This window comes from Methanosphaera sp. (assembly GCF_022768985.1).
In the GTDB taxonomy this organism is placed as follows: domain Archaea; phylum Methanobacteriota; class Methanobacteria; order Methanobacteriales; family Methanobacteriaceae; genus Methanosphaera.
In genome coordinates this window covers 57,672-102,698 of the sequence record NZ_JALEKL010000008.1, presented here as the reverse complement: position 1 = coordinate 102,698, position 45,027 = coordinate 57,672, and the positions used below count along the sequence as shown (strand labels likewise).

The following is a 45,027-nucleotide window of genomic DNA, read 5'->3' as shown; positions in this document are numbered from 1 at the left end:
CATTAACTTAGGAAGTAAAATATCTCTTAAATTACTTAATTTTGAATTTTCTTTTTTATTTTCATCTACTTTTTGCATAATACTTTTAGCCCAATTTTCAAATTCTTGAAGTTCTTTTTCAGAAGGTAATATAATTTCAATATTTTTTAAATCTGATTGAGTTATCAATGGTTGAGTAGATCCTCTATTTAATTTTGTATAATTTATTGTTTTCAAAATTTGATAAACATATTCATACCATTTACTTTTGATAATTAAAGTATTATCAGAAGGCCAACATTTAGAATCAAATCTCTGAATAATACCATGAGTTCCAACACGTCCTGTGATTAGTATTTTTTCTTTAAATAAATATTGATTAGTGTAACCCATTATTGAAGAAGCTCCAATTAAAGGTATGTTCATTTCTTTTGTTTTTAAATTATCTTTCACTGATGGTCTTTTTCCACTAGTAATTGTAATAATTGTATTCAATGTTGTTTTGGTATATACTTGAGGTTTATTTTTTATATATTTTTCTTTGAAATGATTTTCAACTATTTCTTCTAAATTTTTATTTATCTTCTTTTTAAGTTCTATTCTATCACTAAAAAATTGATAAATATCAACAATTTTTTGTTGTGTGTCTAAATCTGGTAATGGTATATCAATTTCACAAAATTTTGACCAATCTAAACTTCCTCTAACACTACTGTCAGTATAAAACCAACAAAATCTATCAACCTCTGATCTTAAAAAACACAACATTAAAAAATCAGGAAGAATAAGATCAGTATCTTTAACTTGAAAAATTTTATATGAAGGAGATATAATTGAAGGATTCTCTTCAGAATATTTAGATACTACAACAGATTTATCACGACCAACGTGCATTAAGTTACATCCAAATTGATTTTTAGTTATTAATTTATATCTTGCTAAATTTGTTCCATTAGTATTGGCTACAGAAGGTATAAATTCTTTATTAATATTCATTCCTACTAAATTATCAACAGTTAAATCTGAATTTTTTTTTTCTGAAATTTCAATTAAATTACCTAATTTTTCATAATTGAATTTCATAATTCAAATCCTCCATGATTTTAATTAGTTTATTTGTTGAATCAACTTCTTCTTTTAATAATTCACTTAGTTCTTGACTTAATTTAGTCATTTCTTTATCAAAATCCATTTCATCTTCATTATTATTTTTAAATTCAATATATGCACTTGGAGCTAATTTATATTCTTTTTCTCTTATTTCTTCAATAGATGCAGAATAACATAATTCTGGAATATCTTTATATTTGGAAGAATAATCTTCAGTTTGCCATGTGTGAATAATATTAACTATTTTATCTCTATCTCCTTGAGTTAATTCAACAAATTTTTTGTTATATATTGAACCAAAGTTTCTTAAATCCATAAATAAAATTTCATTTTTTCTGTCTCTGAAATTTATTATTTTATTGTTCTTAACAATACTTCTTTGTTTTTTATTCTTATTTAATATCCAAAGAGTTACAGGGATATTGGTTGAATAAAATAATTTTGCAGGTAAAACTAAAATTGCTTCAATGAGATTGTTTTCAATTAATGTTTTTCTAATATTATATTCTTTAGTGTCTGATGTATTTAAAGAACCATTTGCTAAAATAATTCCTCCAATTCCATTTTCAGATAATTTTGAAAGTATATGAAGAATCCAAGCATAATTTGCATTACTTGTTGGTGGAACATCATAACCATTCCAACGATAATCAGTGATTAATTCATTTTCTTCTCGCCAATCACTAATATTAAATGGAGGATTAGCCATTATATAATCAAAACGTTTATCAATATGTTGATCATCAAAAAATGTATCTGCAGCTTTTTTCCCTAAATCAGCAGATATTCCTCTAATTGCAAGATTCATCAGAGCTAATTTTCTAGTAGTTGAAACGTTTTCTTGACCATAAACACTCACATTTTTTGTATTTCCTTGGTGAGATTTAATAAATTTCAATGATTGTACAAACATACCACCAGAACCACAACAAGGATCATAAATAGTTCCATCATAAGGTTCAATTATTTCAGCAATTAAACTTACTACAGATTTAGGAGTATAAAATTCTCCTTTACCTTTTCCTTCTTTAATAGCGAATTGCCCTAAAAAATATTCATAAACTCTACCTATAATATCTTGTTCAGTATCATCAGTAGTGTCAATACTATTTATAACATCTAATAATGATGTTAACTTCTTTTTTTCTAAATCTAATCTTGTATAATAATTACTTGGTAAAGCTCCTCTTAAACTTTTATTCTTTTTTTCGATATCTGCAAAAGCAGTATCTAAAATAGTAGTTATATTATCTTGTTTAGCATTATCAATAATATAACTCCATCGAGTATTTTCAGGTAAAAAGAAAATATTATCTTTACTATAAAACTCAGGAATATCAATATATTTTTCTTTACCTTCAGAAATTAACTTATTTTGTTGTTGTTCAAATTTATCTCCTGCATATTTAAGAAATATTAAACCTAATACAATATGTTTATATTCTGATGCTTCAACAGAATCTCTTAATTTTATAGCAGTTTTCCATAATTTTTCTTCCATTGAATCTTGTTTCCCCATGAAAAGAACTCCATTATTTTATATTATTATATTGTTATTAAAAAAATATAAAGATAATTAACATAGTAAAATTATTTAGCTGATGAATTAAATTCTTTCTTTAATATTAAAATTCTTTAATATTAAAAATTATGTATATATAAAGTTGATAGTTGTAATTGTTTGTATGTACAATTTTTGTTTCAGAATTATGTTCTTTTTTAGTATTTTTATTGTTTTTTGGATTTTTTTTTGTGTAAATATTTATATCATATGAAAAATATAACATTGTTATAGTTAATATAACGTTGTTAAGTTTCATTTTTATATAAAATTATATACATTATTAAAAAAAAATTATTAATTAACAACAATACTATGTTTTAAATATAAAATTTAATGGGAGGAAAAAAATAAATGTGTGAACTATTTAGTTTAAGCTGTAATAATGAAATAGAAATAAATGACTACCTCAAATGTTTCTATGAACATTGTAGTGAACATCCACATGGCTGGGGAATTGCACTTATGGATGATAACAAAACACTACTAAAAAAACAGCCAGTAAAAGCATCAGAAAGTGAATTTTTACGAGAATTTATATCAAAACCAGTAGAAGCAAGAAATGTATTTGCACACATTAGACTTGCAACAGTAGGATGTATGAATTGTTGCAACTGTCATCCTTTCATTCAAAAAGATAACAACAACAGAACATGGACACTAGTACATAACGGAACAATATTCAGCTACCCACCACTAGATAAATATAAAAGATACCAAAGTGGAGTAACAGACTCAGAAAGAGTACTACTACACATAGTAGATGAAATAAATAAAGCAGAAGAAGATCATAAACTAACAGCTGATGAACGATTTAACATAATTGAGGCAATTGTATCAAAACTTGCAAAAAACAATAAATTAAATCTAATGATCTATGATGGATCAGTAATGTATATACATACAAATTGTGAAGGTGGAATACATTATCTTAAAACAGAAAGAGGATATCTATTTTCTACAAAATCACTAAACTGTGATAAAAGATGGAAACATCTACCAATAAACACACTATATGCAATAGAAGATGGACAACTTAAACGAACAGGAAAACGTCATGAAAACAGCTACCACCTTACTGATGAAAATCTACGACAAATACTAAAAAGTGTACCAATAGAACTTCAAGAAAGTATACTACGAAACTTTAAATTAGATCCAGATGAGTATCTTCAAACAATAAACTAACTATTCACCACCCCATATTCTTATTTTTCCTTTTTTTAAATATTATTATTCCATTTAACATACATACATGTTAATATAACTAGAATTTAGGTGAAAATAATCTAAGAAAGCTTTATTAAATAAGTTCTTTATAAAATATTAATATCTAAAAAGTAAAACTAAATTTTTTTTTTAATGAAATATTGTTTAAATAATACAAATTCAGTGCGGAATAAGACAATAAAGAATTTAGAATTTTATTTGAAAGATAATATTTCATATACTAAAATTAACTTATAAAATAAACTAGGAGAATATTAAAAATGAAAGTATTAGGAATCGTAGGAAGCCCAAGAAAAGATGGAAATTGTGACGTGTTAGTAAAAGAATTCTTAGATGCAGCAGATGCACAAACAGATTACGTATTTTTAAATGAAGAAGATCTTGCAGGATGTAATGCATGTATGGGATGTGTAGAAGGTGACTGTGTAATTGATGATGATGGTAATGAAATCATTGCAAAACTTCTCGATGCTGATGTATTAGTATTTGCATCACCAATCTACTACGGACAAATGACAGCACAAGCAAAAGCATTCGTAGACAGATTCTACCAAGTATCAAGAAACCCAAACAAAACACTTGAAGGTAAAAAAGTAGTAACAATCTTCACACAAGCACAATCTGAAGACAAATTTGGAGACTACATAGAATCATTCAAAGTAATGCCATTTGGATACATGGGAATGGAAGTAATTGCAAACATCACAGCTATGGGAACATCCAAAGCTGGAGATAAAGATGAACTTGCAAGCTACATAGAAGAAGCAAGAAAAATTGCATCAGAACTCTAAGTAATCTAAACATATAGAGAAGATTATTAGAAATCTATTCCTTTTAATCTTCTTTTATTTTCAAAAATTGGAAATTATTTTTTTTTAAGAACTTTTTTTACAAAACTAGTATATAAATTAAACATTTATCATAATAATAATGGTATTAAAATGAATATTAAACATTTAAAAAAGTCTATAAAGGAGAATCGTGAAGTTCTTGAAGAACTTAAAAATATACTTCTTGTAATTTTAATTATTATAGATCTTGCAATGATTTTTGTTGTAAGTATTGGTGATGTTTCATTAAATATAATTGTTTTCACAGCATATTTTGATTTATTTGTATGTGTATGTCTTTTCTTTAATCTACTTGTAATATATAAAAAGTCAGATAAAAGACCATGGGAGTTTATAAAGACACATATTATTGATATTTTATCGATACTGCCACTTAATTTTATATTATTCAGATATTTTACAGTTGTCAGATTATTTAAACTTGTAAAGCTCATACCACTATTTCAGGTTATCAGACTTCAAAATCTTAAAATATTTAATAAAGGATCACTCAGCTATTTTGTACAAAATAGACTACTTAAGGTATTAACTATTATTATAGTATTTTATACACTTATTTCAACGTATGTATTATATCATATTGATCCAAATCTTCATACATTCTTTGAAGCATTATGGTTTAATATTGCAACATTAACAGCTGTTGGATATGGTGATATTACACCTGTAGAATTCCCAGGTCAGATAATTGCATTAATATCAATTGTTGCAGGAGTATTTTTTATAAGTATTTTTACAGCTGCAATGTCAGCATTGTATATGAAACAGCCTGAAACTGAAACACGAAATATTATTAAAGATAATAGAGATACAATTCATGAAAATCATGAATATGTACAAGATAGGTTTCAACAGCTTGAATCTGATATTGATGATATTAATATGAAGCTTGATTATCTTATTGAAATTATGCAAAATCAGGAAAAAATAGAAAATCAAGATAAAATAGTTAACAATGAAGATAAAGATATAAAATATAGTAATAAAACTAAAGATAATGGTGATGATCAATGACACAAAAACCAGATGAAGTTATAAAGATGGAACAAGAAGGTGATGATGAGGAATTTGTAGGATTAAATATTGATCCTAGACTTCTTGAGGTTGTTCCTAAGCTTTTTGTTAGAGAATCTGAAGTTGAAGTATTTTATGATGAATTTCTTAAAAATGTAGAGTCAACAAAAAAGCTACGTAAAAATAAGGATAATAGAAGTAAGATGAATGAAGCATTTCTTAATGAACTTCTAAAATATCATGATATTGATACAATTAATGCAGTTTTAAATGATGAGGAAATTAAGGAAGATGTAGAATTACTTGACAAGGATGAAGAAAAAGATGTTGATAAGCTTCTTAGAAAAACATTTAAAAATAAGATTGAATTTAGGACATTTATGACATATATTAGTCAGTTTATGATGGAAAATAAGGATTCACCTGTTGAAGCTTCAGCTAAGGCTATGAAGATGCTTGGAAAGTCTGATTCTGAAATTCTTAAAATTACATCAGTTATTGATAAGGTATTCTAGGAAATACAAATAAATTTAAACTATTGGAGGATTATTTATTATGGCAGATTTAACTATTGAACATAGATATGTTCTTGATGAAATACTTATAGATGATGATAAGAAGGCTTCATTTCTTCTAGGTTTTCTTCTTCGTAAATTAACACACATGGAGTATAAAAGTTTAAAACAGACACCATTTCTTGGAAAGATTTATGATATTCAACTTTCACATGATAAAATAAAAGCATTATATCCTGTTATGATTAATGAAATACGTAAATATGATGCTATATTTAAGGAACTTGAAGAGGAAGCATCAATTAGTCTTTTAAAAAGTGATAAAAACTGGAATATTTCAGATGATGAGACAAGTTTCTATTTCACACTAGGTTATACTCTTGGCAGTGCTCCTAATTATATAAGAAGTGTTAATGATAAAGAGATTACAAATTAAAACCTTTATTTTGAAAATTTAATGTGATTTTCATTTTTCTATTTTTTTTATTTTTTTATTTATTTATAAATCTGCTTATTTTTCTTTATTTAATAATTCATGTGTCTATTTTATGTTAATATTTATTAATATACTAAAAAACTTTATTAGTGATGTTGTATGACTATATTATAATAATTTGAAATGAAAATAGTATAATATTTTAATTATCCTTTTTTTTAATAGGTAATTATCGGGATTTCTTTTCTTAGAAAATAATTAATGTGCATATATTTTTTTTAGTATTATACTATTGATCTTATTATTTTGTTATTATTTTTGTTATTTTCATTTTTTGTAATTATTTTTATGTAATTTATATATACTTTAAAATAGATAAATAAATTTAATCTATGGATTGAATAATTAGACAATCGTTTTTCTTTAAGTTTTAATGTGAAACTTACATAGAAAATATAAAATAAATTTAGGGGTATTTTTTATGCCAGATAGAATTAAAACAAAAGCATGTGCTGAAATTACTGATTCTGATTCAAGACGATATACAGTAAAAGTTAAAGTTACAGAGGTTGATACAGATAAACCTGTACCTAAAGGAGTCGTTGCAGTCACAGCTAAGAAGGGAAGGGTTGTTGGAAAAGCTGAAGTATCAGAGGATGGAATTGCTGAAATTTCAGCAGCAATTACAAAAAAGGATTACAAATTAAAAATTAAATATGAAGGTAATATTACATATTCAGAATGTGTAACTAAAATAAATTTTAAATCTGAATATTTATTTTATAAAACAAGTGCATATCTTTGGGTATCTATTGCTATTGCACTTATTGCAATGGCATATACTACATTGCTTAACACATACCTTCTTTCAAGTACCTCAACTGTTATAAGTACAATTGCTGAGAGTATGCCATACTTTAATGCATCTGTTGGTTTGGCTCTTTCATCGTTATTTGAGGCTAATATTTACTATATTAATGTTTTATTTAAAGTTTTAATTTGGGTATTTATTATCTCATTTATTATAGCTGGAGCTTATGCTTCAAGATTTAATGCTAATTTGCATAATATTATTAGAAAAAATGTTACAAATCATAGTATGTTTCAGAACTTCTTTGTAATTGTAATATTAATTTTAATACTTATTACTGTATTTGAGGTATTATTAGTTTATATTATGTAGGATAAACTTTGTTTTATTCTATTTTAACCCCCTTTCCAATTAATTTGGTCTTTTTTTTATGAATTTTTTTAGTGTTTTTTTTTCAAAAGTTTTATATATGTTTTTTAATAAATTAAAATATAACAATGTTAATATAATAATTGTTAATTTATTATATTATTTATTTAAACCCCCTTGAATATACCAAATTTATGATAAAAATAATAATAAATTCATTAATTATAACTAAGATACTAATAATTATAACGATAAAAAAAAACAAAGGAGTAAAAGATAAAATGGCAATAGAAAACATAGAAATAATAAAAAAACCAATAGCAAATGACATAACAGAAACAATCGGAAACACACCACTAGTAAGATTAAACAGAATTTCCGAAGGATTAGATGCAGAAATTCTAGTAAAAGTAGAATCATTTAACCCAGTAAGCAGCATCAAAGATAGAGTTGCAGTATCACTTATAGAAGATGCAGAGAAAAAAGGAAAAATAGATAAAGACACAACAATAATCGAGCCAACAAGTGGAAATACAGGAATAGCACTAGCATTTGCAGCAGCAGCAAAAGGATACAAACTAAAAATAGTACTACCTGAATCATTCTCAATAGAAAGACGTAAATTAATCAAAATCTTCGGAGCAGATCTTGTACTAACACCAGCTGCTGAGGGAATACCAGGAGCAATTAAAAAAGCAGAAGAGTTAAATGAAGAAATAGAAAACTCAATAATACTCCAACAATTTGAAAACCCAGCAAATCCTGAAATACATGAAAGACTAACAGCAAAAGAAATACTAAAAGATACAGATGGAAACGTCGACATTGTAGTATCAGCAGCAGGAACAGGTGGAACAGCAACAGGAATAGCACGTGAAATTAAAAAACACAAAGACGACTTCCAACTTGTTGCAGTAGAGGCTGCAGGCTCACCAGTAATAACACAAAACAAAAAAGGAGCACATAAAATACAGGGAATAAGTCCAGGATTCATACCAGAAACAATGGACTTAGATTTAATTGATGAAACAATAGCAGTAGAAGATGAAGATGCAGGACAAACCACAATTGATCTTGCACAAAAAGAAGGTATACTTGCAGGAATTTCATCAGGATCAGCAGTATATGCAGCAGTACAACTAGCAAAAAGACCAGAAAATAAAGGAAAAACAATAGTTGCAATACTTGCAGATACAGGAGAAAGATACCTTAGTGTAGACTGGTTAGCAGACCTATACTACTAATTATACAAACACTTCCCCTCCCATCCTTCTTATCTTAAATAATTTAATTTATATAATTTAATTATAAAAAGAGCTAGTTTTTCAATAAAAAAAAATATAAAAAAAGGGGAATAAATTTTGGAGTTTAAAAATTCTAAAAAAAATAAAATCCTACTTATTGTCAGATTTGTTATCTTTTTCTTTTTCAATAATATCTTCTATCATCTCATCAACTGTAGCTGTAACATCAATATTTTCAATAACAGAAATATTATGTTTATGAGCTTCACCTACAATATAATCATGTGTTTTTCTAATATCTGTGAAGTGTTCAAGATATCTTTTAAGTGGACGTCTTGCCCATAGCTGTCTACATCTTGAATAAAATCTACTTTTATGAATTTCTTCATCAGATAATGATAAAACAAACATATGAACATTATTCTTTTTAAGAAGTTCTTCATCAACAAATCCAGGAACAATATGTACTCCCTCAATAACAATACTTATTCCCTCTTTTATTGCACGTTCAATTACACCAGTTAATCCTACATTAACAGTATTTACGTGATCTTTAAATCCGAGAAGTGTCTTATCAAACTCTGGTGGTGCAGGTGTACTAAGAGATTCAGCTGCAGTATAACTTGATTCAAATAGTGTTGGACATAACTCTTTTGAAACAATCTTTCTCATAACCTCACGAATCATATCAGTACTTAGCATGTTTTTAATACCAAGTTTAGTTGCAAGTTCAAATGAAATTGATGAAGTACCAATACCTGATGCACCTCCAATTAATATAATAAGAGGATCTTCAGATTGTCTAATTTTCTTCCATGAAATATACTTCTTAGCAAGTTCAGGATCTTCCTCATTAAGCTTTTCTTTTACAAATTCAACAAGATCTGTAATTTGTACCACATCTATAGAATTATCCATATAATATTTTTCAATTTCAGCTGCCATTTCATATGCTTTAGCTGAGTCAATTTCTGCTCTTACTAATGATTTTGATAGTATTCCTTTTGAAAATGGTTCACGATATTTTTTTCCACCAATTTCTCCTTCAATTAATACCATTTTTTCACCACCTTAATGTTGTTATAATAAGTATTCATAGAATAACTCTTACATGTTTATTCTAGCGTACTTAATGTTTATTATTAATATAATTTATAGTATTCATAGTATAAATAATAAAATGTACCAAAATAGTGACATTAAAAGGTAAAAAAGTACACAAAGAGTGATCATTATGTTAATAATAGATATTTAATCTATTTAATTTAATTTTTATAAAAATAAGAAATTATCATTTTTTTGGGGAAGTTTAGAAATTAATTAAAAAGAGTTTTTTATATAGATATAACCTAGAAAGTGTAAGTTATATCTACTAAAAATTAGAATTTAACCTATTCTGCAGGAACAAATAAGTCTTTTGTTGCTCCGCATAATGGGCATGTCCAGTCATCTGGTAAGTCTTCAAATTCTACTCCATCGTTTTGAGCTGGGTCGTATACCCATCCACATAAAGTACATTTATATTTCATAAAAAAATCCTCCTATCTAAGTCTATTATACAATAATACTTTTAAATATTCTTAACTTATATACTTTTAATAATTTTTAGTAAAAAAATATTCATAAAAAAAAATTAACATAAAAAAAAAGTATGGTGGGGAGTAATATTATTCATCAAGTTCTACAAAGATGTCAAGTGATAAATCCTTGTCAAGATCTACTTGTTTATCTTCAATTAATACCTTAATTGGCTGATTTAGTGGTGCTGTATTTATTAGTGTTACTTTCATCTCTAGTGTTATGCCCATATCTAGTAGTTTTTTAATTTTATCATTGTCTCCTCTGATAAATTTTATTGTTCCTACCTGATTTATCTGCATATTTCCTACAGCTGTTAGTTTTTCTAGTCTTTTTGGTATTTCATCTATCTTATGTACTTTTGAACATTCATAACATGATGGTATGTCAAGGTCACATACTGGTATTATGTTATGATCATCAGGACATTGATTTGGATATTCAAGAAGTTGACATAGTTTTCTTTCTGCTTCATCAGATAGTGAGTGTTCCATTGCACATGCCTGGTCATGGATATCTTCTAAGTCTAAATTAAGTGTATTATATAGGAATGTTTCAATAAGTCTGTGTTTTCTTACTATTTCTTTTGCAATTTTATATCCTTTATCTGTAAGTTCAACACCCTTATATTGATAGTATGTTACATATCCTTCCTCTTCAAGTTTTTTTAGCATCTGGGTTACACTACTTGGAGCAATACCAAGATCTTTTGATATTTCTGTAGTTTTTGCCATGTTATTCATGAGACTTTTTTTGTAGATTGTCTCAAGATATTCTTCTATATTTTCACTAATTTCTTTTCCATGCATATTAAACACATTCTTTTTTTTTAAAATATATTAATTCTTAACTATTATCTTTTTTTTGTTGTAAAATGAAAAAAAACCCAGTTTTTCTTATATCCTATTTTTTATATATTAGAGTATTTTTCTTTTAAATCTTTTCTTAGAAGTTTCCATCCATTTACTCTTGGAAGTGTATCTGTTGTAAATATTTCACGTGGTATTTTATATCTTGCAAGATTTTTGCGTGCATATTCAAGTAGTCCTTCTGTATCATCAATTCCATCTTTCCATATTACAGCTGCAACTGGAATTTCACCACGATGTTCATGATCTAAGCTAAATACTGCAATTTCACTTACTGCTGGGTATTTAAGTAGTTCTTCTTCTACTTCTGTTGGATAGATTTTCCATCCTGACATGATTATCATATCTTTTTTACGATCTGTTATGAAAAGTCTGTTATCATCATCAAGGTATCCTATATCTCCTGTTAGGAACCATCCATCATCTGTGTATGTTTCTTTTGTCTGTTGTGGTCTCATCCAGTATCCCTGTGCTATTGATGGACCTCTTAGTGCTATTTCTCCATTTTCATTTTGTGGTAGTGTTTTTGTTTCATCTTGTGGATCTACAATTTTTACTTCACTAAAACATACAGGATGTCCTACACTTTCAAATCTATCTGCAAATGCATAGTCTTCTGGTCTTATTATTGTTCCTGTTCCAACAACTATTGTTTCTGATGCTCCATATGCATTAAGTATTGGTATACCATATTTTTTATAGAACTTCTTCCATAGTTCTTTGTGTAGTGGTCCTCCACCTGTAATTATTGATTTTACAGAATATAGCTTGTTTTGTACCTTTTGTGGATTTGATACTATTGAATGTATAACAGGTGGCATTCCTGTTGCATTTGTCACCCTGTTTTCATAGATTATGTCAAGATATTCATCAAATGTGTAATTGTTTTTTGTAATTGTAAGAGCACCCGCACGTAGTGATGCTATTGCCCATGATATACCTACATGTGCCATTGGATATATACAGAAAAGTACACTTTCATGTGTCATTTTTAGTATGTCACATTCATTTTGTATTGCACTAAACCAGTTTCCATGTGTAAGCATTGCACCTTTAGGTTTTCCTGTTGTACCACTTGTATATTGTAGCTGACAAAGATCATCCCACTGTGTATTTTCAGCTTCAAGAACATCAGCATTTCTATATTCATCCATAACAGGTATAATATACTGTGCAATATCTACATCTGGAAGTTGTTCATCTGTAATTATAAGTTTTGCATCTGCATCATCAATGAAATAGTTTATCTCATTTATTGTATAGATTCTATTTGTTGGTATTGCAACAGCACCTATACGCCAGATTGCAAGTAGTGAAAATAGGTATTCTGGTATGTTTTCAAGGTATATTAATACTCGGTCTTGTTTTTTGATATTATATTCATTTTTTAGTGTTCGTCCAATTTCTGAAACTATGCTGAGAATTTCTTTTGATGTATATTTCATGTTACGATCAACAGAGTAGTATATTGGCTTGTTGAGTCTGCATGCATTTGCATCTAGAAATGTTGTTATATTGATCATTAACTATCCTCTTTTATGTTGGTTTAAAAATATAATTTCCTATATAAAAAGTTTAATAAAATATAGGTATAACTAAATATATTATATAGTTTTTAAATTATAAAGATTTTTAGAATAATACCCAAATAAACTATACTATAATAGACATAACAAAATACAACCAACACAATTAATCTACAAAATAAAAAAAAATATTAGATAGTAATGAAACTTATTTTAAATAAAAAATTTCATCAATAAGTTATTTAGCTAGTAAAAAAATGAATAACTGAATCTAATTTAAATAAGTTACAAAATAAAAAACCAATAAAATATTCTTTTTTTACTAATTTATCTTTTTCATAATAGTTTTATAGTATTAATACGTACTATTTAATCTATATTTATAATAAAAACAATAGAAAGGTAATCATATGAAAAAAGATTAAATTCTTTTTTTGTATTATTTCTAAAATATTTAATAAGTACTTTTTTTTAATTAAAAGGTGAAACGTATGATTAAATTAAACAAGATAATTCCATTATTAATGGCACTACTATTTTCCATGACAATAATGGGAATGGCAACAGCAGCAAATCCAAATAATGGTTATAATACACCAATAGAAGATCAAGCAGCATATGTCCCTGGTTGGGTGGTAGGTGGACAAAGTCATACTACTACTACTCAAGTAATAAGAGTAGGAACAGAAGATAATACTCATAAAAATATGCCATATATGGATGTAGTAGATGTTCTTAAAGATTATGGTCTTGATCGTATGGCATTTGAATTTGAGACATATACAGAAGGACAAGGAGAAATGGAGATATCACAAAAAATGGGATAATCAATAATAAAAAAAGTGGGGTAAAATAGAAGTTCAAATTATATCAAACTTAAAATAATACAGGTGGGATATAAAAATTTCTTACCCCTTTTTTTTATATTTACACTCCCCTTTTTGTATGTAGGTACATCATTTTACTATTTTTTTTATAAAATTTTTTCATGAAGAAATTATTAAATCTATAAAAAATTTATATATTTCTTCAAGTGTTTTTTTCTACTAGATTTTATTTTTTTTTAAATAATTATTAATGATATAAGAAAGTAAAATATTATATAATTAAATCTAAAATTTGGATTGTTTTTTTTTAATAATAATATAATTTCAAAATTGATATACATGAACATAGCAACAAGAGTTATAAAAAATTCCAGCTTGCTTATTATTGCAAGTATTATTAACAATATAATGACGTTTATATTAACGTTGTTTACAGCAAGGTATCTTGGAACTTTTAATTTTGGTTTAATATCCTCTGCAACATCACTTGTTGGAATTTTTAATATTTTTACAGATATGGGTCTTGCAACCTATGCAATACGTGAAGTTTCACGTGATAAAACATTGATGAGTAAGTATTTTGGAACAGTGTTCTTTTTAAGAGTGGTATTTTCTGTTGTAACATTTATTGCATATGCACTAGTTGTCATATTAAGTAATAACTTTACAAAGGAAGGTCTTGATGTAATGCTGATTTTCGGAATATATATGATATTTAATTCACTTACACTTTGTAATTATTCACTATTTCAAAGTAATGAGAAGATGCATTATCAAACTATTGGAAATGTAATTTATAGTGTTTCTGTTCTTTTAATAATTCTTTTCATTATATTTAATGGTGGAGATGTAATTATTGTATCTGCAGCATATCCTATTGCAATAATTTTATCATTTATTTACACTATCTATGTTATATATAAGCATTATCCAAGGCTTACTCTTTGTTTTGAAAGAGAGTTTATTAAAAATCTCATAGTTAAGGGTGTTCCTTATGGTATTACATATGTATTTACATCGATTTACTTCTGGATTGCACTTACAATTCTTACATTTATGTCGGGAAGTGTTGCTGTTGGACTTTTCAGTTCATCACAGAAGTTACTTCTTGTAATTGCAGCTGTAATTACACTTATTTCAAATTCAATATTCCCAATTATGAGTGAATTATATACAGAAAATAAGGCTAAGCTTCTTGATTTATATCATAAGCTTATGAAGTACATGTTTATTATTGCAACACCTATTGTTGTTGGATGTGTAATATTTTCACGTGATATTATCTACATTATCTATGGTGCAAATTATCTTGATGGTGCAGTATCTCTCAGTATTCTTATATGGGCAGGTATTTTCCTGTTTTTAAGTAATATTTCAACAACTCTTCTTGGTGCAATTAATAAGCAGTTTATGGCAACTAAGATGGCAGCAATTGGTGCTACATTTAGTGTAATTTTAAATATTATACTAATACACTTCTATTCATATATTGGTGCTAGTATTTCAACTGTATGTACAGAAGCATTAATACTGTTTTTAATGCTTTATGCTCTTTCAAAAACAGAATTTAAGCTAGATTGGAGGCGTCTTGCAGGTCCATTTATAAAAGTAGTAGTTGCAAATATCATAATGGTTGTTGTGATATATGCATTGAATCTTGGATTTATTATAACTGTTCCAATTGCAGCTGTTACATACCTACTTGCCTTGTTTATTACAGGTTCAATAGATAAGGATGATAGATTAATGATTTATGGATTTATTAAAGATATGAAAAATTCAAAATCATAATCTTTAATTAATCATATCCTTAATATTTTAATCCCCTTTACTTTTTTACTTTTTTGTTTTATTTTCATAAATACACTATATAATTTCTCAGTAAGTGGTAGTGATATAAACATGAAAACATACACACTAAGAACTACAGATATTATGTTTGCAACAGCACTTAGTGCATATAATTCACCGGCAATAGATGGATATAGTGAACATAGTGTTGTTATTGATGCTACATTCATACTTGTACTTCCCATACCACATGCCATAGCATATGCAAATGGATGAAGAGGCAGGATATGTGGCATAATTGTTGCAATAAAACTAACTAGTATTGTTCCAAAGATACTTCCTGTTATATATACAATCATAAATCCACGAAATTCATCAGATGCAGCACCATATTTGTTAATCATCATTGCCATTTGTGGTTCACGACAGATAGATGATGACATTCCAATTGATTTACGTTTAAATCCTAAAATAAGTGCAACAGGTAGTGTTAGAAATATTGCACCAATATCTCCAAGTTCTTGTAGAAGTAGCATGGGTCCTGTTTGTATTATGTAGTTTATATTTGCACCACTTATTATTGTAAGTTTTGCAATTAGTACACCTATTGTTATTGTCATTACATCTGTTGCCTCATATGACTGCTTATCTGTAATATATTTATTAGGTATTATGTAGCATATAATTGCAAAAACCATTGAATAAATAAGAGGTAATATAATAATTTTTACATTAAAAATAGTGAAACTTTTACTTCCAATTAATAGTGCTATAATACTACAAATTAATACACATATATGTAGCCTAAAATCTAATAAATTATTATGTTTTTGTGATATCATTTTATGTAAAATCCATGTTTAATAAAAAAAAATATTTTATTCAATAAAAAAAGATATGATTAACATAATATTTTAAGTTAAGCAAATATCTTTCCTTATTAAAAATTTTATAATTTTAACTTTTTCTAATTTCTTTTTTGTTTCATCTTAATTAGAACATCATATAACTTCTCACTTAATGGAATTGCAATAAACATGAAGAAATACAATCCAAGAACTAATGAAATTATATGTGCAAAAGAACTGAAAGCATATAATGAATCAGAAATACCAGGATACATACCACAAAGAGTGGTAATTGATGCTGTATTCATACCAGTACTACCAATACTACCACATGCAATAGCATATGCATATGGATGAAGAGGTAAGATGTGTGGAAGAATTGATGTAATAAGTGTAATTATAATTGCACCAAGAATACTTATAATAATATAAATACTCATACATCCACGAAATTCATCAGATTCAACACCATATCTATTCATTATAATTGTCATATGTGGCTCACGACAGATAGATGTTGACATTCCAATTGCTTCACGTTTAAATCCAAGCAATAATGCAACAGGAAGTGCTAAAAGTACAGGACCAATATGTCCTATCATTTGAAGAATTAATGCTGGATTTATCTGTAGAAAATACTGAATCTTAGTACCACTAATAACTCCAAGTTTTGCAATTAAAACACCCATTACTATAATCATAACACTTGATGCTTCATGTGACTGTTTTTCTGAAATAAATCTAACAGGTCTTAGAATGTAACATATAACAGATAAAATTAATGAATAAATAAATGGTAATATGATAATTTTCATATTAAAAATAGTAAAACTTCTACTTCCAATAGATACTGCTATAATACTACAAACTAGTACAGTTAGATGTATTCTGAAATCAAATATACTTATATTTTCTTTAGATTTCATCATATATCATACCTATTTTTTTCCCAAGTAGTTATTTGTAAAAATAGAGTAATAAATTTTATTTTTTCCATGTAAAAAATAGAAAGTTCTAGTAAAAAAAAGAGTTGAAAATATTAAATTTTAAATATAATAAAAAAAAGTAGTAGTAATTCTTTTTTTAGAAAAAAAGGGGATTTAAGGGTAGATAGTTGTTTTATATCATTCCTGTTGTAGATAAAACAACTTGTGCAATTAATGCTGATCCTAGGAAAGTTCCTATTATTACACAAAATGTTACTATTATTCCTCTTAATCCAATTTTTTTGAAATCTTTAAGATCTTTACCCATTGATATACCTGCATAAGCAAGAAGTATTGTTGTAAGTGATACTAAATCAACGTGTGATGTGTAATAAATTACGCTTCCAGCTATTGGAGACCATGGTACTGATATTAATAATCCAATAATACTTATGTAAATTATTGCAGGAATATTATGACCAATTGTTTTTTCAATCATAAGTCCTATGAGTGTAATAAAACATAGTATTAACATACCAATGAGGGATGTAGTAAATGGATAATTATATCCTATAACATTACCAATTGCTGCCATTACTGAAAATATCATCAGTATTAGTATCCACTCTATTACTGTTCTAATTGATAATTTTGACACAACTAATCTATCCTTCTGATTTGTTTATTTCACTATTATTGTTGTTATTGTTTTCATCTTTAATAAAGATTGACCTAACTTTTGAGATAGGTGGTTCAAGAACCTTGTATAACCATTGTGTTAATGGTATTGCAACAAGAATATATACATACATTCCAGTAACCATTGAAATCATGTTGGCCATACCACTAAATGCTTCAAGTTGTACTGAATACATTGGATATATCGTAATAAGCGATGCTACAGCTGCAGCATTCATACTTGCACTTCCAATACCACACGCCATACCATATGCAAATGGATGTAGTGGCAGTATAAATGTAAGTACACTTACAAGAAGGCTTATAAATGGTGTTCCCAGTACTGTTCCTATTAGAAATACTGTGAAAAATCCTTTTGTTTCAGGTGATGAAACTCCGAATTTATCAATTACAACAGCCATTTGTGGTTCACGACATATTGAACTTGTCATACCAATACTTTCTTTTTTAAATCCTAACAGTAATGCTATAGGAAGTGCTAAAAAGATTGTTCCAAGGTTTCCTACCTCTTGAAGTAGTATTGCAGGTCCTGAATTGAATATAATTCCAATGTTTTGACCACTTGCTATTGCAAGCTTTGCAAGTAGTGGTCCTATAAGAAGCATCATTATTGTTTCTGCCTCTTTTGACTGTGTCTCTTGTATCCATTTTATTGGCTTTAGTAGGTAGAATGCAATTGCAAGAACTAATGAATACAAAAGTGGCATTAGAACTATTGTTATACCACCAAGTTGTAGTGTGTATATTCCAATGTATTCTGCAATAACTATTGCAACAAATACTGTGAGATGTAATTTATAATCTTTTCGTGCGTGAATTAAATCTTCAGGTTTCTGAGGATCTTCATACTTATTTGTAGGTTGGTGGGATCTTTTTCTTTTTTTGCCCATTAAACATCTCCTGTAATTATTTTGCATAGTTCATACAAAATTTCTATACAATTATTTATTGCATCTTTTCTTGCTTGTCTTTTAAAATATGTTATCAGTGGGGTTAATTTATTTTTTTTTGTATGAATTATGATCTTAAATAATTTGTAGTTAAATTAATATTATAATATATTACTTATCTTACTATAAAAATATTAAATAATTACATTAATTTCTGTTTTTATGTTTTTGTATAATTTTTTATAGTTTTACTTAAAATATTATTAATATTTATATTTTAATATATTCTATTGTTTATTATTTATATATTATTATAAAACAAAAAAATAAAACTCCTACTGTTCCTTGTTTGTGAAGTGATAATTATTTGTTTTTATGTGTTTTTTAGTTATTTATAATGTGGATATTGTATTGTTTTGGATTTTATTTATTATTTTAGTTTATTTTACTTTTTAATTATCTTTTAGTTGTTTTTTTAGTGTTTTAATTGTTTTTATATTGTTTTATATTATTTTTATTTAATTTGTTTTTAGGGCTTATTTTGTATTTTTAAGAATTTTTATGGGTTTTTTTAGTGTATTTAGTTGTTTTTAGTGCTATTTAACATTTTAAGTGTTTTTTATGGTTCATATTTTGTGTATCTTTGATATAAGATAGTTCCTATTTAGTGATTAAAAATAAGAAATATTGTTCATATAAAGAGAACTTTTTAAAAATTTAGTTCACATAATGTGTATAAATATGCTTACATAATGCATAAAATCACTAATAAAAATATAACATAAAACATGAAATAAAATACCAAAAACATGAACAAAAACACAAAATTTGTTCATAAAACATACACAACTAAGTTCATAAAATATACACAAAAAGAATATATATCAAAAATAAACAAAAAATAAAGAATCATCTCCATACATAAAAAAAATAAAGTTCATAAAAAAAAACATTTACAATAAAAATAAAAATAATATATCCTTAGGTGGTGAAAGTAAAAAAAAGGGATAAATTAGATAAAAGAAAATCTAATCTATACCATTATATCTTCTTGTAAATGTAGTAGTTTTCTGGTTTTTACAATTAATTGTAAAGCTCCATTCTATTTTATCACCATCATGAAGAGTGTATGCATCAATAATTTGTTGTGGAATTTTAACATACATTGGCTCATTTTCATCATCATCTTTTCTTATAACTTTTTCTTTGAATTTTAATTCAACCATAAATAACGCATCCTCTATAAGTTTTTAATCTCAACATCTATTTCATCAATAGCTTTCTGTTTTTTAGAAATTTTATTATTTAACTCATTAATCTGACTGTTTTTTTCTGCAATTTCAGATTTAATTTCATTAATTTCAGATTCAATTTCTTTAATATCATCCATCAATACCATTTTGTTAAGTTCAAGTTTACCTTCTTCACTTTCAGCCCACATCATAGCATCTTTAATGAAATCTTCAACTGTAAGTCCACTTTCTTTAAGAGTTTCCTGTTGAGCTTCTGCAAATTGTCTAAATTTTTCTTCTAATTTACTGTTCATATTAACATCCTTAAATTTTTTTTTTATAATCTATTGTATTGAAATAAAGTTTAAGTAATAATATTTTATAAATTGTAATATTAATAATATCACATAATAAAACAAGTATAACTATTAAAAAAAAATAGGTAATATCCCAAAAAAAAAATTTTCTACAAAAAAAAGAATAAGTAAATTAAAAGTATATTCTTATCTAACTTTTAATTTTAAAGCTTCCAAGTATTATATCAAACTGACTTTCAGCAGAGCCGAAAACAGTACTTGGTGCTTGACATAAGATACGATAATAATGACCATTATCTTCAATCCATGTATCAACATACTGAGTATAAGTTACAGTATATCTGAATTGATGAGCAGGTTTTCCATTAATATCAACTGTTGTCTGGTTGTCAAGATTAAAACTACCAGTATTTTCCATTACCTTATATAATGAATCTGACTTATATGCATCATCAATTGAAACACCATCAGGAAGAGAGTCCATCTTAGTAATTTCACTTTGTACAATAACTACATCTGTAGCATTAGTAGTACTTGTATTTAGAACTTTACCATCACTTGTAAGATTACTAATATCACCCTGATAGCTGTATGCAGTCTTACTTGTAGGTGTAAGTGTTAAACTATTTGCACTACCAGATAAAAATGGTACAAGTATTGCATTATCATACTGACTAACAGTCCATGTGCTGTTTATATCAAAGCTAACATCTGAATCTTCAAAATGTTTCATATCACCATTGTTTTGAAGATAAGTTGGTGTCATCATAAAAAATCCTGCAATAAGCACAACTGATGCAACAAAAGCAATGGGGAGAAGTATTTTTTTCACTTTATTTCAAAACCCCTTGAAATTTATTATTTTCTTAACGTTTATATAAGTTGTTATTTTTAGAATCCATTGTAACAATTAAAGGACCAAATCTTTCAACATCAAGCTCCCAGATAGCCTCAGGCATACCAAGATCAAGCCAGTTAACAGAGTCAATCTTATTAATACTACTTACATATAATGCTGCACATCCACCAACAGCAGTTAGGAATGCTGCATTGTTATCAACAAGTGCTTTTTGTGTGTTATCATCCATTCCACCTTTACCAATAATAGCTTTTACTCCACGATTTAAAACTTCAGGTTCATATGGATTCATACGCATACTAGTTGTAGGACCAACAGCTACAATTTTATATTCACCATTTTCATCTTCTTTAATAATAGGTCCTGCATGGAATAATACTACTCCTTCAAGATCCATAGGTGCACCTTCTTCTATGATTCTTTTATGTGCACTATCACGTGCTGTGTAGATTTTTCCAGTTAAATAAACTGTATCTCCAGCTTTTAGTTTGCTAATATCTTCATCTTTTAATGGTGTTTCTAATTCATATTCCATATTTACATGATCCCCCATAGTATAAATTATTTATATAATTTTAAAATAAAACTTAATTTTTCTTTTAATAAAAAGAAAGCTTTTCTCTAATAATATGTTATGTATTTAATGTATAATATTATTTTATTTTAATATAAAAGAGAAAATACTAATATAAAATAAAAGTAGGCTAAAATCTAAAATACTATTTGATATTATATGTTGCTAGATAATTTATGAAACTATCATGGAATTTATTATTATTTATGTAAATATTATTTATTATATAAAAAAGATATAGTTATTATTAAACTTATAAAAAAATTCACTTCCCCATTTTTAATTTCTTTTCTATGATAATAAAGAAAAATCTTTTTATTTTTATATATTATATGGAAAAGATTCCAATGGAAAGATGAATATAAGGGTGAAAATACGATTTTAGTAAAACAAATTATATATGGAGAGTTATAATGGCAATAAGTGACAGAGTAGTTGCACTATCAAAGTATATGGTTTCACTTCCAAAAACTAACATGTCAGTATTTCTTATACTTGTTTTTAGTTTTCTTTCAGGATCAATTGCAGATTGTATAATGCCTGGAATACCACTTAGTGGAATTGTATATACATTTATATCTGGTGGAGCAACAGGATTTTTCCTATTTGGACTTCCAGCAATTATTTCAGGTGGACTGATACATAGTATTACAAATTCTCTAAAGAAACGTCATATGAAACTTAAACAGGCAATGTTTCTTTCATTTGTTGCAATGATGTTTTTATGTATCTTCTATGATTTAGCAGCAGTAGTATCATTATTTATTGATATTTCACTAATAAGTGTTATAATACTTGGAATACTATTCATGTTTGCAGTTGAAGCACTCATATTATGGGCAACATCAAATATTAAATACTACCAAGGTGTACTAATTGCAGCAATACAACCACTTATTACACTAAGTATGTTTATTGTTGTAATATATCTTCAAGTAACAGTATCAAAAGCTGTTGTTTTATCATTATATTTCAAGGCAATTATAGGTGCAATACTTCTTGCAATTGCAATTTATTCATTTGTTGCAATAATAGAATCACCAATTAAGGGAAATCTTGGAGTTGGTGGTCTTGAACTATTAAGTTTATTTATTGCACAAATTAGTGAAGGATCAAATGCTCTTGAAAGTGTATTTGATGATATGGGAGAAGAAGTTGATACAACAGTAGGACTTATCAGCTTTAAAGATAAAAATGGAAATATTAAAGCTAACTATATATCACCATGTATACATCCAGGACCTGTAGGATCTATTGGTGGTGGAAATCTTCCAACTGTTATTGCAGAAGCACTTGATGATTTTACAATAATTGCACATGGAGCTGCAACACATGATTTTAACCCAGTTGCAGAAAGTGAACTTAAAAAGGTAATTGCAAAGATCAATGAAGCACTACCAAATCTAGAGTATTCAGATGAAGCATCAGTATTTCAAAGAGTACAATATGATGATGCAAAGATCGGTATACAATTTTTTGATGAAGGATGTATTGAACTTGTAACATTTGCACCTAATATTGGTGATGATATAGACTATGGTGTTGGTCTTTCAATAATGTATAAGACAAAATTTAAAACAGATGTTCGTGATGTTGTATTTGTTGATTGTCACAACTGTCTTGATGGTAACTATGAACGTCTTCTTGCAGGACACAACAGAGTACTTCAACTTGAAAATGCAGTAGATAGTATCGAAAAACCTTCCATGCATAAGATAATGATGGGATGTTCATTTGATCCAGTGCGTGAAATTGTTGCAAAAGATGGTATTGGAGATAGTGGAATTAAGGTTATGATTACAAAAGTTGATAGTCAACTTATGGCATACCTGGTTTATGATGGAAATAATATGAAACAACACTTCCGTGAGGAAATATTTGAAAAAGTCAAAGAAGCTTATCCTGAAATTGATATGATGGAAGCTATGACTACAGATACACACATTGTAAATACCATCTCTGGTGGTGGTGTTACAGTAGGAAGTCGTCACAGTGATATTTTAATTGAAAAAACATTAAAACTTGTGGGTGAGGCTTTAGATGACCTTGAGGAGGTCTCTGTTGCATCTGATACTATTCATGTTAATCTTAAAACACTAGGTCCTAATCATACAACAGAGCTTGTTACAACAATTGCATCTGTTGTTTCTGTAAGTAAATTATTAGCACCAGTTCTATTTATAGCAGCTGTAATACTTGTTATAATATGGATATTTTAATTATCCATCTTTATTTTTTATTTTTTTCTATTTTTAAGCGATTTTTATATAAATAATAAATGTCTATTTAGTTATAACTAAATTTTTATATTTTCTACTCTTTTTTTAAACCATACAATTAACTAAAAATTAAACATAATAAGAAACTTTAAATATAATTATGTTTATATTATAGTTTAGATGGTTTATTTATAAAAAATATTAAATTATAATTATTCCAACTAGATATTATTTTATATGTCGATGACTAATTGATTTCGTTTAAAAGCATACAAAATAATATTTACTAAATTAATAGGTGAAAAAAATGTCCAAAACAATAAAAAATTTAGCACACGCATTTGTAGGCGAAAACTTAGCAAGAAACAGATATGAAGTATATGCAAAAGTAGCAGCAAAAGAAGGATACAGAGAAATTGCAGACATCTTCATGGAAACATCAGCAAACGAATTCCAACACGCAAAAGTATTATTCAAAATGTTATCTGAACTAGGAGCAGATCTCGATGCAGTAGATGTACCAGCATCAGTACCACTCGTATATGGAACAACACTCGAAAACTTACAAGCTGCAATTAACGGAGAAACAGAAGAATACGAAGTAATGTACCCTGAAGCTGCAAAAGATGCAGAAGAAGAAGGACACACACTCTATGCAACAAAACTCAGATTAATTGGAGATGTTGAAGAACACCACAAAGAAAGATACCAAAAACTCGCAGACTACATAAAAGAAGACAAATTCTTCAACAGAGACGAAGAAGTAACATGGGTATGTAAAAAATGTGGATTTGTATTTAAAGGAGAAAAACCACCTGAAAAATGTCCAATTTGTGAACACCCACAATCATACTTCAAACGTGAAGAAGACCAATGGTAGATAGTCTGACTATTCTACATTAATTAGTCTTAAGATCTAAAAAAATTTTTTTAATCTCTCCTCCCCCTTTTTCATTTAAATTTTTTTTTAAATATTTTTTTTAATAAATAATGCTCAAAAAAAATATAAAAATAAATCTTATAGGATGTATAAATTATGGCAGAATTAAAAGCAAACACAATGTTAAAATGTAAAGGAACAGGAAACATCATAGAAGTAGTAGTACCAAACAAAGATGCAGATGCAGAATCAATGAACATCTTTGAAGCAAAAACATCAGGTGAAGGAGAAGTAAAACACGTACCTGTTGTAACACGTGAAGCTGATAAATACCACGTAGAAGTTGGAGAAGTAGAACATCCAATGGATGAAGAACACTACATTGCATTAATTGAACTTGAAGCAGATGGACAAATTCACAAACAATTATTAAAACCTGGAGACAAACCACAAGCAGACTTCTACATACCAGAAGCTGAAAATGTAGAAGCAAGAGAATTCTGTACATTACACGGTCTTTGGAAAGCATAAGCTTAATTTAAAGTTGAACTATAAAAAATACACAAACAATACAATATTTAGTTTGATATATTTCAAACTAATATCTTTACTTTTTTTAAATTCTTTTTCTTATTTTAATTAATATTTACATGAAAATATAGCTTAAATATAAATATTTAATAATTAAAAAATTAAGATTGTAAAAAAAGAAATTTTATATAAAATTTTTTAATAGGAATGGTATATTATGAAAATGAAAGCAAAAGCACCAAAACTAGCAGAAGGAGTATACTCTGTAGGAACAATTGATTGGGATAGACGTGAATACCACGGATACACCTTAAATGGAACAACATACAACGCATTTTTAGTATTCTCAGAAGGAGAATGTGTACTTATCGATAACGTATATCCTGGAAAAGTATACTCAGCACAATTATGGGGAAGAATTGAAGATGCATTTGCAGATCAAGGACTCGATGAAATCAAAATCGATTACATCATACAAAACCACGTAGAAAAAGATCACAGTGGAACATTATCAGAAATCCACGCAAGATTCCCAGAAACACCTATCTACTGTACACCAGTAGCTAAAAACGGACTTATCCAACACTACCCTGACCTTGAAGGAGCAAACTTTGTAACTGTAGGTACAGGAGATTCACTTAAAGTTGGAGCAAAAACATTTGCATTCCTTGATGCTAAAATGTTACACTGGCCAGACAGCATGTTTACATTCTTACAAGAAGATGGAATTCTTTTCTCAAACGATGCATTTGGACAACACGTATGTAAACGTGAATTATACGACTATGAAATCCCAGAAAGTGAATTAATGGAAGCAGCACAAAAATTCTATGCTAACTTACTTACTCCACTTACACCACTACTTAAAAACAAACTTAATGAAGTAGTAGAACTTGGACTTCTTGATCAAATTAAAACAATCGCACCATCACACGGACAAATCTGGACAGATCCAATGAAAATCATTGGAGCATACCTTGACTGGGCTAATGGTAAATTCAAAACAGAACAAGCAACACTTATCTATGATACAATGCACTTCTCAACACAATACATGGCACATGCAATTGCAGAAGGTCTCATGTCAGAAGGTGTAGATGTAAAAATGCACTTCCTTAAAGAAGATGAAAGAAGTGAAATTGTAAAAGATGTACTTGAAAGTAAAGCAGTACTCATGGGTGTTCCAACACTCTTTAACAAAGTATTCCCAAGTATCGCAGATGTTGCATTATACATTGATGAACTTGAATTCTCAAGAACAGGAATTAAAAGACTTGGAGCTACATTCGGTTCATTTGGATGGAGTGGAAGAGGACCTGCATGGTTAAATGAAAAAATGGGCGAAATGGGCTTTGACATGGTAGGAAACTTAGAAGTAAACTACGTACCTACAGATGACGACCTTGAAGAATGCTTCAACTATGGAGTAGAAATCGCTAAAAAAATGAAAGAAATGGAATAGATCTAAATCTATTTTCACAAATAACCCCCCCATATCACCACCTCTTTTATAAAAAACTAATTTTTCAAAGAAAAATAATATTTTATATAGATAGACTACCTTTTTGTTATAAATTTTTATCAAAAAAAAGAGAGAAAGGGAAGTATTAATTTAAAACCATTTTTTTTAAGTATTCAACTATAAAAAAAGAAGAGAAGATGAAGATTTGGTGATTATTCTATTTTACGTAGAAGTACACTTGTATTGTTTGTATTTCCTATTGGAAGAAGCATTATTTCTTTGTGGAATCCTCTGAGTTGTTTATCAGTGAGTGGTGCATATAGTATTGCTCTCATTCCACTGTATGTTCTTACAAGTACTGGTGTTTTTGGTGTTACACGTTCCCATACATTTGCAAATACACGTTCTTTTGGTTCTGCAAATGCTGCAACCATTAGTATGTCATAGTCTAGGTCTTCTATTGTTGTTTCATCACCTACTATGATTTCTATTCCATCAGATAGTCCTAGTTTATCTATTACTTTACGTGATAGTTCTGCTACTTCTGGTTGTATTTCTATTCCTATACATTTACATCCAAATTTTTTTCTAAACATTATTAAGGTTAATGGTAGTGGTCCGCTTCCTATAAATACAAATGTTTTATTTTCATTGAATTTTGCTAGTTTTGATTCGTTTTCTAGTAGTCCTTCATATCTTTCATAGAAGTGGAATTTATTTAGGATTTCATCAGGGTCAAGATCTGAGTCTATGATTTCTTGTGCATTTTCTGTTTCTAGTCTTGCTCCGATGTAGAGGTAGAATTTACGTATTAGTTTTAATGCTTTGTTCATACGTTCATTATCTAGTATGTGTTTTGCTGAGTCAAAGTCTATGTCTTTGTCGTGTGCTATTACTTCGATTCTATCTAGTTGTTTTTTTACTTCTTCTATGTCGATTTTATTTAGCTCATCGATATGATCTATGTTTTCTGCACCTAGTCCTTCTAGTGTTTCTGCTATTTCTTCTATTTCTGGCCAGTATTTCCAGCAACTCATAATTAATCACCATCTCAATATTATTATTGTTTTTATTAAAAATTTGAAAGAAGTTAATATGTTTTTTATTAGTTCTTTCTTGTTAGTAATATATATGGTTGTTGTTATTAATAAAAGTTATTACTTTTACCCCTAAATTTAGCTAAAAAGTATTACTTTTTAATATATAATTAGGAGAAATAAGAATTATTAAAAAAATATAAATAAAAAAGTTTAAAAAATTTTAAAAAAAATAGAATAAAAAAAAGGGGAATTTATTTACCAATAATTTCTCTAAATTCACGAGCTTTTTCTCTTGGATTATCAGCAAGCATGATAGCAGATACTATTGCCACACCATCAAATCCATAATCACTAATTACATGCTCTGTATTATCTTCTTTAATTCCACCAATTGCAACACGATCAATTGTGATGTTTTCATTAACTTTAAGAAGATCCTCATGTGATATTACACTACATTCAGCCTTTGTAGGAGTTTTACGAATTGCACCAATACCAAGATAGTCAGCACCATCAAGTTCTCCTTGCATAGCATCAGAGTAATTTTCAGCACTAATTCCTATGATCATATCATCACCTACAATACGACGTGCAACCTTACATGGCATATCATCCTGTCCTAAGTGTACACCAGCAGAATTTACAGCAAGAGCTACATCAATTCTATCATTAATAATAAGAGGTACATCATACTTATCTGTAATTTCTTTAACATCACATGCAAGCTCATAAAAGTCAAGTGTTGATGATTTTTTCTCTCTAAGTTGCACTACATTAACTCCACCAATAATGGATTCTTCTATTATGTGGAGAAATTCTTCACGACTAAAATCAAACTGGTCTGTTACAAGATATAAACTATAATCAATATTCATCTTTAAATCAACTCACTATGGAATATATTTATAAAAAAAATAAAATAAAGGGGAGGTGATAATTGGAGAAATACTTTATATTTTTTAGATCTAAAAGTCTATAATACTTTTTTAAGATTTGCGTATTTCATCATTGTTTCAGGTGTCATTTTATAGAATTCATCAGTTAAGTATACATTAAATGAACCTGTTCCTTCATCATTTTTGCGCATTTTTTCTGCTGCAATTTCACCAGAAATTGTCATAACAAGGGTTGCACAAATTGCTGCATTAAGAGGTGTTGTAACTGCTGCATATGCTCCCATGATTGTTGCAAGCATACAACCAGTACCTGTGATTGATGATAGTACTGCATCACCATTGTCAACTGCATATACTTCTTTTCCATCAGATATTATGTCTATTTTACCTGATACTGCAACTGTTGTTTCAAGTTTTGCTGCAATATTACGAATTAACTCACTGTTATATTCAAGAGTTTCTTCATTTATAACATCGCCTTCTGCTACATCTACACCTTTTACTTGGCTACATTCTTCAAGAATACCATAAAATGTTGCAATTGCCTTAATTTCAGATAAGTTTCCACGAATAATTGTTGGAGTGTTAAGTTTTATAAGATCTATTGCTGTATCGTTACGTATTTGACTTACACCTATTCCTACAGGGTCAAGTACAAATTTCTTATTAAGTTCTCCTGCGGTTTTTGTTGATATTTTCATTGTGTTTATCTGAGATTTTGTAAGAGTTCCAATATTAACGATAAGTGAACTTGCAATTGATGTAATTTCTTCAGCTTCTGCTTCTTCATTTGCCATAATAGGTGATGCACCCACAGCTAGTGCTGCATTTGCACATTCATGTACTGTTACAACGTTTGTAATACAATGCATAAGAGGACATGCACCTCTAAGTTCGTCTACTTGTTTTGCGATTTCTTTAATTTTTTCATCTGCCATAATATTAAACTCTCATAAATTTTAATTTTCAATTAATACTTTCTATATTTTATCATTATTAATCATTATTATAATTTATATTATATTTAATTAAAATTCCACTAAAAAATTATAGTTAATATCTCTTTAATTTAAAAATAATTAACTAAAATAATTTATTTTCAAGTTATACGAACTAATAGGTTGTTATTATATAAAATACATTGAAAAAAATAATATTTCTTCTTAACTCATATAAAAAAAATTATTATCACCACTACTGCTTTTTAATTTTTTCATTTTATCTAAGAAAATAATTAAAATATTTTAAATAAATATTTAACTTAAAACTAAAATAAATAAATGTGATAAGAAGGATTAAATTAATAAATAAATTAAACTTTTATGATTAAAAAAAAATTTTATAGGATTATGGAATAATGTTTGATAGGATACGAGAAGATATAAGAAATGTTTTTGACAATGACCCTGCTGCTAAAAGTACAATAGAGGTAATCTTATGTTATCCTGGTCTTCATGCATTAGGACTTCATAGACTTGCCCACTGGTTTTGGGTGAGAAATCATCAGTTAATTGGAAGATTTATATCACATGTAAATCGATTTATTACAGGAATTGAAATACATCCTGGTGCAACAATAGGAAGAAGATTCTTTATAGATCATGGAATGGGTGTGGTTATTGGTGAAACATCAGTAATAGGTGATGATGTATTGCTTTATAAGGGAGTATTACTTGGTGGAACATCACTTGAAAATAAGAAAAGACACCCTACAATTGGAAACAACGTTGTTATAGGAACAAATGCATTAATTCTAGGTGACATAGAAATAGGTGATAACTGTACAATAGGTGCAGGATCTGTAGTAACAAAGTCAGCAGAACCTGGAAGTACAATAGTAGGTATTCCTGGACGATCACTAGAAGCAATAAAAGCAGATAAAAATAAAAAACACGACCTTGAACATGGGGAAATACTCAACCCACTTGCACGTACACTTAATGCATTTATTGTAAAACAGGAATGTCTTGAAAAAGTAATATATGATGAATACCCAGAATATAAAAAACTTCTTAAAGATGAACTTTGCAAAGAAGATCGTGAAGCTTTAAAGAAACTCTATGAAAGAGTAGGATCAGAAGAACAAAAACTAAAAAATGAAGAGAAGAAAGGATAAATATTTCACTTCTCTCTTTTTTTATTATAACCACCCAACATTTTATCTTTTTTTATTTATTTAAAGTATATATTAACATTACATCCACTGCTATTTTCATCATCTATACATTTAATTTCACTACTATAGTAGTTTCGATTTGAATATAATCTTGTATATGTATAGCTTGGATTGTTCATAAAAGATACATGGCATGGAACTTCAACATCAACCCTCTTTCGACTACCATTAGATAGTGTTACATATGAATAGATGTAGTGTCTGTTTGTTGTATTTCTATATGATACTGTAATATTACCTGGTGATTTTATTGAAATTACCTTTATATTATCATTATTATTATAGATAACATCAACATTATCTGCAATATTACTTAGAAACATTTTAACTTCCATAGTTTTTTTAATATCACCAATCTGGTCCACCTCATCTATAGCAAGTGGCATAGATATTGTTGTTATTATGATAATTGAAATAAAAAACAAAATCATATATTCAACTGCAACTTGTCCCTTAAAGTCCACCTATAACAACTCCTATAATTAATTTAATAATATAGAACATATCACCAAATAGAACTGTTATTATAAGACCAGCAAGTATAAATGGTGCAAAAGATAATGTTTTTTTAATTTTTACATTTCCATCTATTTTATCTGGTCTAAGTTTTTGCATATTTTCAATATCATCTTTTGTAATTCCCATAATATTACTTTCAACTACAATATCTTTATTGTTTGATGTTAGTTTATCTGCTAGTTTTTGTGATTTAAATATATATTCATCATCTACTTTATATAGTGGATATGTTAGAATCATACCCTCATCTAGTTTATCTATATCTACATCATCTGATAGTACATCTGAAAGTAGATTATTTTGAGTTATTGTGATAAATATAACTATAGCTTCAAAGATTAAAATTGTTAAGATATATGATGTAATATCATTTCCTATAACTTTCACTATAACTATAAGTATTGTTGTGATGATAGCTGCATATTTTATGTAGTTTTGTATTAGTTTATTTAATATCATAAGAGTAACTGCAATAACAACAAGTTTTATCATTATATTATCTACATACAATATAGATAAAATATAATTTAAACATATCATAACATTTAAATTAAATAAAACCTCATTTATTTTGAAAGAATTCTTTAATGTTCCAATTAAATACCTCTTATTTTTAATAATTTCATATATAACAACTGTTATGATAATTGGAAGTATTGAAAGAACACTATTAATAATAACCCATAAAGTCGGAACAATAAAACTCTTAGAATAAACAGGTAATTGTAGCATGAAAATATGATAGCTTGGAATAATACCTAGAAAATCATATGTAAGAAGTGTAGAAATTGCAGTTAATAATTTAACATCACCACCACCCCACAAACCTATTATCCACAGAATATATGATAAAATAAACACTAAAACAATAGAAATATAATAAAATACACTAAAACTACCTTTTAAAATAAAATAAGAACTAACAATACAAATTCCAATAATAATCATTGAAAAAGTCAGATAGTTTGGAATAATCTGGTCTTTAATATCAGTATAAGTTGCAACAATACAACCCAAAAATAATATAATTAAAGCAAAAGCTTTGATATAATAAATGTCCATAACGTAAAATAATAATTTGGAAATTAAATCCAACTATGATTTCTCACTCCTTTCTAAAAAAATTTAAAGAAAAAAAGAGGTATATTACATATCAAGTAACTCTTTTTTCTTTTTATCAAATTCTTCCTGTGTAATTACACCCATATCAAGTAATTGTTTAAATTTCAGAATTTCATCAGCAACAGAAAACTGAGCATCTGATGTAACATGCTCTTGTGGCTTATTTTTATTTCGTTTATGATTTTCAATAAATTCTTTAATTTCTAAAGCCATTTCTCTTTCACTTCTTGTGAAAGTTACAGTATTTTCATCATAAATAGATTCAAAAACACCACCTCTTGCTTCAAGTGTTCCTTTTATTATTAATTGGAAATATCCAACAGTAATATCAGGTTCTTTAAATTCAATACCTGCAATTTCATCAAGTGCTATATTTTTAGTACCTGTTACTCCTTTAAGATATCCATTAGTAAAACCTGAAGCAGTTATAGCAATAAAATCATCATCTAATATGACTTCATTATGTGAAGATTTGAAGTTATAAATTCTTTTTCCATCATCTGTAAGTTCATAATTACAAGATTTTTGATTATTTTCTTCATCTATAATATCTGGATTTAATTTTAGGAAAGTTATTTCCTGATTAAGTGAATTAATATATTCATTTAGTTTAGTTGCATCTTCTTCATCTGAATTAAATTTAAGAACTATTGATGTATTATCATTTTTTGCATCTTCTAAATTATATGTTTGATTTATATTATTGGTAGTTTCAAAGTGTATAAATCCAGGTGTAGAATTATTATGGGGTTTATATTGAATTGCCTTAATTTCATCAAGAGATATAATTTTAGTTCTATTTTCATCATTTTTAGTTCTAAATTTAAAATCTATTGTAATTATATTGTCTTTAATTGAAACTTCAGTTCTATAATAGTTAAATCTGAAAACTTTGTCTGGTGTTTGTGCAGCAGCTTTTTCTTGATTTTTTTTAACTTCTTTTATTTTGTCAAAAAGACCCATAATATTCACTTCTCAATATACTTGATTATTAAATAATTTAAAATTAGTATTATATATAATTAACCATTGTTTGATTATTTACTTATTTTTTTGAACATTGTTTTTTATTTATTTAAAAAAATAAGAAACTAGATTAAAATCTAATTTCTTGATTCTTTTCTTTCTTTTGCAGCTTTGATGAATGATTTAAATAGTGGATGTGCTGCGTTTGGTCTTGACTTGAATTCTGGGTGGAATTGACAGCCAAGGAACCATGGATGATCTTTAAGTTCTATCATTTCTACAAGGAAGTCATCTGGTGATGTTCCACAGATCACTGCTCCATAGTCTTCGAGTACATCACGGTATTCATTGTTTACTTCATATCTGTGTCTATGTCTTTCTGAGATCATTTCATCTTTATATGCTTCATATGCAATTGTGTCTTTTTTGATTTTACATGGATATGCACCAAGTCTCATGGTTCCACCCATATTGTTGATTTTTTTCTGCTCTTCCATCATGTCTATTACTGGGAATGAACAGTTTTCATCAAATTCTGAACTGTTAGCTTCAGGGTGTCCATTGAGTTGTGCTATTGCTATACTCATTGCATGAAGTCCTAGACATATTCCAAATGCTGGTATGTCATTTTCTATTGCATATTTTACAGCATCGATTTTTCCTTTTATTCCACGTTCACCAAATCCACCAGGTATTAGTATTCCATCATATACTGATAGTTTATCTATGTCAAAGTCATTGTCTGCTTTTATCCAGTCAATGTTTACTTCTACCTTGTTTGCTGCTCCTGCATGTTTTAGTGCTTCTCTGATACTTATGTATGCATCTTCAAGTTCTATGTATTTTCCAACTACACCTATTCTTACTTTTGGTGAGTCTATTTTTAGATCTTCTACTATTTGACTCCATGCATAGAGGTCAGCTTTTTTAGCTGGTGCTTCCATGTTTAGTCTGTTTAGTACGTATGTTCCAACGTTTGCAGAATACATGATGAGTGGTACTTCATAGATTGAACTTGCATCTGGTGTGTTAATTACTGCCTCTGTTGGTACATCACAGAAGTGTGCTATTTTGTTTTTAAGATTGTCATCTAGTTGTAATTCTGATCTGCATACTATCATATCAGGATTTATTCCTAGTCCTCTTAGTTCTTTTGTACTGTGTTGTGTTGGTTTGGTTTTAAATTCTTTTGCAGCTTTAAGGTATGGTACGTATGTTACATGTACAAACATACAGTTGTCATGTCCTTCTTCATTTTTAAGTTGTCTTACAGCTTCGATAAATGGCTGACTTTCAATATCTCCTACTGTTCCACCAATTTCAACTAATACTACTTCTGCTTTTGATTTTTCTGCAACTTCACGGATCATAAGTTTTATTTCATCTGTTATGTGTGGTATGATTTGTACACATGATCCTAGATATTCTCCTCTTCTTTCTTTTTGTATTACTGAGGAGTATACTTTTCCTGTTGTTATGTTTGATTTTCCTGATAAGTCTACATCAAGGAATCTTTCATAGTGTCCAAGGTCTAGGTCACATTCCATTCCATCATCTGTTACATATACTTCTCCGTGTTGGTATGGGTTTAGTGTTCCAGAGTCCCAGTTAAGATATGGGTCTATTTTTATTGCTGTTACACTTACACCGTATGATCTTAGTATTCGACCAATTGATGCTGATGTTATTCCTTTACCTATAGAACTTACTACTCCACCTGTTACTACTATAAATTTTGACAATCTAATCATCCTTTTTATTTATTAAAAAAATAATCCTAAAATAAACATTCTCTTTAATTATTCCATATTTTAATGTTTATTATAAATTTGAATATTTTCCATGTATTTTTCAATAAAATATTCAATGTTATTATAATATTTATAATTGCATATATTTACAATTTTATATTATTTTATTTAAAAAAGTTTAAAAGTGGGAGGTGAATTAAAAAAAAAAGATAGAATGTATCTGGATTCTATTCTTCTTTATTTGCTATTTTTATCATTAAACTAAGAAGTGTGTCTCCTTCAATTAAGTCGTATTTTTTACCTTCCATTTGCTCTGAGTAAACTTGTGTTTCATCTGGTGTTTCAATTGATGTTGAATATATTGCAAATGGTACAGGGTTTCTTGTATGTGTTTTTATATCAATTGGTGTTGGGTGATCTGGAAGTACTGCAATTGTATATTCTTCATCAATTTCTGGTAGTTCTTTGAGAAGTTTTCCTAGTATAATACTGTCAATATTTTCTATTGCACGTGTTTTTTCCTCTAGATTTCCTTCATGTCCTGCTTCATCTGGTGCTTCTATGTGTATGTATTGTACGTCGTGTTCTTTTATTGAATCAAGTGCATAGTCTACTTTGTTTTGGTAGTTTGTATCAAAGTATGCTGTTGCACCTGGTACTTCTATTACATCAAGTCCAATGTATCCACTTATACCTTTAAGTAAGTCTACACCTGTAATTGTTGCACCTGTAAGGTTGTATTTTTCATTGAAGTTTCCAATTGTAGGTTTTGCTCCTTGTCCCCATAGCCATGCCATGTTTGCTGGAAGTTTTCCTTCTTTAATTCTTTTCTGATTTACAGGGTGATTCATTAATACATCCATTGAATCTTTCATGAATTTATTGAGAAGTTCTGCTTTTTCAGGATACTTTTCAGATTTAAGGTTGTATTCATCTACATCTCCGCCTACTACATCGTGTGGTGGTGTGTTTATTAGTTCTTCTGTGTCTAGGTCATCAATTACAAATAGGTTTCTGTAACTTACACCTGTATAGAATTTACCAATATCTGAGAAGTGTTCATTTAATGCTTTGATAAGTTCATCAGCTTCCTCAGTTGATATGTGATCTGCTGTGAAATCATTGATTTTTCCATCTTCTACATTTATGAAGTTAAGTCTAAATGCAACATCATTATCTCCAAGTTCTACTCCTACACTTGGTGCTTCTAGTGGTCCTCGTCCTTTAAGCATTGTTGGTTTAAATCCCATTATTGATGTGTTTGCAACATCAGATCCTGGAGTCATACCTTCTGGTACATTAATTGTTAGTCCTGTGTAACCATTTTTTGCAATAAAGTCCATGTTAGGTGTATTTGCACATACAACTGGTGTTTTTCCGTCGAGTTGTTTTAGTGGTTCATCTGCCATTCCATCTGCGATTACTATTACATATTTCATTGTCTATTTCACACCTGTAAATTTTATTTTATATTTTTTTTTGAATTGTTTTTTTTTTAATTGTTTCTATATTGTTATGTTTCTTATTTCATTATAATTAAAGTTTCTAGTGATGATGGTGACACATGCATCTTTCCTGTGAGTATGGTTTTCCTGATACTTCCCAGTCTATCATGTCATAGTTTTTAAATACATCACATATCTCATCACGTATTTGCATCATTGCAAGACCAAAGAGATTTTCACCATGAATATTTCCATTATCATCACTTACTCCCCATTCAAGATTTGAGCTTTTAAATACTATTGGGTAGTTTCCTGTTTTTATTAGTTCTTTTGTAAAGTTAATATCACATATTATCTTATAGTATAATGCATTAAGATAGATTGTGTATTTAATTTCATCATAAACTTCAGGTGTAAGATCGTAGTTATTTTTTATTTTATATATAATATCTTCTACTGATTCAAATGTGTCACGTCCTATGTGGAGGTGTGTTGATTTATCAGATATTATTGAATCATACATGTATATTGTATTTTCATCAAGGTTATGATCAAATTCATATTTTGGTTTTCCATCAGAAGTCCATAGTTTGATAAATATTGGTCTTTGTGGATTATTTAGAAATTCCATGGTTTCATTACTGAAGCCTTCAGCTGTTGGCTCTTGTGTAAATGTTGGTGCTTCTGGGAAGATTTCAAGGTATTCATCCATATTATCTATTGTTTTATTAAATTTTATCAGGTATTCAGCACAGCTTCCATCGTTCCATATTTCAGATTTTTTTGGATTTGTTGGATATTTAATCCATGGTGGTGCTATGTATTTTTCATCAGACATGCTTTTTTTTAACTCCTTTAATTTTTTTTTATATATTCCATCTTTTTTTAGTTATTCCTAAAAATCTACTTTTTTAAAATTAAATCCCCATCCTTTCTAGTTAAAATCATTAAAAAAGAGGATAATTTCACACCACACATGGGGTGTTAAAACAAATAAAAAAGAGAAAGATTTAAAGAATTGGGAAAATATCTAAATCTATTTTCCAATACTTATAATATCACTTAGTAGTGCTGATGCTGTTTCAATAGATCCTGCTCCAACACCTACAACAGTAACATCTTCAGATAAGTCTGTTTTAAGTGTAATTACATTTAATGTTCCATTTACAGCAAATGGTGAATCTTCTTTTACAAGCATAGGTGCAACAGTAAGTTTTCCATCTGTTGCTTCTGCTACAAGTTTTATAAGATATCCATCTTTTTGTGCAAGTTTTATTGCATCAGAGGAGATGTTTGATATTCCATGACGTGATACATCATCAAGTGTTACATCCCAACCCATAAGAGAGTTTGCAATAATAACAATTTTACATGCAGCATCAAGACCTTCAACATCCTGGTATGGATTTGTCTCTGCAATTCCAAGTTCCTGTGCTTCTTTTAGTGTAGGTTCATATTCTGTACCTTCATTTGCCATACGTGAAAGTATGTAGTTTGTTGTACCATTTAATATTCCCTGTACTGAGTGGATTTTATTTCCAGCAAGAGCTTCACGTCCAAGGTTTATTACAGGCATTGTTCCACCAACAGATGCTTCAAAACGGAATTTTACATTGTTTTGGCGTGCTGTTTCTATTAACTCTTTAAAGTTTAAAGCAAGAGGTCCTTTATTTGATGTAACAACATGTTTTTTATCATTCATTGCCTTTAGAATATTACTGCGTGTTGGTTCTCCATCATCAATATTTGTTGGTGTAACTTCAACAAGACAATCATATTCACATTCCTCTAGTACTCCAATACCATCTATTGATTCTACTCCATAGTCTGGGTAGTTGGATATTTTACCAGTTTCTTCTTTTATGTCAAGAGCAACTTGTGGATCAATTCCATCAGGGCATATTGCAGCTCCACTACTGTCTGATATTGCTGTTATTTCAAGGTCAAGTCCATATCTTTCAATAAGTTCATCATGCTTCATTAAGATAACTTTTGCAAGACCCTGTCCTACTGCTCCAAAACCAAGAATACATAATCTAAGCTTATTTACACTCATATTTTTTTACTCCCTATTTTAGATTTGCTTAATTAATACTAGTCCATCTTCATCTGTAATTTCTTGTATTTGACGAACTGCTTCTAATTGTTTATTATTTGTTGTTTCAATAATGAGTTTACATACTGATTCTTCAAGATCACTACCAATACTAAGATCTACTCCTGTAATTTTTATATCATTTAAATCTTCAATCTTATATACTGTCTTCATAATGTCTTGACTTGAAGAACTTCCAAGAAGTAGTAGTGTTTGTTTTTGTTTTTGTAGAACACCATCAATTTCTATTATATTAACATCCTCTGAACGTATTACTTCAAGTCCACGTTTGAGTATTTCACGTGATCCTTCAATTGTAAAATGTACAGGTATTCTTCCATCTGCTGTACGATTATCATGTTCATGGATTATTGTTGATATATTAGCACCAAGTCCTGAAAGTGGTCTTAGTATATTAACAAGTTGCCCTGGTGTATCTGGCAATTCTATTAATAGTTTTAATCTCATTTTGTCCATTTCCCTTTTTCTGATACTATACTTCCATTTTTGTCAACACGTGCATTACGTAGTATTTTTTCATAATCAGAGTTTGAAGATTTATCTTCACGCATACGATTAAGGTTATCTACGAGATATTGTGTTTCTTCAAGATCAGGTATTTGATCAAGTTCTTCTGAAAACTTTTTTAATATATTTTCTGCTTCCTGATTAATTTCCATAGTATTTATGCTCCTATTAATTTTTTTTATTATTAAGTTTTAATAAATATTAGTTATCTTCATAGTTTTTATCTAAAATATATACTTATTACTGTATCATATTTATGTTTAAAATTACTTAAATAAGTTTATCTAGTTTTCAATAAGTTTTCTATATTCATCCTTTTTTAGTAGTTTTTTTCGTATTGTTTTATCAATACCTGTTGCATATTGTGCAGCCTTTTTTGGACGTTTTGCAACATCTTCTGGTAATCCAAGTTTTAGGGCTACATCACGAAGAATATGTTTTCGTATCTTATCATCATTTGAATGTATCAGGTAGTTATATGGCATCTGTACTGCTACATCTACAACATTAAAATCTAGAAATGGTACTCTAAGTTCTACAGAGTTTGACATTGCTGATTTATCATCACGTTCAAGATTTACATTATAGATGTTATTAAGGTCACATTCAAGTTCTTGATATAGTAAATCTGGTGTGTCGTATTTTTTTGCATAACGGTTGTATCCTGCAAATAGTTCATCAGCACCCTGTCCTGTTAGCATTACCTTATATCCATCATCATGTGCAAGTTTTGATGTTAATTTAATTGTCATACCCACACCTATTTTCATGATATTATTACTTTCTATTGTATCTATTGTATCATAGAAGTAGTTTTCTACAACTTCCTGGTCTATTACCCATTCATTAAGGGGCAGGTGCATATCGCTTGCTACATTTCGTGCAACTTTTAAGTCTTGACTATTTTCAACACCTACTGTGTAGAGTTGTATGTCTTTTTCTAGATTTTTTAGTATTTGAACAACAATACTACTATCAACACCAGCAGAAAACAGTACTGCAACACTTTCAAGATCTTCAACACGTTTTGCTACTGATTGTGTTAGTGCATCTTTAAGATCTTCTACTGCCGTGTTGTAGTCATCATAGAATATGTCACGTTTGGGTTCACTTCTATATTTTATGATTTTATCATTATATATCATACATCGTGGGTTAAGATTTTCAATATCTGTTATGCCAATGCTTTTTAATGCTTTCTGCTCTGATGCAAATGCAAATTTATCACTGTTACATCCATAATATAGTGGCTTAATTCCATAATTGTCACGCATAACAATATAGTCACATCCATCAGTAATAGCAAATGCATAATCACCATCAAAAACATCAATAGATTTTATCACAGCATCATAAAGATTACCATTATAATTTCTTTCAATAATTTCAACAATAATTTCACAATCAGAACAGCTACTAGCATCAATATCTAAATTAAAATCATCTATAAGCTGTTTATAATTGTATAACTCAGCATTTGCAACTATTGTAAGATCACCACACTTAAATGGTTGAAGTTTTACATCACCAACAATAGAAAGTAAGTTATGAGCCATAATAAATCCATCATCACAACTATTTATATCATCAAAACAGTTGTAGTATATATTACCATCTGTATAAATTCCATATCCATCAGGTCCTCTATGCTTTAGAGTTTCAAGCATAACTTCAACATCACTACAACTAAATTTTCCATTAATACCAACTATAGAACACATAAATTTTCAATATCTCCCATGAAATAATATAAAAAAAAATAAGATCTCTAAAAAGAAAGTTCATCTAAAATAAAAAAAAGTAAAATTTTAAAAAAAGATTAAAAGTGGGGTGTGGATAAATAAGTTTCTATAATACTACACCAGGTATAAATACAGGTAAGTAGTTTAAAAGAAGAATCCAAACTACCATCCAAATAAAGTAGTATGGTACAACACCATTCATTACCCATGTACCGAGTGATATTTCTTCACGTCCAAACTTATTTTCTGCATGTTTTCCAAGTAAGTAAACAATAATTAAAGATATAATAACACCTAGTACAGAGTTTGTAATAGGAAGAATACCTTTAAGACTGAATACTGCGGAAATAATACCAGCTATTAATCCACCTATAAAGTGTTCATAAGACATTACTGTTATTGCTTTCATTTTATCAACTATTTAAAAAAATTAATTTATTCAATTTTTCGTCCCTATGAAATATAAAATCCTCAATTAAATTCGAGGAAATAATTCCATTAATAAATACTATATTTAATATATATTAATTCCTATTTATACATTTTACTAATATTAATAGATAATGAAAAAAAAGGTAAAATAAGATGAAAGAAGAATTACTTTATATTTTTCATGTAAAGATCAACATATTCACCTGTTATATCACTTGTTGAAGTAATTTTAATATCTTCAATTTCATCTTTCATGTCAAGATATGATTTAACATCACCAGATAGTTCTATAATTTCACGATATGCAACATTTGGATCATTAGATAGTAGATATCCTCCACCATTAGTGCGTATACGCTCACCCACTGCTCCCATATCAAGGGCAACTACTGGTGTTTTACTACTCCATGCCTCAGTTAGGGTGTAGCAGTATGTTTCAGCACATATAGAAAATATTCCAATAAAGTGTGGTTTTATTTCATCAACAAACTTGTTAAAGTCACCTCTTTCATATTCTCCATGATATATACCAACTTTTTCAAGTTCATATTCTCTGCTTAATTTACCAATAAAGTGCAGTTCAATGTTACCATCAACATCAAGTTCTTTAAGTTTGGTGATAAACCAAGCACCTTTATGATATCCAATATTTCCTGGTATAAGAATACGTATTGGTCTTGTTTTCAGGTTATCTGCTGGTGTTATTTCATAACTACTACTGTCATATCCATGTTCTATAATGTGAAGCTTTTGCTTAATTTCAGGATAGAAGTTAGTATATAGATTGTATACAAACTGTGATGGAACAATTATTTCAGATATACAACTAAACATATCTCTTACCTGTTCTCTCCACTGAGCTATAAATTCCTTAAGAAGAGGTGGTCGTATATTTTTTGGAACATAACATTGACCTTTTATTGGATCATTTGTCATAATAGGGCTACATCTACCACCACAATATTGTCCTTTATCATCAAAGAGATTATAAGATGGACATACATAGTAGAAGTCATGAATTGATAGTATTGTCTTAATATTCATATCATGTGCAATATGTGCAATGTCAAATGTATGTTTAATTAAATGATGAATATGAACAACATCAATATGATACTCAAATAGTATGTGTCTGTATATCTGTCTGTATTGTCTTATGCTCTCACTTTTAATTGTGTATTTATGTTTAATATTCCATTCACTTATTAATTTGAAGTTATGATATATTGATCTATCATCACTTGAAAGTTCATAATCACTACCTGATCTATATTTATATAATCTGAACTTATCAATACCACCCCTGAGAATATAAACATTAAAATTACTTGGTAGATTACGTATAATATCATACATTGCATATAATACTCCACCACCACCATCATGAAGAACATATAAAACATTAAAATTAAGATTATTTCTATATACCTCAATAGTGTTATCTGTAGAATTATTAATTGAATTAAATTCTAATGTTTGCAATTTCATTTTGTGCAACATTATAACGTATCTTATTTTCAGATATTTTACAAATGCGTATATATGCACCTTTTGCATCAGATGGCAAGATGAAACATCCACCAAGACTTTTTGGAACAATTGAATTTATACCATCAAGACATAAAAGAGGAATACTATACTTAAATAGTCTGCTAATAGTGTATGGATAAACCACTGGAATTTGTGAAAACAATCCAATAAAGTGAGGATTATTTAAGTTAACAGTAACATCTAAGTTATCAAGACTTGTTGGATATATTTCAACTTTATTGTTTACATCACATTTTTCAATTTCATGGATAAATTGCATATCAAAATTATTATAAATAATAGCTGCAATTTTTATCTTATTGGCACATCTTATATCAAACATGCCACTACTAGAAGTACATAAAACTTTGTTAAATCCAGGCTCTACTACCTTAAATGGTTTATTATTAAGAATATTATAAACCTGTCTATATATCTTATATGCATAGTTTGATGATGTAATAAATTCATCACAGAAACTAAACATATCACTAATTTTAGATCTATATTCATCTATGAAATCTTTATATTCATGTGTGATATTTTCATTACATTTATCACATATATTGTCCTTAATTTTTATTGGAAGACAGTTCCCATTACAAATACATTTATCTGCACTTCGGCTAAATAATGGACAAATATAGCTAAAATCACATAGTTGACATACAACTTTAGCATTTAATTTATGTGCAATTCTAGCTACATTAAAGCTATGATGATCTAATTGTTTAATAACAACTAAGTCTATATGAAACTTCTCAATTATTTCATTAAATACATCATCATAGTCATAAACTACGTCATTTCCATGAAGTTGTGTGGTATTCCATCTTCCAACTTCTAAAAATTTCGACCAAACTCTCCATAATCTGGTTCAATTTCATCATACATATAAAGTTTTATACTATTTTCATCAGAGGTAAGAACATATGAATTAGATGAAAGCTTACCTACTTCACTACTTAATTTCAAATCATTACTATTTTGAAGATATAATACATTTTTCATATTACTATTATAAATTCTAAGATATTCATCTGCCATCTGCCTTGTAGACTTAATTGTTATATCCTCAATAGACTTCATGATCTCTTCATATTCTGCAGGTTTATCTTTAAATGAGATAATCTGCTCATATGCCTCTTTTGGATCAGATGATATGAGATATCCTCCACCATTAGCCCTAATACGTTCACCAGGAGCACCAAGATCCTGACATAAAACAGGAACACCACTACTCCAAGCCTCAGTTAATGTATGACAGTAAGTTTCAGGCCAGATCGAGAAAATACCAATGAAATGAGGATTTATTGAATGAACAATATCATTAAATTCAGAACGTTTATAACGACCATGAACAACTCCTACTTTTTCAAAGTCATATTCTCCATATACATCACCCATAAAGTGAAGTTCAATCTTATTATCCTTATCACATTTTTTAAGATCATAGACATAATCTGCACCTTTACTTATACTAATATTACCAGGTACAACTATACGTATAGGATCATCATTTTCTATATCTGTTGTTATTTCAATATTATCTGGTATTTTAAGATCTCGTCCATGTTCAATGATATGGAATGGCTTCTCTTTAAGTTGTGGATATATTCGTGTATAGATATCATATG

General features: G+C 28.3%; 45 protein-coding genes (1 of these 45 cut by a window edge). 14 read left to right on the top strand and 31 right to left on the bottom strand.

The window, feature by feature from the left end:
* Positions 1–1,062, bottom strand: a 1,062-nt coding sequence (locus MRZ80_RS03360; RefSeq protein WP_292536165.1) for a restriction endonuclease subunit S, incomplete at its 3' end; no start/stop codon positions are given.
* Positions 1,046–2,590 (bottom strand): class I SAM-dependent DNA methyltransferase, encoded by a 1,545-nt coding sequence (locus tag MRZ80_RS03355; protein ID WP_292536164.1) that lies wholly within the window; start codon positions 2,588–2,590, stop codon positions 1,046–1,048. The genes MRZ80_RS03355 and MRZ80_RS03360, both read right to left, overlap by 17 nt.
* Positions 2,591–3,004: 414 nt before the next feature.
* Here MRZ80_RS03355 and MRZ80_RS03350 point away from each other — a divergent pair, with 414 nt between their 5' ends.
* From MRZ80_RS03350 to cysK, 7 genes are all read left to right on the top strand, one after another.
* Positions 3,005–3,838: a class II glutamine amidotransferase gene (locus tag MRZ80_RS03350; protein ID WP_292536162.1), complete on the top strand. Its 834-nt coding sequence runs from the start codon at positions 3,005–3,007 to the stop codon at positions 3,836–3,838.
* Positions 3,839–4,140: 302 nt separating this feature from the next.
* Entirely contained in the window at positions 4,141–4,671 is a 531-nt protein-coding gene (locus MRZ80_RS03345; RefSeq protein WP_292536160.1) for a flavodoxin family protein, read from the top strand.
* Between the two features lie 150 nt (positions 4,672–4,821).
* Positions 4,822–5,745 (top strand): potassium channel family protein, encoded by a 924-nt coding sequence (locus MRZ80_RS03340; protein ID WP_292536159.1) that lies wholly within the window; start codon positions 4,822–4,824, stop codon positions 5,743–5,745.
* The gene (locus MRZ80_RS03335) at positions 5,742–6,260 is read left to right on the top strand and encodes a hypothetical protein (RefSeq protein ID WP_292536158.1); all 519 of its coding nucleotides are present in this window, start codon (positions 5,742–5,744) and stop codon (positions 6,258–6,260) included. The genes MRZ80_RS03340 and MRZ80_RS03335 overlap by 4 nt, the downstream gene beginning before the upstream one ends.
* 40 nt (positions 6,261–6,300) lie before the next feature.
* Positions 6,301–6,696 (top strand): TM1802 family CRISPR-associated protein, encoded by a 396-nt coding sequence (locus MRZ80_RS03330; RefSeq protein ID WP_292536156.1) that lies wholly within the window; start codon positions 6,301–6,303, stop codon positions 6,694–6,696.
* Positions 6,697–7,177: 481 nt separating this feature from the next.
* Positions 7,178–7,879: a hypothetical protein gene (locus MRZ80_RS03325; RefSeq protein ID WP_292536154.1), complete on the top strand. Its 702-nt coding sequence runs from the start codon at positions 7,178–7,180 to the stop codon at positions 7,877–7,879.
* A 284-nt stretch (positions 7,880–8,163) separates the two neighbouring features.
* Complete coding sequence (gene cysK / locus MRZ80_RS03320; RefSeq protein ID WP_292536170.1) at positions 8,164–9,120, top strand: cysteine synthase A; 957 nt, start codon at positions 8,164–8,166, stop codon at positions 9,118–9,120.
* Between the two features lie 150 nt (positions 9,121–9,270).
* Here the strand turns inward: cysK and MRZ80_RS03315 are convergent, their stop codons facing one another.
* The 4 genes from MRZ80_RS03315 to MRZ80_RS03300 all read right to left on the bottom strand — a co-directional run bounded on the left by MRZ80_RS03315 (position 9,271) and on the right by MRZ80_RS03300 (position 13,090).
* On the bottom strand, positions 9,271–10,179 hold the full coding sequence (locus tag MRZ80_RS03315; protein ID WP_292536152.1) for a 2-phosphoglycerate kinase: 909 nt from the start codon (positions 10,177–10,179) through the stop codon (positions 9,271–9,273).
* Between the two features lie 332 nt (positions 10,180–10,511).
* Positions 10,512–10,649, bottom strand: coding sequence for a rubredoxin (locus MRZ80_RS03310; RefSeq protein ID WP_292536150.1), 138 nt, complete (start codon positions 10,647–10,649; stop codon positions 10,512–10,514).
* A 138-nt stretch (positions 10,650–10,787) separates the two neighbouring features.
* The gene (locus MRZ80_RS03305; RefSeq protein ID WP_292536149.1) at positions 10,788–11,507 is read right to left on the bottom strand and encodes a metal-dependent transcriptional regulator; all 720 of its coding nucleotides are present in this window, start codon (positions 11,505–11,507) and stop codon (positions 10,788–10,790) included.
* 101 nt (positions 11,508–11,608) lie between these two features.
* Positions 11,609–13,090, bottom strand: a complete 1,482-nt coding sequence (locus MRZ80_RS03300; RefSeq protein WP_292536148.1) for a class I adenylate-forming enzyme family protein — start codon at positions 13,088–13,090, stop codon at positions 11,609–11,611.
* Between the two features lie 494 nt (positions 13,091–13,584).
* Between MRZ80_RS03300 and MRZ80_RS03295 the strand changes: the two genes are divergently transcribed.
* Together MRZ80_RS03295 and MRZ80_RS03290 are read left to right on the top strand one after the other, a co-directional pair.
* Positions 13,585–13,920, top strand: a complete 336-nt coding sequence (locus tag MRZ80_RS03295; RefSeq protein WP_292536146.1) for a hypothetical protein — start codon at positions 13,585–13,587, stop codon at positions 13,918–13,920.
* Positions 13,921–14,259: 339 nt separating this feature from the next.
* Positions 14,260–15,711: a flippase gene (locus tag MRZ80_RS03290; protein ID WP_292536144.1), complete on the top strand. Its 1,452-nt coding sequence runs from the start codon at positions 14,260–14,262 to the stop codon at positions 15,709–15,711.
* A gap of 11 nt (positions 15,712–15,722) precedes the next feature.
* On the opposite strand, the gene MRZ80_RS03285 is transcribed toward MRZ80_RS03290, so the two are convergent.
* The 8 genes from MRZ80_RS03285 to MRZ80_RS03250 all read right to left on the bottom strand — a co-directional run bounded on the left by MRZ80_RS03285 (position 15,723) and on the right by MRZ80_RS03250 (position 22,017).
* Positions 15,723–16,553 (bottom strand): DUF3100 domain-containing protein, encoded by an 831-nt coding sequence (locus tag MRZ80_RS03285; RefSeq protein ID WP_292536142.1) that lies wholly within the window; start codon positions 16,551–16,553, stop codon positions 15,723–15,725.
* A 125-nt stretch (positions 16,554–16,678) separates the two neighbouring features.
* Complete coding sequence (locus MRZ80_RS03280) at positions 16,679–17,488, bottom strand: DUF3100 domain-containing protein (protein ID WP_292536140.1); 810 nt, start codon at positions 17,486–17,488, stop codon at positions 16,679–16,681.
* A gap of 190 nt (positions 17,489–17,678) precedes the next feature.
* Positions 17,679–18,143 carry a hypothetical protein gene (locus MRZ80_RS03275; protein ID WP_292536138.1) on the bottom strand — a complete coding sequence of 155 codons (465 nt, stop codon included), beginning with the start codon at positions 18,141–18,143 and terminating at the stop codon, positions 17,679–17,681.
* A 7-nt stretch (positions 18,144–18,150) separates the two neighbouring features.
* The gene (locus MRZ80_RS03270; RefSeq protein WP_292536136.1) at positions 18,151–19,074 is read right to left on the bottom strand and encodes a DUF3100 domain-containing protein; all 924 of its coding nucleotides are present in this window, start codon (positions 19,072–19,074) and stop codon (positions 18,151–18,153) included.
* Positions 19,075–20,102: 1,028 nt separating this feature from the next.
* A complete protein-coding gene (locus tag MRZ80_RS03265) occupies positions 20,103–20,300 on the bottom strand; it encodes a hypothetical protein (RefSeq protein ID WP_292536134.1) in 198 nt (65 codons plus the stop codon).
* Positions 20,301–20,314: 14 nt separating this feature from the next.
* Entirely contained in the window at positions 20,315–20,620 is a 306-nt protein-coding gene (locus tag MRZ80_RS03260; protein WP_292536131.1) for a hypothetical protein, read from the bottom strand.
* Between the two features lie 193 nt (positions 20,621–20,813).
* On the bottom strand, positions 20,814–21,455 hold the full coding sequence (locus tag MRZ80_RS03255; RefSeq protein WP_292536129.1) for a hypothetical protein: 642 nt from the start codon (positions 21,453–21,455) through the stop codon (positions 20,814–20,816).
* 34 nt (positions 21,456–21,489) lie between these two features.
* Entirely contained in the window at positions 21,490–22,017 is a 528-nt protein-coding gene (locus MRZ80_RS03250; protein WP_292536127.1) for a FumA C-terminus/TtdB family hydratase beta subunit, read from the bottom strand.
* A 452-nt stretch (positions 22,018–22,469) separates the two neighbouring features.
* Here MRZ80_RS03250 and MRZ80_RS03245 point away from each other — a divergent pair, with 452 nt between their 5' ends.
* From MRZ80_RS03245 to MRZ80_RS03230, 4 genes are all read left to right on the top strand, one after another.
* A complete protein-coding gene (locus MRZ80_RS03245) occupies positions 22,470–24,275 on the top strand; it encodes a DUF2070 family protein (RefSeq protein WP_292536125.1) in 1,806 nt (601 codons plus the stop codon).
* 307 nt (positions 24,276–24,582) lie between these two features.
* Positions 24,583–25,155, top strand: a complete 573-nt coding sequence (gene rbr / locus MRZ80_RS03240) for a rubrerythrin (RefSeq protein WP_292536123.1) — start codon at positions 24,583–24,585, stop codon at positions 25,153–25,155.
* A gap of 156 nt (positions 25,156–25,311) precedes the next feature.
* Positions 25,312–25,686 carry a desulfoferrodoxin family protein gene (locus MRZ80_RS03235; RefSeq protein ID WP_292536121.1) on the top strand — a complete coding sequence of 125 codons (375 nt, stop codon included), beginning with the start codon at positions 25,312–25,314 and terminating at the stop codon, positions 25,684–25,686.
* A 223-nt stretch (positions 25,687–25,909) separates the two neighbouring features.
* Positions 25,910–27,148 (top strand): FprA family A-type flavoprotein, encoded by a 1,239-nt coding sequence (locus MRZ80_RS03230; protein ID WP_292536168.1) that lies wholly within the window; start codon positions 25,910–25,912, stop codon positions 27,146–27,148.
* A gap of 212 nt (positions 27,149–27,360) precedes the next feature.
* Here the strand turns inward: MRZ80_RS03230 and MRZ80_RS03225 are convergent, their stop codons facing one another.
* From MRZ80_RS03225 to thiM, 3 genes are all read right to left on the bottom strand, one after another.
* Entirely contained in the window at positions 27,361–28,185 is an 825-nt protein-coding gene (locus MRZ80_RS03225; RefSeq protein WP_292536119.1) for a nicotianamine synthase family protein, read from the bottom strand.
* 254 nt (positions 28,186–28,439) lie between these two features.
* Positions 28,440–29,063, bottom strand: coding sequence for a thiamine phosphate synthase (gene thiE, locus MRZ80_RS03220; RefSeq protein ID WP_292536117.1), 624 nt, complete (start codon positions 29,061–29,063; stop codon positions 28,440–28,442).
* Positions 29,064–29,161: 98 nt separating this feature from the next.
* Positions 29,162–30,022: a hydroxyethylthiazole kinase gene (gene thiM, locus MRZ80_RS03215; protein ID WP_292536115.1), complete on the bottom strand. Its 861-nt coding sequence runs from the start codon at positions 30,020–30,022 to the stop codon at positions 29,162–29,164.
* Positions 30,023–30,441: 419 nt separating this feature from the next.
* On the opposite strand from thiM, the gene cysE reads away from it, so the two are divergent.
* Entirely contained in the window at positions 30,442–31,200 is a 759-nt protein-coding gene (gene cysE, locus MRZ80_RS03210; protein WP_292536113.1) for a serine O-acetyltransferase, read from the top strand.
* A 56-nt stretch (positions 31,201–31,256) separates the two neighbouring features.
* Here cysE and MRZ80_RS03205 read toward each other — a convergent pair whose 3' ends face one another.
* From MRZ80_RS03205 to MRZ80_RS03140, 14 genes are all read right to left on the bottom strand, one after another.
* The gene (locus MRZ80_RS03205) at positions 31,257–31,724 is read right to left on the bottom strand and encodes a hypothetical protein (RefSeq protein WP_292536112.1); all 468 of its coding nucleotides are present in this window, start codon (positions 31,722–31,724) and stop codon (positions 31,257–31,259) included.
* Positions 31,714–32,841: a prepilin peptidase gene (locus MRZ80_RS03200; RefSeq protein ID WP_292536167.1), complete on the bottom strand. Its 1,128-nt coding sequence runs from the start codon at positions 32,839–32,841 to the stop codon at positions 31,714–31,716. Before MRZ80_RS03200 ends, MRZ80_RS03205 begins: the two co-directional genes overlap by 11 nt.
* A gap of 84 nt (positions 32,842–32,925) precedes the next feature.
* Complete coding sequence (locus MRZ80_RS03195; RefSeq protein ID WP_292536111.1) at positions 32,926–33,864, bottom strand: DUF4429 domain-containing protein; 939 nt, start codon at positions 33,862–33,864, stop codon at positions 32,926–32,928.
* Positions 33,865–34,004: 140 nt separating this feature from the next.
* The gene (locus tag MRZ80_RS03190) at positions 34,005–35,618 is read right to left on the bottom strand and encodes a CTP synthase (RefSeq protein ID WP_292536109.1); all 1,614 of its coding nucleotides are present in this window, start codon (positions 35,616–35,618) and stop codon (positions 34,005–34,007) included.
* Positions 35,619–35,845: 227 nt separating this feature from the next.
* Positions 35,846–37,057: a cofactor-independent phosphoglycerate mutase gene (locus tag MRZ80_RS03185; protein WP_292536107.1), complete on the bottom strand. Its 1,212-nt coding sequence runs from the start codon at positions 37,055–37,057 to the stop codon at positions 35,846–35,848.
* A gap of 106 nt (positions 37,058–37,163) precedes the next feature.
* Complete coding sequence (locus tag MRZ80_RS03180) at positions 37,164–37,901, bottom strand: hypothetical protein (RefSeq protein ID WP_292536105.1); 738 nt, start codon at positions 37,899–37,901, stop codon at positions 37,164–37,166.
* Between the two features lie 198 nt (positions 37,902–38,099).
* Positions 38,100–39,119 (bottom strand): homoserine dehydrogenase, encoded by a 1,020-nt coding sequence (locus MRZ80_RS03175; RefSeq protein WP_292536104.1) that lies wholly within the window; start codon positions 39,117–39,119, stop codon positions 38,100–38,102.
* A gap of 18 nt (positions 39,120–39,137) precedes the next feature.
* Positions 39,138–39,626: a hypothetical protein gene (locus MRZ80_RS03170; protein ID WP_292536102.1), complete on the bottom strand. Its 489-nt coding sequence runs from the start codon at positions 39,624–39,626 to the stop codon at positions 39,138–39,140.
* A complete protein-coding gene (gene gatC / locus MRZ80_RS03165; protein WP_292536100.1) occupies positions 39,623–39,838 on the bottom strand; it encodes an Asp-tRNA(Asn) amidotransferase subunit GatC in 216 nt (71 codons plus the stop codon). The genes MRZ80_RS03170 and gatC overlap by 4 nt, the downstream gene beginning before the upstream one ends.
* A gap of 132 nt (positions 39,839–39,970) precedes the next feature.
* Positions 39,971–41,407: an asparagine synthetase B gene (locus MRZ80_RS03160; protein ID WP_292536098.1), complete on the bottom strand. Its 1,437-nt coding sequence runs from the start codon at positions 41,405–41,407 to the stop codon at positions 39,971–39,973.
* A gap of 127 nt (positions 41,408–41,534) precedes the next feature.
* Positions 41,535–41,837 carry a hypothetical protein gene (locus tag MRZ80_RS03155; protein WP_292536097.1) on the bottom strand — a complete coding sequence of 101 codons (303 nt, stop codon included), beginning with the start codon at positions 41,835–41,837 and terminating at the stop codon, positions 41,535–41,537.
* A gap of 188 nt (positions 41,838–42,025) precedes the next feature.
* Positions 42,026–43,348, bottom strand: coding sequence for a glycosyltransferase (locus tag MRZ80_RS03150; protein WP_292536096.1), 1,323 nt, complete (start codon positions 43,346–43,348; stop codon positions 42,026–42,028).
* Positions 43,323–43,877, bottom strand: a complete 555-nt coding sequence (locus MRZ80_RS03145) for a hypothetical protein (protein ID WP_292536095.1) — start codon at positions 43,875–43,877, stop codon at positions 43,323–43,325. The genes MRZ80_RS03150 and MRZ80_RS03145 overlap by 26 nt, the downstream gene beginning before the upstream one ends.
* A gap of 356 nt (positions 43,878–44,233) precedes the next feature.
* Positions 44,234–45,027, bottom strand: partial view of a glycosyltransferase gene (locus MRZ80_RS03140; RefSeq protein WP_292536093.1) — the 3' end only. It continues 4,114 nt past the right edge of the window; the window shows 794 of its 4,908 coding nt (coding positions 4,115–4,908); its start codon lies off the right edge, out of view — the gene reads right to left on this strand; the stop codon is at positions 44,234–44,236.

Coding starts and splice junctions, on each gene's coding strand:
- MRZ80_RS03235 (WP_292536121.1), top strand. CDS start 25,312: ATGGCAGAATTAAAAGCAAACACAATGTTAAAATGTAAAGGAACAGGA.
- MRZ80_RS03150 (WP_292536096.1), bottom strand. CDS start 43,348: ATGAAATTGCAAACATTAGAATTTAATTCAATTAATAATTCTACAGAT.
- MRZ80_RS03245 (WP_292536125.1), top strand. CDS start 22,470: ATGGCAATAAGTGACAGAGTAGTTGCACTATCAAAGTATATGGTTTCA.
- MRZ80_RS03230 (WP_292536168.1), top strand. CDS start 25,910: ATGAAAGCAAAAGCACCAAAACTAGCAGAAGGAGTATACTCTGTAGGA.
- MRZ80_RS03305 (WP_292536149.1), bottom strand. CDS start 11,507: ATGCATGGAAAAGAAATTAGTGAAAATATAGAAGAATATCTTGAGACA.
- MRZ80_RS03225 (WP_292536119.1), bottom strand. CDS start 28,185: ATGAGTTGCTGGAAATACTGGCCAGAAATAGAAGAAATAGCAGAAACA.
- MRZ80_RS03350 (WP_292536162.1), top strand. CDS start 3,005: ATGTGTGAACTATTTAGTTTAAGCTGTAATAATGAAATAGAAATAAAT.
- MRZ80_RS03330 (WP_292536156.1), top strand. CDS start 6,301: ATGGCAGATTTAACTATTGAACATAGATATGTTCTTGATGAAATACTT.
- MRZ80_RS03280 (WP_292536140.1), bottom strand. CDS start 17,488: ATGATGAAATCTAAAGAAAATATAAGTATATTTGATTTCAGAATACAT.
- MRZ80_RS03310 (WP_292536150.1), bottom strand. CDS start 10,649: ATGAAATATAAATGTACTTTATGTGGATGGGTATACGACCCAGCTCAA.
- MRZ80_RS03170 (WP_292536102.1), bottom strand. CDS start 39,626: ATGAGATTAAAACTATTAATAGAATTGCCAGATACACCAGGGCAACTT.
- gatC (WP_292536100.1), bottom strand. CDS start 39,838: ATGGAAATTAATCAGGAAGCAGAAAATATATTAAAAAAGTTTTCAGAA.
- MRZ80_RS03315 (WP_292536152.1), bottom strand. CDS start 10,179: ATGGTATTAATTGAAGGAGAAATTGGTGGAAAAAAATATCGTGAACCA.
- MRZ80_RS03340 (WP_292536159.1), top strand. CDS start 4,822: ATGAATATTAAACATTTAAAAAAGTCTATAAAGGAGAATCGTGAAGTT.
- MRZ80_RS03195 (WP_292536111.1), bottom strand. CDS start 33,864: ATGGGTCTTTTTGACAAAATAAAAGAAGTTAAAAAAAATCAAGAAAAA.
- thiE (WP_292536117.1), bottom strand. CDS start 29,063: ATGAATATTGATTATAGTTTATATCTTGTAACAGACCAGTTTGATTTT.
- MRZ80_RS03325 (WP_292536154.1), top strand. CDS start 7,178: ATGCCAGATAGAATTAAAACAAAAGCATGTGCTGAAATTACTGATTCT.
- MRZ80_RS03355 (WP_292536164.1), bottom strand. CDS start 2,590: ATGGAAGAAAAATTATGGAAAACTGCTATAAAATTAAGAGATTCTGTT.
- thiM (WP_292536115.1), bottom strand. CDS start 30,022: ATGGCAGATGAAAAAATTAAAGAAATCGCAAAACAAGTAGACGAACTT.
- MRZ80_RS03290 (WP_292536144.1), top strand. CDS start 14,260: ATGAACATAGCAACAAGAGTTATAAAAAATTCCAGCTTGCTTATTATT.
- MRZ80_RS03250 (WP_292536127.1), bottom strand. CDS start 22,017: ATGGAATATGAATTAGAAACACCATTAAAAGATGAAGATATTAGCAAA.
- MRZ80_RS03300 (WP_292536148.1), bottom strand. CDS start 13,090: ATGATCAATATAACAACATTTCTAGATGCAAATGCATGCAGACTCAAC.
- MRZ80_RS03145 (WP_292536095.1), bottom strand. CDS start 43,877: ATGTTTAGTTTCTGTGATGAATTTATTACATCATCAAACTATGCATAT.
- MRZ80_RS03190 (WP_292536109.1), bottom strand. CDS start 35,618: ATGATTAGATTGTCAAAATTTATAGTAGTAACAGGTGGAGTAGTAAGT.
- MRZ80_RS03260 (WP_292536131.1), bottom strand. CDS start 20,620: ATGAACAGTAAATTAGAAGAAAAATTTAGACAATTTGCAGAAGCTCAA.
- MRZ80_RS03185 (WP_292536107.1), bottom strand. CDS start 37,057: ATGAAATATGTAATAGTAATCGCAGATGGAATGGCAGATGAACCACTA.
- cysE (WP_292536113.1), top strand. CDS start 30,442: ATGTTTGATAGGATACGAGAAGATATAAGAAATGTTTTTGACAATGAC.
- MRZ80_RS03200 (WP_292536167.1), bottom strand. CDS start 32,841: ATGGACATTTATTATATCAAAGCTTTTGCTTTAATTATATTATTTTTG.
- MRZ80_RS03345 (WP_292536160.1), top strand. CDS start 4,141: ATGAAAGTATTAGGAATCGTAGGAAGCCCAAGAAAAGATGGAAATTGT.
- rbr (WP_292536123.1), top strand. CDS start 24,583: ATGTCCAAAACAATAAAAAATTTAGCACACGCATTTGTAGGCGAAAAC.
- MRZ80_RS03180 (WP_292536105.1), bottom strand. CDS start 37,901: ATGTCTGATGAAAAATACATAGCACCACCATGGATTAAATATCCAACA.
- MRZ80_RS03160 (WP_292536098.1), bottom strand. CDS start 41,407: ATGTGTTCTATAGTTGGTATTAATGGAAAATTTAGTTGTAGTGATGTT.
- MRZ80_RS03175 (WP_292536104.1), bottom strand. CDS start 39,119: ATGAGTGTAAATAAGCTTAGATTATGTATTCTTGGTTTTGGAGCAGTA.
- MRZ80_RS03270 (WP_292536136.1), bottom strand. CDS start 19,074: ATGGGCAAAAAAAGAAAAAGATCCCACCAACCTACAAATAAGTATGAA.
- MRZ80_RS03295 (WP_292536146.1), top strand. CDS start 13,585: ATGATTAAATTAAACAAGATAATTCCATTATTAATGGCACTACTATTT.
- MRZ80_RS03155 (WP_292536097.1), bottom strand. CDS start 41,837: ATGAAAGCAATAACAGTAATGTCTTATGAACACTTTATAGGTGGATTA.
- MRZ80_RS03265 (WP_292536134.1), bottom strand. CDS start 20,300: ATGGTTGAATTAAAATTCAAAGAAAAAGTTATAAGAAAAGATGATGAT.
- MRZ80_RS03285 (WP_292536142.1), bottom strand. CDS start 16,553: ATGATATCACAAAAACATAATAATTTATTAGATTTTAGGCTACATATA.
- MRZ80_RS03335 (WP_292536158.1), top strand. CDS start 5,742: ATGACACAAAAACCAGATGAAGTTATAAAGATGGAACAAGAAGGTGAT.